Source organism: Micromonospora sp. R311 (assembly GCF_056780015.1).
The window spans coordinates 54,859-112,070 of sequence record NZ_JBSWCE010000013.1 but is presented as its reverse complement, the minus strand read 5'-3'; the positions used below and the strand labels follow the sequence as shown (position 1 = coordinate 112,070).

The following is a 57,212-nucleotide window of genomic DNA, read 5'->3' as shown; positions in this document are numbered from 1 at the left end:
CCTGCATGGTGACCGACGTCGGCGGCATCGACGACAAGTCGTTCAACACCTCCGCCTGGAAGGGCCTGCAGGCCGCCAAGGCCGAGAACGACAACATCGACATCAAGTACGTGGCGTCGAAGGCCGAGGCCGACTACGAGCCGAACCTGACCCAGTACGTCAACCAGAAGTGCGACTTCATCCTCGCGGTCGGCGGCCTGATGGCCGACGCCACCTCGAAGATCGCCAAGGCGAACCCGAACCAGCAGTTCGGCATCGTCGACGCGAAGCTGCCGGAGAGCAACGTCTACCCGATGCAGTTCGACACCGCGCAGGCCGCCTTCCTGGCCGGCTACCTGGCGGCCGGAATGACCAAGTCCGGCACGGTCGGCACCTACGGCGGCATGAAGATCCCGCCGGTGACCATCTTCATGGACGGGTACGTCGACGGCGTGGCCCACTACAACAAGACCAAGAACAAGACGGTCAAGGTCCTGGGCTGGGACAAGGCCACCCAGAACGGCTCCTTCACCAACGACTTCGTCAAGCAGGACGAGGGCAAGAAGGTCAGCGACGCGCTGGTCGCCCAGGGCGCCGACATCATCATGCCGGTCGCCGGCGGCGCCGGCCTCGGCACCACCGGTGCGGCGAAGGCCTCGGGCGGCAAGTACAACACCATCTGGGTGGACGTCGACGGCTGCGAGAGCACCCCGGACTGCCCGGTCATCATCACCACCGTGGTGAAGAACATCCCGGACGCCGTCAAGGAGGCCGTGCTGAAGGCCGCCGGTGGCGAGAAGCTCAACGCCAACCCGGGCTTCCTGGGCACCCTGGCCAACAACGGGGTCTCGCTGGCCCCGTACCACGAGTTCGAGAGCAAGGTTCCGGCCGAGCTGAAGGCCGAGGTCGACAAGCTGAAGGCGGACATCGCCGCCGGCACGGTCACGGTCACCTCCAAGGCCCAGCCGAAGTGACGCTCCGCCGGCCGCCCGTGGTGAGACGATCACCCGGGTAGGCCGGCGAGCGGTACCGCACGACGAACCGGCCGCCCCGGCGCCGCGGGTGAACCCCCGCGGCGCCCGGGGCGGCCGATCCGCTCCACCCGACGACCGGCCCCGCGCCGCGACCGGCCGGCAGCTACGCTGCACCATCGCTTCGCACTCCAGGAGGTTGCGCTGAGACTCGAACTGCGCGGCATCACCAAGCGGTTCGGTGATCTGGTCGCCAACGACCACATCGACCTGACGGTGGAGCCTGGAGAGATCCACGCCCTGCTCGGCGAGAACGGCGCCGGCAAGTCGACCCTGATGAACGTGCTCTACGGGCTCTACCAGCCCGACGAGGGCGAGATCCTGGTCGACGGCCAGCCGCTGAAGCTGAAGGGCCCGTCGGACGCGATCGCGGCCGGGATCGGCATGGTGCACCAGCACTTCATGCTGGTGCCGGTCTTCACCGTGGCGGAGAACATCATGCTCGGCGCCGAGCAGGTGCGCGGCGGCCTCGCCGGCTTCCTGGACCGGCGTCGGGCCCGGCGCCAGGTCGCCGAGGTCTCCGAGCGGTACAACCTGCGGGTCGACCCGGACGCGGTGATCGAGGACCTGCCGGTCGGCATCCAGCAGCGGGTGGAGATCGTCAAGGCGCTCACCCGCGACGTCGACCTGCTGATCCTGGACGAGCCGACCGCGGTGCTCACCCCGCAGGAGACCGAGGAACTGCTCGCCGTGATGCGGTCGCTCAAGGCCGCCGGCAAGTCGATCGTCTTCATCACCCACAAGCTCGGCGAGGTCAAGGCGATCGCCGACCGGATCACCGTGATCCGGCGGGGCAGGACCGTCGGCACCGCGTCGCCGGAGGCGAGTCGGGACGAGCTGGCCGCGCTGATGGTCGGCCGGAGCGTCCGGCTCACGGTGGACAAGACCCCCGCCACGCCGGGCCGGCCGGTCCTGGAGGTCGCCGGCCTGGTCGTCGACGACGACCGGCAGGTGCGCGCGGTAAACGGGGTCGACCTCACCGTGCACGCGGGCGAGGTGCTCGGCATCGCGGGCGTGCAGGGCAACGGCCAGACCGAGCTGATCGAGGCGATCATGGGTCTGCGTCCGCTGCTGGCCGGGACGGTCACCCTCGACGGGCAGCCGGTGCACGGCTGGTCGACCAAGAAGGTGCTCCGCGCCGGCGTCGGCTACGTGCCCGAGGACCGCAGCGTCGACGGCCTGGTCAAGGAGTTCAGCGTCGCGGAGAACCTGGTGCTGGACATCTACGACCGGCCGCCGTTCGGCAGCGGGCTCGCGCTGAAGCCGGACGAGATCGCCAAGTCGGCCAGGGAGCGGATCGCGCAGTTCGACGTCCGCACCTCCTCCGCCGAGGCGCCGGTCGGCACGCTCTCCGGCGGCAACCAGCAGAAGGTGATCGTGGCCCGGGAGCTGTCCCGGCCGCTGAAGCTCTTCATCGCCGCCCAGCCGACCCGCGGCGTCGACGTCGGCTCCATCGAGTTCATCCACAGCCGGGTCGTCCGCGAGCGGGACGTCGGCACCGCCGTCATGGTGGTCTCCAGCGAACTCGACGAGGTGATCGGCCTGGCCGACCGGATCGCCGTGATGTACCGCGGCCGGATCATCGGCGTGGTCGGCCCGGACACCCCGCGTGAGGAGATCGGCCTGCTGATGGCCGGCATCACCCCCGAAGCGACCGGTGGTGCGACGGCGGGCGGCGACCCGACGGCGGCCTCCGGCGGCGCGGCGGCTCCCGAGGGCCCAGGTAGCGAGGACAAGGCATGACGAACCAAGATCCCCGGTCGGGTTCCCCGGACAAGGAGCCGGCGACCGAGGCGCAGGCCGCGCAGACCGCGCTCGGTAACACCGAGCGGGCCGAGACGGCCACCACGCCGCAGCAGCCGGGCGACGGGGGCCGGCCGTCGCTGGGGCGGCTGTTCCTGGACAACCTCTGGGCCGCCAACACGTTCACGGTGACCCTGCTGTCGCTGGTGCTCGCGATGATCGTCGGCGCGGTGCTGATCGTCGTCTCGGACCCGGACGTGCTGGCCACCTACAGCTACATCACCGCCCGGCCGTCCGACGCGATCAACGCCAGCTGGACGCTGGTCAGCGAGGCGTACGCCAACCTGTTCAAGGGCGCGGTCTTCGACCCCGAGGCGTTCTCCGGCTGGCTGGACGGCAGCAACGGCTGGCAGGCGGTCCTGGCGCCGATCTCCGAGACGCTCACCTACACCGCGCCGCTGGTCTTCACCGGGCTCTCGGTGGCGCTGGCCTTCCGCGGCGGCCTGTTCAACATCGGCGCGCAGGGCCAGGCCACCATCGGCGTCATCCTGGCCGCGCTGGCCGGCTTCCTGCTGCCGCTGCCGCCCGGCCTGCACCTGCTGGTCGCGGTGCTCGCCGGTGCCCTCGGCGGTGCCATCTGGGGCTTCATCCCGGGCATCCTCAAGGCCAAGGCCGGTGCCCACGAGGTGATCAACACGATCATGCTCAACTACATCGCCACGTACTTCCTGACCTGGCTGATCGTGCAGAACGGCGTGCAGGACCCGAACCGGACCGACGCGATCAGCCGGCCGGTGGACGCCTCGGCCCAGCTGCCCCGGCTGCTCGGCGACAACCTGCGGGTGCACGCCGGCATCCTGCTCGCCGTCCTGGCCACCTGGGCGGTCGCCTGGCTGCTCAACCGCTCCACGCTCGGCTTCGAGCTGCGCGCGGTCGGCGCCAACCCGGACGCCGCGCGGACGGCCGGCATCAGCGTCACCCGGACGTACGTGCTGATCATGGTCTTCTCCGGCATCCTGGCCGGCCTCGGCGGCTCGAACATGGTGCTCGGCTCCACGGCCAGCGCGCTGACCCCGCTGGTGGTGGCGCAGATCGGCTTCGACGGCATCCTGGTGGCGCTGCTCGGCCGGGTGAAGCCGTGGGGCGTGGCGCTGGCCGCGCTGCTCTTCGGCGCGCTCCAGGCCGGCGGCAACCGGATGCAGTCGTACTCGGGGATCTCGCTGGAGCTGGTCACCGTGCTCCAGGCGCTGATCGTCATCTTCATCGCCGCGCCGGCCCTGGTGAAGGCGATCTTCCAGCTCCGGGCCGCGCGCGCCGCCCGGTTGCAGACGAGCCTGGCGAAGGGCTGGTAACTCATGTCCACCATGGCTGTCCCCGACATCGCGGTCGCCCCGGTCGACGAGGGCTTCTGGACCCGTACCCGCAAGATCGGCCTGTCGCTGCTGGGCCTCGGCCTCATCGGAGCGGTGCTCTTCGGCGCCCTCGCCACCGACCAGCAGGCCCGGTTCACCCTGAGCGAGGACGCCGCCGGCGCCGCGCTGGAGATCAACGGCACGTTCGGCGCCATCCTCTTCGGCGTCGTCGCGATCGCGGCCGGCGCGGCCATGCTCGCCGGGCTGCCGAAGCGCTGGTTCGTCCTGGTGCTCAGCGTCGGGCTGGCCGGCTTCGTGCTCTCCTTCCTCTGCTGGCAGGTCTCGGCCGCCCCGGCCGGGCAGAACTTCATGCCGCTGGTCAACATGGTCCGCGGCACGTTCATCCTGGCCCTGCCGCTGATCTTCGGCGCGCTCGCCGGCGTGCTCTGCGAGCGTTCCGGCGTGGTCAACGTGGCGATCGAGGGACAGCTGTTGATGGGCGCCTTCAGCGGCGCGCTCTTCGGCAGCATCACCGGCAGCGTCTGGGTGGGCCTGGTCGCGGCGGCGATCGGCGGCGCGTTCATCTCGCTGCTGCTGGCCGTCTTCGCCATCCGCTACCTGGTCGACCAGGTGGTCATGGGCATCGTGCTCAACCTGCTCGCGGTCGGCATCACCGGCTTCCTCTACGAGCGGCTGATGCAGACCAACGCGCAGCGGTACAACAGCGCGCCGCGGTTCACCAACTGGGAGATCCCGCTGCTCAAGGACATCCCGGTGCTCGGCCCGGCACTGTTCCGCGGCAACATCTTCCTCTACCTCGGCCTGCTGCTGGTGCTGGTGATCCACATCGCGCTGTTCCGGACCCGCTGGGGGCTGCGTACCCGCGCGGTCGGCGAGCACCCGATCGCGGCCGACACCCTGGGTGTCCGGGTGCTCGGGCTGCGCTACCGCAACGTGCTGCTCGCCGGCATGGTCGCCGGCATCGGCGGCGCCTCCTACACGCTGGCGCTCTACTCGTTCACCAAGAACATGATCGGCGGCAAGGGCTTCATCGCCCTGGCCGCGCTGATCTTCGGCCGGTGGAGCCCCACCGGCGCCCTGCTCGCGGCGCTCTTCTTCGGGTTCGCCGACCAGCTCGGCACGTACCTCGGCGCGATCAACAGCGTGATCCCGAGCGAGTTCCTGGCCATGCTGCCCTACCTGGCGACGATCCTGGCGGTGGCCGGGCTGGTCGGCCGGGTCCGGGCACCGGCCGCGGACGGCAAGCCGTACATCAAGGGCTGACGGGAGAACGCGCCATGGAGATCGACTGGGGCCGGCTGCGGGCCGCCGCCACCGAGGTGATGCGGCACGCGTACGCGCCGTACTCGAAGTTCCCGGTCGGGGCGGCCGCCCTGGTCGACGACGGCCGGGTGGTGGTCGGCTGCAACGTGGAGAACGCCGCGTACGGCGTGGTGCTCTGCGCCGAGTGCGGCGTGGTCTCCTCGCTGCACGCCACCGGCGGCGGGCGGCTGGTCGCGCTCTCCTGCGTGGACGCCACCGGCGAGCCGCTGATGCCGTGCGGCCGGTGCCGGCAACTGCTCTGGGAGAACGGCGGCCCCGACTGCCTGATCGAGACGAAGGGCCGGCCGCTGCGGATGGCCGAGCTGCTGCCGCACGCCTTCGGCGTGGAGGACCTGGAGCAGGTGGTCGGCGAGACCCCGCTGCCGGTGGTGCCGGAGCGGCTGGCCGCCTGGCGCGGCCGCGGCACCGTCTTCGTGCACCCGGATCTCTCGGCCGGCCAGCAGGTGTGGACGGCGTACTGGGAGCGGTCCGCGGGGGACGACGCCGGCGCCGAGACCGGGGTGCTGGAGGAGGGCCCGAGCTGGGACGACCCGGCTGAGGCGATCACCTGGGGACTGGCCCGGACGCCGCGGGTGGTGGTGGTCGACGCGGCCGGCACCATCTTCTGGGCCGGTGAGGGCGAGCCGCCGCTGGAGATCCCGGTTCGCTGGCCCGGTGCCTGAGCCTGCATCCGATCGCGCCGGCTCTCGGGCCGGCTGGGCTTCAGGGCCGGGGCCGACCACGCGCGGCTCCGGGCGGTCAGGCTTGATCCCCCCGCCGGGCGCGGTCGGTCCCGGCCCGTCGTGCTCATGCGCCGCGGACCGCGCACGGTGGAACGTCCGTCCTCATCGGCTGGGGTTCGCCGGCCGCTCGGGTAACGACTGATAGGAACTCTAAGGTGAGTGCTTTTGCGGCGGTTGACGTCATCCGGACCAAGCGGGATGGCGGGGTGTTGTCGGACGGGCAGATCGACTGGGTGGTGGACGCGTACACCCGGGGCCTGGTCGCCGACGAGCAGATGTCGGCGCTGGCCATGGCGATCCTGCTGCGCGGCATGACCCCGGCGGAGATCGCCCGGTGGACGGCCGCGATGATCGCCAGCGGGGAGCGGCTGGACCTCTCCGCGGTGCGCCGCCCGACCGTCGACAAGCACTCCACCGGCGGCGTCGGTGACAAGATCACCCTCCCGCTGACCCCCCTGGTGGCGGCCTGCGGCGCGGCCGTGCCGCAGCTCAGCGGGCGCGGCCTCGGGCACACCGGCGGCACGCTGGACAAGCTGGAGTCGATCCCGGGCTGGCGGGCGGCGCTGAGCAACGACGAGTTCATCGCCCAGCTGCGGGACGTCGGCGCGGTGATCTGCGCGGCCGGCGAGGGGCTCGCCCCCGCCGACCGCAAGCTGTACGCGCTGCGCGACGTCACGGGCACCGTCGAGGCGATCCCGCTGATCGCCAGCTCGATCATGAGCAAGAAGATCGCCGAGGGGACCGGCGCCCTGGTGCTCGACATCAAGGTCGGCTCCGGGGCGTTCATGAAGTCCGTCGACGACGCCCGCGAGCTGGCCCGGACCATGGTGGAGCTGGGCGGCGCGCACGGGGTGCGTACGGTCGCCCTGCTCACCGACATGTCCACCCCGCTCGGCCGGGCCATCGGCAACGCGGTGGAGGTGACCGAGTCGGTCGAGGTGCTGGCCGGCGGCGGCCCGGCCGACGTGGTCGAGCTGACCCTGGCGCTGGCCCGGGAGATGCTCGACGCGGCCGGCCTGCCGGACGCCGACCCGGCGGCCGCGCTGCGCGACGGCCGGGCGATGGACGCCTGGCGGGCGATGGTCCGGGCGCAGGGCGGCGACCCGGACGCCCCGATGCCGACCGGGAACGAGGTCGAGGTGGTGCGCGCGGACGCGGACGGCTTCGTCGCGGCGGTCGACGCGTACGCCATGGGGGTGGCCGCCTGGCGGCTCGGCGCCGGCCGGGCCCGCAAGGAGGACCCGGTCAGCGTGCCGGCCGGGGTGCTGCTGCACAAGCGCCCGGGCGATCCGGTGCGGGCCGGCGAGCCCCTCTACGAACTGCGCGCCGAGCACGCCGGGCGGATCCCGGCGGCGCTCGCCGAGGCGGAGCGGGCGGTGCGGATCTCCCCGACCGCCCCGGCCGCGACCCCGCTGGTGATCGAGCGGATCGGCTGAGCGGCCCGCCGGGGCGGCATGGTGCTGGTCACCTGGGAACGCTATTCTCCCAGGCCAAGGGGGGAACACCGGCGCTGAGCCGTCGCGAGCAGACAGGATTTTCCGCCGTGATCGTTGCTGCCCCCGACCCCCGTGAGGTGCGTGAAGCCAGCCTGGACGAGCTGTCCCGGTTGCGCCTGCCCCTGCCACCGCCGCAGTTCCCGCTGGTCTGGGAACCCGGCGACCAGATCGAGCTACGCCCCACGGCCGAGATAGAGGCGCGGGTCGCGGTGCTGCACCTGATCCTGGCGCGCTGCTTCGGGATGCCGCCGCAGGCCGCGATGAGCTGGCTGCTCGCCTCGCACCTGGTCGAGATGGTCACCCCACCGGAGTGGCAGTTCGTGACCGGCGGCCGGGGCGACCACCGCTCGTTCGTGCTGCACCACGACGCGCTCTTCGCGCTGGCCTGGGTGCTCGGGCTGACCAAGCAGCTCGACCCGACGCTGCCGGTGGACGAGCGGCTGGTGGAGCGGATGCCGTACATCGCCGGCGGGGAGACCTTCGGGCAGTGGCGCTCGCGCATCCTGGCCGCCCCGCAGCACCCCGCCGACGCGGCGGCCCTGCTCGACCTGCACTACTGCCTCGACTGGGCGTACCTGGACGTGCAGCGGGCCGGCCGGACACCGCCGGGCCTGGTGGACGCCAACGCGATCGGGCAGCGACGGTGGGCGCTGGAGTGGGCGGTGATCCTGCGCGGGCCGTACCACGACGAGCCCCCGGGCTGGGAAGAGGTCGACCTCTCCACCTGAGACGGCCCCGGGTCAGCGCGGACGCCGGACGGTCAGCGCGGACGCCAGACGGTCAGCCGGACCGACACGGTCACCCGGACCGGTTCGGGCAGGGCGGTCACCCGGGCGGCGAGCCCGGCCGGGTCGGTGTGCCAGGCGCTCGGCCCCATGCCGACCAGCGTCGCCACCTCCGGACCGGCCAGCGCCAGCTCCCGCCGCAGGCCGGTCTCGATCTCCGGGCTGAACCGGTCGCCGAGGCTCTCCGCGACCCGGTCCGTCTTGGTCGGGTCGACCCGCAGCAGGTCGAGCGCGCCGACCAGTTCGGCGAGGTGGTCGTCGGCCGGCGTGACCACCAGCAGCGCCCCGGCCGGGTCCAGGACCCGGTGGAACTCCGCGCCGTTGCGCGGAGCGAAGACGTTCAGCAGCACCGCGGTCGAGGCGTCGGCGAGCGGCAGCCGCTGCCAGGTGTCGGCGAGCGCCGCCGCGGCGCGCGGGTGGGCCCGGGCCGCCCGGCGCAGCGCCGGCTTGGAGACGTCCAGCGCCAGGCCGACGGCGTCCGGCAGCGCCGCCAGCACCGTCGCGAGGTAGCGGCCGGTCCCCGCTCCCGCGTCCACCACCAGCGGGTACGCCCCGGCGCCCGGCACCGCCCCGACCCGGGCCGTGACCTCCGTCGCCGCCTCGGCGAGGGCCGTGGAGATGACGTCGTAGTGCCCGGCGGCGAGGAAGTCCGCCCGGGCGGCCACCATCTCGGCGGTGTCCCCGGCGTGTGGAGCGCGCCCGGCGAGCAGGTTCACGTAGCCCTGTCGGGCGACGTCGAAGCTGTGCCGGCGTGGGCAGCGCAGCGCGCGGGCGGTGCCGGCGGTCACCTCGGCCAGCGGTTGCCCGCAGACCGGGCAGCGCAGCCGGTCGACGATGCGGGCGTGCACGTCAGGCGTCCGGTCGGGTCGGCGCCGCGCGGCGGTCGGGATCGGTGAGCCGGGCGATCACCCGGTGGGTCAGCGCGTCCAGGGCGGCGATCTCCTCGGGTGTGCACAGGTCGATGAGGTGCCGCCGGACGGCCGCCACGTGGCCGGGGGCGGCGGCCTCGATCGCCTCCCGGCCGGCGGCGGTGAGCGCGACGATCGCGCCGCGCCCGTCGGTCGCGCACTCCTCGCGGGTGACCAGCCCGCGTTGCTGCATCCGGGTCAGGTGGTGGGAGAGCCGGCTGCGCGACCAGAGCATCCGGTCGGCCAGTTCGCTGAGCCGCAGGCGCTGGTCGGGGGTCTCGGAGAGGTCGGAGAGGACGTCGTAGTCGGGCTCGGAGAGCCCCGCGTCGCGCGTCAGCTCGCGGGCCAGTTCGAGGTCGAGCAGGCGGCGCATCCGGCGGTAGCCCCGCCAGGCGCGCTGCTCCCGCTCGTCGAGCCAGCGTGGGTGCTCCATGCCGGCCATCGTAGCCATCCGGTTGACATGTCATCAACCTGCTCCTACGGTGAATGACATGTCAACCACATCGCCGCACCGCCCGGACGCCGCTGCGGGTGCCCGCGTGAGCGCCCGGCTCTGGGAGCTGTTCGGGCGGCACGGGCGGGGCGTCCTGGTCACCCTCCGCCGGGACGGCCGGCCCCAGCTCTCCACCGTCGACTACCTCGCCGAGCCCGGCCTGATCCGGTGCTCGACCACCGCCGATCGGGCCAAGGTACGCAACCTGCGCCGCGACCCGCGGGCCAGCTTCCACGTCAGCACGGCCGACGGCGGGGCGTACGCCGTCGCGGAGGGGTGGGTCACCCTCAGCCCACCGGCCGCCGCCGAGGACGACGCCACGGTCGAGGAGCTGGTCGAGGTCTACCGGGAGATCCGGGGTGAACACCCCGACTGGGCCGACTACCGGGCGGCGATGCTCGCCGACGGCCGGCTGGTGCTGCGACTCGCCGTCGAACGGGTCTACGGCTGGCGTCCCTGACCCGTCGGGCCGGTCGGATCGGTCGGCAGGCCGGTGCCGACTAGGGTCTTGGCATGGTCGCGACAATCCGGTACGAGGACATCGTCAAGGTTCCGAAGGCGCTGCTGCACGACCACCTCGACGGCGGCCTGCGACCCGCGACGGTCGTCGAGCTGGCCGCCGAGGTCGGCCACGAGCTGCCCACCACCGACCCGGTGGCGCTGGGTCGCTGGTTCGTCGAGGCGGCCGACTCGGGTTCGCTGGAGCGCTACCTGGAGACGTTCGCGCACACCGTCGCCGTCATGCAGACGGCGTCGGCGCTGCGCCGGGTGGCCCGGGAGTGCGCGCTGGACCTGGCCGCCGACGGGGTGGTCTACGCCGAGGTGCGGTTCGCCCCCGAGCAGCACCTGGAGCGGGACCTGTCGCTGGACGAGGTGGTCGAGGCGGTGCTGGCCGGCTTCGCCGAGGGCAGCGCCATGGCGGCCGAGGCGGGCACCCCGATCCGGGTCGGCACCCTGCTCACCGCGATGCGGCACGCCGCCCGCTCGCAGGAGATCGCCGAGCTGGCCGTGCGGCACCGGGACGTCGGGGTGGTCGGCTTCGACATCGCCGGCGCCGAGGCGGGCTTCCCGCCCACCCGGCACCTGGACGCCTTCGAGTACCTCCAGCGGGAGAACTTCCACTTCACCATCCACGCCGGCGAGGCGTTCGGGCTGCCCTCGATCTGGCAGGCGATCCAGTGGTGCGGGGCGGACCGGCTCGGCCACGGGGTGCGCATCGTCGACGACATCACCGCCGGCCCGGAGCCGAAGCTCGGCCGGCTGGCGGCGTACGTGCGGGACAAGCGGATTCCGCTGGAGCTGTGCCCGTCCTCGAACGTGCAGACCGGCGCCGCCACGTCGATCGCCGAGCACCCCATCGGGCTGCTGCGGGACCTGCGCTTCCGGGTCACCGTGAACACCGACAACCGGCTGATGAGCGGCACCTCGATGTCCCGCGAGATGGCCCTGCTGGTGGAGGCGTTCGGCTACGGCTGGCGCGAGTTGCAGTGGTTCACCATCAACGCGATGAAGAGCGCCTTCATCCCGTTCGACCAGCGGCTGCGGATCATCGACGAGGTGATCAAACCGGCGTACGCCAAGCTGCTGCCCTGATCACCGGTGGTGCGGGTGGCCGGCGAGCAGGCCGGCCACCCCGCGCAGCACCTCGCGGGCCCGGGCGGCCTCCGCGCCCAGGCCGGCCTGCCGGCGCAGCACCGCCGGCTCCGCGCGCAGCAGCGCCACCCCGCGCCGGATCAGCACCCGGGGTGCCTTGCGCTGCTCCGCGAGGTCGCGGGCCAGCCGGCGGACGAAGGTCGCGCCGCGCGGCCGCCGCAGGGCGTACGCCCCGGCGAGCAGCCCGCGCCGCCGGCACTCCTCGACGATCTCGGCGGCGAAAATCCCTTCGGCCACGAAAAGTGGCGAACCGGCGACATCAAATGGCCGGGTGGCCACCCGTCGGTCCGCGTCGATGGCGTAGACCGGCACGTCCGCCCGACCCTCCCGGGCCAGTCGGGCAATTGTCTCGACGGCCGCGACGGCGTCCCAGGAGAGCGGCGACTCCCAGTCCACCTGGCCGTTTCGCCGTGGCAACGTAGGGTCATCGCCGTCCTTGTAGAAGTCGTCGAGGCACAGCACCGGAAGCCCGGTTCGCTGCGCTATGTACGACTTTCCGGACCCGGAGGGGCCCGCGAGCAGCACAACGCGGTGGGGGTGATCCATTACCTTCAGTGACTCCGGCCAGACGGATTGCTATCAAATCGCATCAACATCTCATCACACCTTCGGCGAGGGCCAACCTGGGCTTTCTTCTTGCGGGGCGGCGTGATGGAATCTCGGATGGTCCGACCCGCCGGGTCGGCCGCTGGGCGTTGCCCGAGGGCAACGCGGACGCTGAATCGCGAGGGCGGTGACGTGAGCAAACGGCCAAAGACGGCGGGCTCTTTCCTGTCGCGGCTGCGCCGGCCGGCCGGTCGGCTCCGCGACATGCCGATCTGGTCCAAGCTCGGTCTCATCATGATCGTGCCGACCATCGCCACGGTCGTCGTGGGTACCAGTGGTCTGATCGACCACCTGCAGACGCTCAACAACGCAAACCGGGCCGGCGAACTGGCCAGCCTCGTCGGCTACTCGGGTGACTTGGTCGACAACCTGCAGGACGAGCGGACGGCCGCGCTGCGGTTGCTGGGCGCGCCGCCGGCCCAGGCGGACCCCTACAAGGACGCGTACAACCAGGCGAACGGCCGGGTGGACCAGGCCCGGGCGCCCTACTCGCAGCAGCGGACCGAGATCGAGGACCTGCCGGCGAACTTCGAGCGGCTGCTGGACGAGATCGACCAGGACCTCAAGGACCTGCCCGCCACCCGCAGCCAGGTGATCAACGGCAAGTTCGGTCTCATCCCCGCCGTCCAGCAGTACGACGGGATCATCACCCGGCTGTTGGCCATCCGCGACTCGGCCACCCAGCTCGCCGGCGACAACAACCTCAGCGACCGGATGCGCGCCGCCACCGCCGTCGCCCGCAACAAGGAATCTCTCTCCCAGCAGCGGAACGTGGTGCACCGGATGCTGAGGGACAACAAGATCACTGCCACCCTGCGCACCGACTACATCGCCACCGACACGGCGCAGACGCAGGCGAAGCAGAGTTTCGCCGTGGTCGCCAACCAGGAAGAGGTCGACTTCTACAACCGGACCGTGGCCGGTCCGGACCTGCGCGAGGCGAGCACGTACAACTCCTGGCTGCGTAACACCAACACCGAGGACACCCTGGCCAGGGCGCCGTTCGACGCCAATCAGTGGGACGCGGCCATCGTCGCCAACGCCGACCTGATCCGCACCGTCGAGTCGACGTTCGACCGCGACGTGGTCGCCAAGGCCGACGACATCCGCTCGGGCGTGCAGCGCCAGGTGTTCCTCGAGTCCGGCCTGCTGCTGAGCATGCTGCTGCTGGCGATCCTCTTCGCCTACCTGGTCGCCCGCTCGATGGCCCGCTCGCTGCGCGACCTGCGCCAGGGCGCCCTCTCCGTCGCCCAGTACGGCCTGCCGCAGGCGGTGGCCCGACTGCGTGACCCGCAGGTCACCGGGCAGCTCTCCCCGACCCAGCTGGCCAACCAGATCGCCGAGCCGCTGCCGGTGCGCAGCAAGGACGAGTTCGGTCAGGTGACCGAGGCGTTCAACGCCGTCCACCTGGAGGCCGTCCGGACGGCCGCCGAGCAGGCCGCGCTGCGTGCCTCCGTCGCGACGATGTTCGTCAACCTGGCCCGCCGGTCGCAGATCCTGGTCGACCGGCTGATCGGTCACCTCGACCGGCTGGAGCGCGGCGAGGAGGACCCAGACCGGCTGGCCGAGCTGTTCCAGCTGGACCACCTCGCCACCCGGATGCGCCGCAACGACGAGAACCTGCTGGTCCTCGCCGGTGCCGACTCGACCCGCGTGCAGCGGGAGCCGGCCGCGCTGATCGACGTGCTCCGGGCCGCCCAGTCCGAGGTCGAGCACTACACCCGGATCGAGTTCGGGGTCATCGACCGGGACATCGAGGTCGCCGCGCACGCGGTCAACGACCTGGTACACCTGGTCGCCGAGCTGTTCGACAACGCGACCGCGTTCTCGCCGCCGGACTCGCAGGTGATGATCGAGGCCCGCCGGGTCGGCGACCGCGCCTCGCTCTACGTCGAGGACCGCGGCATCGGCATCAGCCCCGACCAGCTGTACGAGCTCAACGAGCGGCTCGCCACGCCGCCGCAGGTGGACGTGGCCGTCTCCCGGATGATGGGCCTGGTCGTGGTCGCCCGGCTGGCGTCCCGGCACGGGGTGAAGGTCGAGTTGCGTCCCGGCGCCGACCGGGGCACCGTGGCGGACGTCACGCTGCCGCCGTCGGTGCTGGTCCCCCGGGCGTTGGCCGGGCGGGCGCAGTCGGCCCCGGCACTGCCCGCCGGCAACCCGCAGTCGTCCGGTCCGGCGCCCGTCTTCGGTGCGCTGCCGGCGCTCGGCAACCTGCCCAACAGCCCGCGGACGAGCGAGTCCGGCAACCAGGTCACCCTGGGTGGCCGCCCGTTCGAGCCGGCGCCCCGCAACGGCACCGGCAGCCCGGCCCCGGCCGGCGCCGGCCGGAGCATGCCGGCCTGGTCGGACCTCACCGGCGCGACCGGGGCCACCGGCGGCGATTCCTTCGCCCCGCGCACCACCAACGGCCAGCCGGTCGACCCGCTGCCGCAGCGGCGGGCGGCCGACGCCGACCCGGGCACCACCGGCCAGCAGTCCGGCATCCCGCGGCAGCTGCCGAGCAGCCCGGAGGCACGGCCGTACTTCCCGCCGCCGGTCTCCGCTCCGCCGGTGCCGCCGCACTCGGCGCCGCCGTACCCGGGGTCGCCGCAGTCGGCGCCGCCGTACTCCGGGTCGCCGCAGTCGGCTCCGCCGTACTCGGGGCCGCCGGTCTCCTCCCCGCCGGTCTCGGGCATGCCGGTCTCCTCGTCCCCGGTCTCCGGGATGCCGGTCTCCGCGTCGCCGGTGTCGGGGATGCCGGTCTCCGGTCAGCCGGTCTCGTCGCCGGGTGGCGCGCTGCCGCAGCGCCCGGTGACGCCGCCGAACACCTCGGCGCCGCCGGCCTGGCCGCCGGTCGCCGGGGCGGACCGGGACCCGGGCACCCCGCCGGTGCCCGAGCGGCTGGCCGCGGCGCTGGACATGACCACCGAGCTGCCGCGGATGCCCCGTACGGACCAGCCGACCCCGCCGGCCCCGAACCCCGCGCCGACCCCGACGGCGCGACCGGCCGCCACCCCGGCCGCACCGCCCGCACCGGCCCGACCGACGACCCCGCAGGCACAGAACCGGCAGCGGTACGCGGACGAGACGATGGAGCTGCCGATCTTCCGGGAGCTCGAGTCCGCCTGGTTCCGTACCCGTCGACCGGGCCCGGAGGAGGCGGCCGGCGCCGGGCAGGCGGCGGCGACGAACGGCTCCGCCGCGACCCAGCAGTTCGCCAGGGTCGACGCCGCGGGTCGCGTGCAGCAGACACCACCCGCAACGACAGGTAACGCACCGATGGCACAGACACCGACGGCCGGAGGAGCGCCCCGCGAGAACGGGGCGACAGCGAACGGCGGGGGCCGCCCCGCCGCCGCCGAGAGCCTCGCCAGCCGGCGGCCGCCGCAGCCGGGCGACAGCGGTTGGGAGACCGCGGCCGACGAGGGCTGGCGGGCGGCGTCGGCCGCCAGCGCGGTGCCGGTGGCGGCCACCACGCCCACCGGGCTGCCGAAGCGCACCCCGATGGCGCAGCTGGTGCCCGGCGCGGTGGAGAAGCCGAGCACCTCGGTGCAGCGGCGGACGCCGGAGTCCGTCCGCGGCCTGCTCTCCGCCTACCACCGCGGCGTCCAGCGAGGGCGTAGCCACCCGTCCGACAGCAACCCGACCAGCCCGGAGGCGACTCCGGGAGGGCAGCAATCCTCGCAGTCTGGCTCAGGCCCGGTGGCCGGGAGCGGGCAGAAGGAGCAAGAAGGATGACAACTACGCAGGATCTCGGTTGGCTGCTGGCCAACTTCGCCGACCGGGTGCCCGGTGTCGCGCATGCGGTCGCCGTCTCCGCGGACGGTCTGCTCCTCGCGTCGTCACGGGATCTCCCGCGTGACCGGGCCGACCAGTTGGCCGCGATCGCGTCCGGCCTGGTCAGCCTGACCCAGGGTGCGGCCCGCTGCTTCGAGGGAGGCGCGGTGCTGCAGACGGTGGTGGAGATGGACAATGGCTTCCTGTTCCTGATGTCCATCTCCGACGGTTCCTCGTTCGCCGTGCTCGCCGCCCGCAGCTGCGACGTCGGGCAGGTCGGTTACGAGATGGCCCTGCTGGTCGACCGGGTGGGCGACGCACTGACCCCGCAGCCGCGCGCGGCCGCGGGCATGTTGGGCTGACGTCCTGCTGACCTCGAGGTCGGCGGCGGCGCAGCAACGACGAGAGAGACGGGCTCCATCGGACGGAGCCGGTGCCGGGTACGAAGGAGGTGAGCGGCGACATGGTTGATCGTGACGAACCGACCGGAGCGTTGGTCCGTCCCTACGCCGTGACCCGTGGTCGTACCCGTCCCCGCCTCGACATCGCGCTGGAGGCGCTCGTCGAGACGACGGTGCGCGGCCGGGCCGCTGCCAACGGCAGTGGCGGCCAGGGCCGCGAGCACCAGTACATCGCCGCGCTGTGTGACGGACGCGTGCAGTCGCTAGCCGAGATCGCGGCGCGGATGCAGCTCCCGCTCGGTGTGGCCCGGGTGCTCATCGCCGACATGGCGACGGACGGCCTGGTCGCGGTCCACGAGCCGACCATCCTGGACGACTCGGACGACGCGGTGGGCACTGAACTGCTGGAGAGGGTGCTGAGTGGACTTCGCAGGCTCTGACATGTCGCACCGCCCGCCGACCCCGAGCGGGCGCGTGACGTCGGCGAAGATCGTTATCGCCGGTGGATTCGGCGTCGGCAAGACGACGCTGGTCGGCTCGGTCTCGGAGATCACGCCGCTGACCACCGAGGCCATCATGACCTCCGCCGGCGTGGGCGTCGACGACAACCGGCAGGTGCCGGGGAAGACGACGACCACGGTGGCGATGGACTTCGGCCGCATCTCGATCGATCGCGACCTGATCCTGTACCTGTTCGGTACGCCGGGTCAGACCCGCTTCTGGTTCATGTGGGACGAACTGGTGCGCGGTGCGATCGGCGCGGTCGTGCTGGTGGACACCCGCCGGCTGGCCGACTGCTTCGCGGCGATCGACTTCTTCGAGCACCGGCGGCTGCCGTACCTGGTGGCCATCAACTGCTTCGACGGGATGCAGTACCACGACCCGCAGGACGTCCGGGACGCGCTGGCGATCTCGAGCGACGTGCCGGTGGTGGCCTGCGACGCCCGGAACCGGGAGTCGACGAAGCACGTGCTGATCTCGCTGGTCGAGTACGTGCTCACCATGCGCCGTTCGCGCGCGGTAGCGCCGGCCTGATCGTCCGCCCAGCGCCCGGTGGCTCCGCGCCACCGGGCGCTGGTTGCTGCCCGGGTACGGCCTCCCGCCCCGCAGCCGGTGGCCCCGTCGCCCTCGGGCGTCCCGCCCTGTGCCAACTCCGGCCGACGCGTCGTCCACCGTGGCGCGCGCCCGTCAGCCACACCGCCAGCCGCCCGACGCTGTGGCACTCAGGGCGGCGTCCGGGCCCGTGTAGCGCCCGCTGCGGCCGAACGTGGGGCGCCGGTACCTCGGGAGGTGGAGCCGGCGCGGAGCCGGCTGACGGGGGAACCGGCGACCAGGTGTCTCTGCGCGGTCCCGGCCGCGCGTCTCTGACAACGCGGCGCCCCTGGCCACCGAGGACGACGAACGTCCGGTGACCAGGGGCGAGGTGCCTGGTGGCGTGGCCGCCGATCAGGAACGGTAGCCGGCGGACCGGTACTCGTACTCCCGCTCGTCGTCGCGGTCGCCGGTGTCGCGGCTGAAGTCCCAGCCGCCGGCGGCCTCCCGGCCCGGCCGACCGCCGACCGCGAACCCGCCGATCTCCTGGCCGCGCCGCCAGCCCCGGAAATAGCCGGTGGTGTTCTCGGCGAGGCTCGCCGCGTCCCGGACGATCCGCAGTGGACGCTCCTCGCGCAGCGGGGAGCCGGGAACCAGGTTCGCCTGCGGAACCCGCTTGGGCAGCCCGGCCTTGGTCTCGGCGCCCACCGCCGGGCGGGCCGCCTGCTCGGCCGCCTGCCAGCCCGTGTCGGCCGTGGTCGACCACTCGAGATCGGTCGACTCGGTGTGCCCGACGAACCAGGCGGACTTCGCCTGGGCGAAGATCAGCAGGTCGCCGTCACCCTCGTCGGAGATCGGCGGGGGACGACGCTCCACCGGCGGCGGCGGCCGGTGCTCGGCGGCCGGGCGCTCGGTACGGGCAGGGGCCGGCCGGCCGTTGCGCGGGGCGTCCTCCCGGTCGACCAGGCGCAGCGGCGGCGTCTCCAGCTGCGGGTCGGTGGGCGGGTTCAGCCCGTCGCGCAGTGCCCGGTCGGCCATCGGCGGGGGCTCCACGAGCCGCAGCATCGGCGGCTCCTGGGGCAGGTCGTCGGCGAGCCACGGTGGGGTGACCCGACGTTCGGCGCCGGGATCGGTGGGCGCGTCGACGCCGCGCCCACCCCGGTCGCCGTACGAGCCGACGACGGGGTTGTCGGCGGAGCTGTCGGCCGGATCCTCCGGGTTGTTCACCAGCGGCCAGTTGGCCCGGGAGCCCGGCGGGGCCGACGGCTCCTGGCCCGGCCGGGGCGTGGGCACCGGGATGCTCAGGTCGGTGGCGCTGAAACCACCGGTCGGCGCCTCGCCGTTGGTCTTCGGCCGGGGCGGGATGACGGTGCGCTGCCGCTCGGCGCGGGCGCTGTTGATCGCCGCGGTGGTCAGCGTGGGCCGGAAGGGCTCCCCGGCCTCGGCCGGGGGCACCGTGCCGCGCTGCGCCGGCGCGATCGGGGTGATCCCGGGCGGCGGTGGCGGCGCGGAGACCGGCCGGTTGGTCGGGCCGTCGACCCGGTGCGGGGCCGGCTCGGTGTGGGCCGGCGCGCCGGAGACCGGCGTGCCGGCCGCCGCGGCCGGGGTGACCGGCGACGGCGCCACCGGCGGCGGGGTGACCGGCGCCGGCGCGACCGGAGGCGGGCCGAGCGGGCGGGGCGACGGCGGGGGAGTGCCGCCGGAGACCGGTTCGGGACGGCTGCGCCGGCCGCCGGACGGCGTCGGCTGGTGCTCGGCGGGGCGGATCGTGCGCAGCCCGGCGGTGCTGGTGTTCAGGCCGGGCAGGTCGCCGACCGACTCACCGCGCCGGGCGGCGGCGCGCCGGCCGGGTGCCGGGGGCGCGGGCGTGCTGACCCGGGCGCTGAGCGCGCCGACCAGCGCGTCGCAGCCGGCGTCGCAGGCCCGGACCGAGGCGACGGCCTGGCGCACGGTCTCCGCCACGGCGGTGGTGAGGGCACGGTTGACCGCCGCCCGGCGGGGCGTCTCGGAGATGGCCACGCGCAGCGCGGTCACCGCCTCCTCGATCTCCTCGGCGTCGGCCACGCCGTCCGCCGCGAGGTGGGCCGCGACGGCGTCGGCGGCCACCGAGACCTCGCGGCCGCGGGCGACGGTGCCGGCCAGCATGCCCGGCTCCGGCAGCGCGTCGAGGACGGCCAGCGGGACCGCCTCGGCCGGGTCCGGGTAGGCGCGTAGCGCGGCCGGGTAGAGCTCGCGGAGCACCTCGCGCAGCGCCACGGCGGCCGAGTGCCGGCCGCTGGCCAGCGCGGCGTGCGCCGCGAGCACCTGCTTGTAGCCGGCGAGGTCCCGGGGTGCCGGCAGGGTGACCGCGGAGAGCGCGCCGGCCTGCAGGGCGCGGGCCAGACCGACCGCGCGCCGCTCGACGGGCGGGGACTGCATCTCCTCCAGCGAGTCGTCGTCGGCGAACCGCTCCGCGAAGTCGTCGACGGAATCGTCGTCGGCAATCGCCAGCGGGCGACCCGCGGCGCTGAGCAGCGACGTGACCGTGTGGTCGTCGCTGTCCGCGGCGATCGCCGCACCGCTCGGCCCGCCCGACCGCTCCACGAGCAGCGCGACCAGTCGGGCGTAGCCCGCCGCGTCGTCGCCGATCTCGCAGACATGCAGCAGACGGCCTGCGTCGTCGACCACAGCGGACGTCAGCGTCGAACCGGCCGAAGCCGGTCGGTCGGCCGGATCCGCCGAGGCCAGACCGCAGTACACGCGCACGAGCGCCACGGCGTCGTCCTCCTCCCGGGACACAGGTCTTTCTCTGCCAGAGACTGATGCTCCCTGGAACGCGTCAGTCGCGCCAGTCCACGACCGCAGAGATCTTGCCGACAATGGTGCGCCAACCCAGACTTGCGGTTTGTGCCCCGATTTTCTTCAGCCGCCGACGGCCGAGGAAACCGCCGATGCCACCGTTGACCGTGGCCCGCAGCGCCTCGTCCAGGTCGTCGAGGCTGGAGCCGGCGGAGAGCATGTCCAGCACCGCCGGCAGGCGCAGCGCGTACGCCAGGTCACGGGCGATCTCGCCGGCCTCGATCAGCAGGGTGGTGTCCCAGGCGTCGTGCCCGCCCCGCAGGTTCTCGACGACCAGGTCCAGCTCGTAGATGTCCTCGTCCAGCGGGGCGATGTCGGCCGGCTCGACCCGTTCGGACAATTCATTCCAGCTGTCCAGTTGCGACAGATCGTTCGGCGCGCCCGAGCGGACGAAACTGACCAGCGACTCCGGGGTCTTGAACAGCAGCAGCCGGCCCCGGTGGCTGAGGAAGACCGGGACCTCCTCGTCGCCCGCCTCGTCCTCGGCCTCGTCCTCCTCGGCCTCGGCGTCCTCGTCACCCTTGCCGCGGCGGCGGGACTTCGCCTCCTCCTCGTCGCTCTCGGCGAACTCGTGGGCGACGTCCTCGTCGAGGATGACGACGGCCTCGTCGTCGTCATCCTCCTCGATCACCTGGCGGCGGGCCAGGAACGGGTCGTCCTGGTCGCGCTCGGCGACGTCGGTGGGGGTCAGCTCCCGGGCCGGCCGGTACGCCCGCAGCGTGTAGCCGGTGCCGGCCGGCAGGGCGATCTCCACCGGGTCGATCCGCAGCTCGTCCCAGAGCGCGCGGGCGGCCTCGGCCGACGCGGACGTGGTGTCGGGCTCGACGGGGCCGTCGGTCTCGTCGAGCTCCGGCTCGTCGGCGTCGGGCCGTTGGGGCGACTGACGGGCCACGCTGACCTCCGTGTGCTTCGGGTTGCCCACCCGTCGGCGTCCCGTGCCGGCGAGTGACTCTGGGCACATACCCTAGTGGGCGGCTCCGGGAGACCGGTGCCCGCACCCCGGTGGCCATTCCGTCGACGGACAAGTAGCGTAGCTACACATGAAGGCCCAGGCGCTGCACGGACACCTCGACGCCCTGCTGCTGGCGGTGCTGGAGCAGGGCGCCCTGCACGGTTACGCGATCATCGAGGCGCTGCGCACCCGCAGCGACGGCCACCTGGACCTGCCCACGGGCACCATCTACCCGGCGCTGCGTCGGCTCGAGCGGGCCGGGCACGTGGCCAGCAGCTGGAGCACGGTCAACGGGCGGGAGCGCCGGACGTACCAGCTCACCGACGCCGGGCGGCGCGCGCTGGCCGGGGAGCGCTCCGGCTGGCGCGAGTTCAGCTCGACCGTCGGGCGCTTCCTCGACCCCGAGACCCCACCGGGCGCCCCGGCCTGACCGCCCGGCGGTGGCGTGCGGGGTGGTCAGCGGGCGGCGGTCAGCCAGTAGCGGACCGCGTGGCTGAGCCAGAGCTGAGCGGCGCCGACCAGCACCGCGCCGATGATCATCGGCGGCCAGGTGAGGGCGGCCTCCCAGAGCCCCACCGACCAGGCGAACAATCCCGTGCCGGCCGCCGCGGCGAGGACGAGGACGCCGGTCAGGCCGGCGCCGACGACCCGGTTGAGCGCCGCCGCGGCCGGCGCGCCCCAGCGGTCGGCGCCCGTCGCCACCAGCAGCCCGGCCGTCGCCAGCGCGAACGCGGCGATCCAGAGCCAGTCCATCGAGGCGGAGAGGAGCAGGTAGCCGGCCGGTGGCCGGGGGCCGTCGCTCCAGCTCGCCCCCTGCCAGGTGAGGTCACCGGCGACGATCGCGACGGCGGCCACCGCGACGACCCGCAGCGCCAGCCCGCGCAGCGCGCCGACCGCCAGCTCGGCCTGGTAGGCCGGGGCCAGCTGCGCCGGGCTGCCGAACTCGGCCACCGCGCGCCGCTGCGCCTCCGCCGGCGACAGCCCGTCCTCCCGGTACGCCTCGACCGCGTCCAGCAGCCCGTGCCGGGCCTCGGTCAACAGGTCGGACTTGAGTCGTACCGGCCCACGCAGCCGGTCACCCAGCTCGCGCAGGCGCGCCTCCACCAACACCTCGTCACCGCCGGACATGGCACCACCCTGCCACGGCCGGCCGCCCGGCGTCGTCCGGGACAACCCTGGCCGGACCCGGAGGCGCGGTCAGGGGGTCAGCGCGAGGTACCCGCGTTCGGCCGCCTCCTGGAGCCGCCACTGGTCCCGGTACCAGCCGGGGGCCGCGACCAGGTCGACGTGCCGGCCGCGCTGGACCACCCGGCCGCCGTCCAGCACCACGATCTCGTCCAGCCCGGCCAGCCCGCTGAGCCGGTGGCTGATCAGCAGCACCGAGTGCCCGGGCGGGGTGGCGGCCAGCGTCGAGGCGAGCACCGCGTCGGCGGCGGCCGGGTCGAGCCCCTCGGTCGGTTCGTCGAGCACCAGCACGCCCGGGGCGGCGAGCAGCGCCCGGGCCAGCGCGAGCCGTTGCCGCTGGCCGCCGGAGAGCTGCCCGCCCTCCTCGCCGACCACCGTGTCCCAGCCCTCCGGCTGCTCGCGTACCCAGTCCAGCAGGCCGGCCGCCGCGGTCGCCGCGGCCAGCTCCTCGTCGCTCGCGCCGGTGCGGCCGAGCAGGAGGTTGTCCCGGACCGAGGCGTGGAAGACGTACGCCTCGGCGAGCAGGCCGCCGACCGCCCGGGGCAGCTCCTGCTCGGGATACGCCGACAGGTCCCGCCCGTCCAGGGTGACCCGGCCGGCCTCGGGACGTACCGAGCCGGTGAGGACGGCGGCGACGGTGCTCTTGCCCGCGCCGCTCGGCCCGACCACCGCGATCCGCCGCCCGGCGGGCAGGTGGAGGTCGAACCCGTCCAGGGCGGGTGCGGCGCCGGCCCGGTAGCGCACGGTCACGCCGGCGAACCGCACCTCGTGCGGGGCGGTCGCGGTCACCGTGGCGCCGGGTGCCGCCGCCCCGCCACCGGCCGGCGTGGTGTCGGCCGGCACCGGGAGGGCCGTAGCGGCGTCGGTCCGGGCGACGTCGGCCGGAGCGACGTCGAGCAGGGCCGCGACCCGGGTCAGGCCGGTGCGCAGCTGGGTCCACTGCCGGGCGGCCCCGACCAGCGCCAGCGCCACCTCCACCGCGGCGAGCGTGCCGACCGCGAGCACCCCGACCAGGACTCCGTCCACGTTCCCGGCCAGCGCGACGAGCACCACCGCGCCGGCGGTCAGCCCGGCGACCAGCACCCCGGCCGCGTCGACGGCGAACCCGGTCGCGGCGAGCCGTCGCTCCAGCCGGGCCAGCCGCCCGGCGCGCCGCTCGGCCGCCGCCAGCGCGGACCCGGTGGCACCGAACGCGGCCAGGTCGGCGGCGCCGTGGGTGAGGTCGACCGCGTCGGTGGCGAGCGCCCCGCGCAGCGGCGCCACCTCGGCGGCGGCCCGCCGGGTGAGCGCGGTGGCCAGCGCGGGCAGCGCGACGCCGGCGACCAGCAGGCCCAGGGCGAGCGCCCCGGCGGCCGCCGGGGAGATCAGCGCCGCCCAGCCCACCGCCACCACGCTGACCAGCGCGGCCGCCGAGGCCGGCACGAGCACCCGGAGCAGCAGGTCCTGCACCGCCTCCACGTCGGAGACCAGCCGGCTCAGCGCGTCCCCGGTGCGCTGCTCGGGCGCCCGGCGGGCGGCGAGGGTGGCGAAGACCCGGGCCCGGACGTCGGTGACCAGCCGGAGCACGGCGTCGTGCCCGGCGAGCCGTTCGGTGTAGCGGAACACGCCCCGGCTGATCGCCAGGGCCCGGACCGCGACGATCGCCACGGTGAGCCGGTCCAGCGGCGGCCGTCCGGCCGCGCTCATCAGCAGCCAGGTGGCGGTGGCCATCAGGGCCAGCCCGGCGAACTCGGTGATCGCCGCGAGCAGCCCCGCGCCGAGCAGCCGGCCCAGGTACGGCCGGGCCAGCCGGAGTACCGCCCGCTCGGGGCCGGGGCCCCGCCGGCGGTCACCGGCCGGAGCCGGTGCCATGCTGGGTGGTGGAGGCGCGGTGGGGCTCACCGGATCACCTCCGCGGTCGGGACCGGGGTGAGCTCGGTGACCCGGCCGTCCTCGACCCGCAGCACGCGGTCGGCGTCCTCGAGCAGCGCGGGGCGGTGCGCGACCAGCAGCGCGGTCCGGCCGGCGACCAGCCGGCGGGTGGCGGCCAGCACGACCGCCTCGGACGCGCTGTCCAGCCGGGCGGTCGGCTCGTCGAGCAGCACCACCGGGGCGTGCCTCAGGAACGCGCGGGCCAGCGCCACCCGCTGCCGCTGGCCGCTGGAGAGGCCGTGCCCGCGCTCGCCGAGCACGGTGGCCAACCCGTCGGGCAGGCCGTCGACCACGTCGTCCAGCGCGGCGTCGTGCACCGCGGCGGCGAGCGCGGCGTCCGGGGTGTCGGGGGCGCCGAGCCGGATGTTGTCGGCCAGCGAGGCGGCGAAGAGGTGGGCGCGCTGCGGCACCCAGGCCAGTTGCCGGCGCCAGGCCGCCGGATCCGCGCCGGCCAGGTCGACGCCGCCCACCGTGACCCGGCCCGCGGTCGGGGTGACGAAGCCGAGCAGCAGGCCGAGCAGGGTGCTCTTGCCGGCGCCGCTGGGCCCGACGATCGCGATCCGCTCGCCCGGCCGGATGGTCAGCGTGACGTCCCGCAGCGCGGTGGTGCGCTCGTACTCGACGGTCACCGACTCGAACCGGATCTCCGCCCGCCCGTCCGGTGCGGGACCGCGGGTGCCCTCCGGCGCCGGGCGCGCGGCCGAGACGGTGAGCGCCTCGTCCAGCGCGGTGAGCCCTTCCATGCTGGCGTGGAACCGGGCGCCGGCCGCCCGCAGCGGCAGGTACGCCTCCGGGGTGAGCAGCAGCACCAGCAGCGCGGTCTGCAGGGCGAGCCCGCCGCCGAGCAGCCGCAGGCCGACCGGCACCGCGACCAGCGCCACCGAGAGGGTGGCCACCAGCTCCAGCACCAGGGCGGAGAGGAACGCGATGCGCAGCGTCTTCATGGTCGCCACCCGGTGCCCGTCGGCCATCCGGCGGACCCCGTCCACCTGGGCCCGGGCCCGGCCGAAGGCGCGCAGCGTGGGCAGCCCGGCGACCATGTCCAGGAAGTGCCCGCCGAGCAGCGACAGCCGCCGCCACTGCCGTTCGGTGGCGGCCTGGGCCTGCCAGCCGAGCAGCGCCCCGAAGACGGGGATCAGCGGCAGGGTGGCCGCGATGATCAGTGCGGAGCTCCAGTCCGCGACGAAGACCCGGGCCAGCACGGCGAGCGGCACGGTGACGCTGAGCACGAGCTGCGGCAGGTAGCCGGTGAAGTAGGCGTCCAGGGCGTCCAACCCGCGCCCGGCCAGGGTGGCCAGCTGCCCGGCGCGCTGCCCGGCGACCCAGCCGGGGCCGTGCCGCCCGACCGCGCCGAGCAGCTCCACCCGCAGCGCCGCCTTGACCGTCGCGGCGGCCCGCGCCGACACCGTGCCCTGCGCCCAGACCAGCAGCGAGCGCGCGGCCACGGCGGCGACGAAGCCGGCCAGCGCCGGCCGGTCCAGCCGGCCCTCGAACGCGGTGGCGAGCAGCGCCGCCAGCGCGGTCGCCTGGGCCACGACCAGCCCCGCGGCGACCACGCCGAGCAGGGCGAGCACGGCGAGGTCGCGCCGGGCCGCGGGGACCCGGCGCAGCAGACGCGGGTCGAAGGGACGGCGGTTCACCAGTACACCGGTGCCCTGCCGTCGGTCCGTCCCCGGAAAACCCACCAGCACATCAGCTGAAAGCCTAGTAGGGCCGGCAGGAGCGGCACCGTCAGCCAGCCCAGCAGTCGCAGGGTGGGCCCGCTCGCCGCCGCGTCGGCCACGGTCAGCGAGGCGCCGGGGTCGACGGTGGAGATCAGCGCGTACGGCCAGAGGGTCGCGCCGACCAGCGCCACCAGCCCGGCCAGGGCCGTCCCGGTGGCGGCGAAGGCGAGCCCCGGGCGGCGCCGGGCGAGCGCCGCCTGGGCCACCAGCAGCGCCCCGGCCAGCAGCGCCGGCGCGAGCAGCGCGGCCACCGGCTGCTGCGCGGCGGCGCGTACCCGGTCGGAGAGCAGGCCGAGGACGGTGGCCGTGCCGACCGCGGCGAGCGCCACCGGGACCAGCCGGCGGGCCAGCCGGCCGGTCGCTTCGGCGTCGGCGGCCGGCAGCCGCAGGGTGAGGAAGGTCGCGCCGTGCGCCGCGACCAGCGCCACCACGGCCAGCCCGGCGGCGGCCACGAACGGGGTGAACAGGTGGGTGATCCCGGCGACGTGCCCGTCGGCGTGCAGCGGCACGCCCTGGAGCAGGCCGGCCAGCAGGGCGCCCCAGCCGAGCGCGGCGAGCAGGCTGCCGATCACCACCACCCGGTCCCACCCGGCCCGGGACCGCTCGCCGGCCGGGCGGCTGCGCAACTGCACCCCGGCGGTCACCAGGATCACCCCGACCAGCGCGCCGACCACCGCGGGGTAGAACCCGGAGAGCAGCTCACCCTCGAGCACGGGGAAGGCGCCGAACAGGATGCCGACGGCGGCGACCAGCCAGACCTCGTTGCCCAGGAAGAACGGGCCGACGGCGTTGAGCGCCGCCCGGCGCCGGGCCGGGTCGGTGTCCCGGGCGAGCAGCAGCCCGACGCCGTAGTCGTAGCCGCCGAGCACCAGGTAGGTGGCGAAGAAGAGGCCGAGCAGGGCGTACCAGGCGAGTTCCACGGTGGTCTCCCTCAGGCGAAGGCGGGCGCGGGACGGGTGTCGGTGGGCGGCTGGGTGGGCGGCCGGCCCAGGGCCGGATCGGCCGCGCCCCGGGCGGCGTGCCGGGCCAGCAGCACCCAGTTGGCCACCGCCAGGGTGCCGAGCAGCAGGCTGAAGCCGATCAGCGAGGCGAGCATCACGCCGGCGCCGACGCCGGAGACGGCCTGTTCGGTGGGGAGCAGACCGTAGGCCACCCAGGGCTGCCGGCCGACCTCGCGGGCGATCCAGCCGAGGATCACCGCGACGAACGGCAGCGGCAGGGCGAGCAGGATCAGCCAGAGCGGGAAGCGCAGCCGGATGGCCCAGTCCCGCCAGAGCAGCGGGAGCAGCAGCCAGAGGGCGCCGAGGGTGAAGCCGATGAGGATCATGAAGCCGAGCCCGACGCTGGCCAGCACCGGCGGGGTGTAGTCCCCCTGGCCGAACCGGGCGGTCCACTCGGCGACCAGGGCGTCCGCGTCCGGGTTGCCGCCGAACTTGGTGGGCTGCACCTGCCCCACCGGCCCGAACTGGGCGAAGCCGAAGCCCTGCACCATGGTGATCGACAGCGCCGAGGTGACCAGGCCGATCCGCAGTGAGGTGCGGAACAGCGCGTGGTCGGGGGTGCGCCGGATCAGGTGCCAGGCGCTGACCGCGGCCATCAGCATCCCGCCGACCAGCAACGCGGCGAAGACCACGTGGCCGAAGGCCATGCCGAGGCTGGGGTTGGTGAGCAGGGCGGTGAAGTCGGTGAGGTGGGCGACCCCGTCGCGCAGTTCGTAGCCGACCGGGTTCTGCAGCCAGGAGTTGGCCACCATGATCCAGAACGCCGAGGCGTACGCGGTGAGCGCGACCCCCCAGAGCAGCGCGAGGTGGACGCCCTTGCGCAGCCGGTGCCAACCGAAGATCCACATGCCGAGCAGGGTGGACTCGAGGAAGAACGCGACCAGCGTCTCGATCGCCAGCGGGGCGCCGAAGACGTTGCCCACGTAGCGCGAGAGGCCGCTCCAGTTCAGCCCGAACTGGAACTCCATCACGATGCCGGTGGCGATGCCGAGCACGTAGTTGATCACGTAGAGCTGACCCCAGAACCGGGTCAGCCGCCAGTAGACCGGCTTGCCGGTCAGCACCGCGGTCGTCTGCAACCCGACCAGCAGGGTGACCAGGCCGAGGGTGACCACCACGAAGAGGAAGTGGATCGAGGTGGTGGTGGCGAACTGCAGGCGGGCGAGGAGGAGGGTGTCCATGGCCGGCTCTCCGTACTGTCGGCTCACTTGTCGTAGCGAGCCTACACGTAGATTCTCTACGCATAACTACTACGTCGTGTCGTAGATCAGCTTACGACATCGCGTAGTAGTTCGGGGGGAGCGCGCGGCGCGCGGTCAGGTGAGGAAGAGCGAGATCGGCAGGGCGACCAGCGTGCCGGCCACGGCCAGGGCGACGCCGCCGAGCAGCCGGGCCGGCTGGTCCGCGACCAGCAACCGCTGCACCCGGACGTCCAGGTCCCGGTCGCCGAGGCCGAGCGCGCCGGCCGGGGTGATCCGGTGTCCGGCCGCGGCGAACCGGCGCAGCGCGCGGCCCAGCGCCTCCGGATGCGCCTCCCGGGCCTTGTCGTCGGCGCGCATCTCGACCAGCAGGGCGACCCGCTCGTGGATCTCGCGTACCCAGCCGAACCAGGGCAGCGCCCGGCAGAGCGCGGTGAACGGCAGCAGCACCAGGTCGTGCCGCTCCTCGGCGTGCGCCCGCTCGTGCGTCAGCACCGCCGCCAGTTCGGCGCGGTCCAGCAGGCTCAGCGTGCCGGCGCTGACCACCACCTGCGGCCTGACCCCCGGCAGGCAGTACGCCGCCGCGCTCGGGTGGTCGAGCACCAGCGCCCCGGGGGCCGCCGGGTCGTTCCGGGCCACCAGGGCGAGCAGGTCCCGGTGCCGGCGCTGGGCGCGCACCGTGCCGAGGATGGTGCGCGCCGTCGTGGTCAGCAGCACCGCGCCGATGCCGAAGCCGACGCCGACCAGGCTCAGCTGGACCGCCCCGAGCCCGGGCGGCAGGGTGCCGTGCACCAGGTCGCCGCCGAGCGCCACCAGTGCGCTGCCGGTCGGCCGGTCGTAGGGGGCGAGACCCACCGCGATCGGCAGCCCCACCTCGGAGAGGCCGAGCGCCAGCCCGATCGCCTGCCAGCAGACGATCGCCACCCGGGGGCTGCGCCAGGTCCAGGTGGAGCGGGCCAGCACCTGCGCGGTCGCCAGGCAGGCCAGCATCGACGCGGCGAAGTGCAGGGCGTACGCCACGGCCGCCGCCCTACCGGTCCGCGGCCTCGTCGGCGACGGGCGGGCGGGCGACCCGGTCGGTCGGCGCCTCGACCCGGTCGGTCAGCTCGCCGGTCGCGGCCGGCACGCCGCCGGCGGCCTCGGCGGCCAGCGCGGCGCGCAGCACCTCGGCCTCGGTGCCCGTCACCGAGCGGGCGAAGCGCACCAGCGCGGCGTCCCGGCTGCCGCCGAGGTCGAGGGCGTCGAGCATGAGCTGGGCGATGTACCCCTCGCGGCTGGCCGCGGCCCGGTAGCGCCAGGCCCGGCCCTCCCGCTCGCGCTGCACCATGCCCTTGCCGGCCAGCCGGTCCAGCACGGTCATCACCGTGGTGTACGCCAGGTCGCGGCCGTCCAGCGCGTCGGCCACCTCGCGCACGGTGATGCCGTCCGTGCCCGGGACCGAGTCCCACAGCACATCCATCACCGCACGTTCGAGATCACCCAGCCGAGTCACACCGTAATCCTACCCCCGGTAGTAGACCCCCACCCCCGCACCCTCCGGACCCCCAAGATCCCCACCGGTGGCCAAGATCCGCGCAACTTCAGGGAAGTAGCGGCCTCCCGGCGTCCGGAGGCCGCTACCTCAGGGATGGTGCGCGGATCTTTCCCGGCCGGAAGGCCCGGCCGGGGAAGAGGCCGGCGGCCAGGCTGGGCTCACACGCCCTTGGGGTGCCAGACGGTCTTCGTCTCCAGCAGTGACGTCATCCGCGCGAGACCCGGGTCGGCGAACCAGTCGTGGTCGGCCGGCGCCGGCCGGAGCACCCGCTTGAGGTTCTCCGCCGCCTTGACCTCGAGGTCGGTCGCCAGCTCCGGGTCGGTCACCCCGGTCAGGTCGATGGCGTTGACGTCCATGTGCCCGGCCAGCGTCGGCACGGTCTCGGAGAGCCGGCCGGTCAGGATGTTGACCACGCCGCCGGGCAGGTCCGAGGTGGCGAGCACCTCGGCCAGCGTCACCGCCGCCAGGGGCTCGGCGGGCGAGGCCGCCACCACCACCGTGTTGCCGGTGACGATCGCCGGGGCGATCACGCTGACCAGGCCGAGCAGCGCCGGCCGCTCCGGGGCCACCACGGCGACCACGCCGGTCGGCTCCGGCGCGGAGAGGTTGAAGTACGGGCCGGCGACCGGGTTCGCGCCGCCGTACACCTGGGGGAGCTTGTCCGACCAGCCGGCGTACCAGACCCAGCGGTCGACCGCCGCGTCCACCTCGTCGCCGGGCACGCCGAGCGCGACGAACTGCTCGCGCCGGCCCTCCAGCATCTCGGCGGCCCGGTAGAGGATCTGCCCCCGGTTGTACGCGGTGGCGCCGGCCCAGCCCTTGACCGCGGCGCGGGCGGCGACGACGGCGTCCCGCGCGTCCTTCCGAGACGCCAAAGACACGTTCGCGTCCTGCACGAGATACGACCGTCCCGACTCGCTGCGCGGGAACTTCCCGCCGATGAAGAGCTTGTACGTCTTGCGTACCGCGACCCGCTCAGACATTGAGGTAGCCCTCCAGCCCGTGCCGGCCGCCCTCGCGACCGTAGCCCGACTCCTTGTAGCCGCCGAACGGCGAGGTGGGGTCGAACTTGTTGAACGTGTTGGCCCAGACCACCCCGGCGCGCAGCCGGTCGGCCGTCCAGAGGATCCGGGAGCCCTTGTCGGTCCAGATCCCGGCCGACAGCCCGTACGGGGTGTTGTTCGCCTTCTCCACCGCCTCGGCCGGGGTGCGGAAGGTCAGCACCGACAGCACCGGGCCGAAGATCTCCTCGCGGGCGATCCGGTGCGCCTGGGTGACCCCGGTGAAGATGGTCGGGGCGAACCAGAAGCCGCGCTCCGGCAGCTCGCACGGCGGCGACCAGCGCTCCGCGCCCTCCGCCGAGCCGGCCTCGGACAGCTCCCGGATCCGGGCCAGCTGGGCGGCCGAGTTGATCGCGCCGATGTCGGTGTTCTTGTCCAGCGGGTCACCGACGCGCAGCTGGGCCATCCGCCGCTTGAGCGAGTCGAGCACCCGGTCGGCGACGTTCTCCTGGACCAGCAGGCGGGAGCCGGCGCAGCAGACGTGCCCCTGGTTGAAGAAGATGCCGTTGACGATCCCCTCGACCGCCTGGTCGATCGGGGCGTCGTCGAAGACGATGTTGGCCGCCTTGCCGCCCAGCTCCAGGGTGAGCTTCTTGCGGGTGCCGGCGACCGAGCGGGCGATGGCCCGGCCCACCTCGGTGGAGCCGGTGAAGGCGACCTTGTCCACGCCCGGGTGCTCGACCAGGGCCCGACCGGTGTCGCCGGCGCCCGTGACGATGTTGACCACGCCGGCCGGCAGATCGGCCTGCTGGCAGATCTCGGCGAAGAGCAGCGCGGTGAGCGGGGTGGTCTCGGCCGGCTTCAGCACCACCGTGTTGCCCGCCGCCAGGGCGGGCGCGATCTTCCAGGCCAGCATCAGCAGCGGGAAGTTCCACGGGATGACCTGCGCGGCGACGCCGAGCGGCCGGGGACTGGCGCCGAAGCCGGCGTGCTCCAGCTTGTCCGCCCAGCCGGCGTAGTAGAAGAAGTGGGCGGCGACCAGCGGCAGGTCGACGTCGCGCGACTCCTTGATCGGCTTGCCGTTGTCGAGCGACTCCAGCACCGCCAGCTCGCGGGAGCGCTCCTGGATGATCCGGGCGATCCGGAACAGGTACTTGGCCCGGTCCCGGCCCGGCATCGGGCCCCAGACCTTCTCGTACGCCGCCCGGGCGGCCCGGACCGCGCGGTCGACGTCACCGGCGCCGCCCTCGGCGACCTCGGCGAGCACCTCCTCGCTGGCCGGGTTGATCGACTTGAAGCTGCCGCCGTCGGTCGGGTCGACGAACGCGCCGTCGATGAAGAGCCCGTACGTCGGCTTGATGTCCACCACCGAGCGGGACTCGGGGGCGGGGGCGTATTCGAACATCGGCTCTCAGTCCAGGGTGAAGTAGTCGGGACCGGAGTAGACGCCGGTCGTCAGCTTGGTGCGCTGCATCAGCAGGTCGTTGAGGAGGCTGGAGGCGCCGAACCGGAACCAGTCTGGGTCCAGCCAGTCCGGGCCGACGGTCTCGTTGACCATCACCAGGTACTTGACGGCGTCCTTGGTGGTCTTGATGCCGCCGGCCGGCTTCACGCCGACCTGGCGACCGGTGGCGGCGCGGAAGTCGCGCACCGCCTCCAGCATCACCAGCGTCACCGGGGGCGTGGCCGCGACCGGGACCTTGCCGGTGGAGGTCTTGATGAAGTCGCCACCGGCCAGCATCGCCAGCCAGGAGGCGCGCCGGACGTTGTCGTAGGTGGCCAGCTCGCCGGTCTCCAGGATCACCTTGAGGTGGGCGTCCCCGCAGGCCTCCTTGGTGGCGACGATCTCGTCGTACACCTCGGAGTAGCGGCCGGCCAGGAAGGCGCCCCGGTTGATCACCATGTCGATCTCGTCGGCGCCGGCCGCGACGGCGGCCCGGGTGTCGGCGAGCTTGACCTCCAGCGGCGCCTGGCCCGACGGGAAGGCGGTCGCCACGCTGGCCAGGTGCACGCCGCTGCCGCGGAGCACCTCGGCCACGTGCGGGACCATGGCCGGGTAGACGCAGACGGCGCCGACGTGCGGGCAGGAGGGGTCGGCCGGGTCGGGGCGCAGCGCCTTGGCGGCGAGCGCCCGCACCTTGCCCGGGGTGTCCGCGCCCTCGAGGGTGGTCAGGTCGACCATCCGGATCGCCAGGTCGATGGCCTGGGCCTTGGCGGTGGTCTTGATGGAGCGGGTGCCGAGCTGTGCCGCCCGCTGCTCCGCGCCGACCTGGTCCACGCCGGGCAGGCCGTGCAGGAAGGTCCGCAGAGCGGTCTCGGATCGTCCCAGCTCGGAGAGATCCGACCGGGCCGACGTCGCTGTCGCCGTCATGTCTGGAAGTCTACGCATCCGCCCGGTCAGTGATCTTGGTCACGCCGCCGGTCGGTGAGCGGGATCGCTGGTCCGCCCGCACCCGCAGTGCCCGGGCCGCCGGTTCGGTAGGTTGAGCGACCGTGGACGTACTCGTCATTGACCATCCGCTCGCCCAGTCGCGGCTGACCGCCATGCGGGACGCGCGCACCGATTCCGCCAACTTCCGGGCGGCGCTGCACGAACTCACCACCATGCTGGTGTACGAGGCGGCCCGGTCCTTCCCGGTCGAGCGGTACCCGGTGCAGACCCCGGTCACCGGCACCGAGGGCACCCGGCTGGCCAACCCGCCGCTGCTGGTGCCGGTGCTGCGGGCCGGGCTCGGCATGGCCGACGCCGCCCTGGGGCTGCTGCCGGAGTCCTCGATGGGCTTCGTCGGGCTGGCCCGCGACGAGGAGACCTACGAGCCGCGCGCCTACATGGAGTCGCTGCCGCGGGACCTGGCCGGGCTGCCGGTGCTGGTGCTCGACCCGATGCTGGCCACCGGCGGCTCGCTGGAGCACGGCTGCCGGCTGCTCGCCGACCGGGGCTGCACGGACATCACGGTGCTGTGCGTGCTCGCCGCGCCGGTCGGCATCGAGCGGCTGGAGCGGTCGGGGCTGCCGCTGCGGCTGGTCACCGCCGCGATCGACGAGAGCCTCAACGACCGGATGTTCATCGTCCCCGGTCTCGGCGACGCCGGCGACCGCCAGTTCGGCGGCATGCCCCGCTTCTGAACACCGCCGGGCGTGGCCCACGCCGAGTTCGTGCGTGGGGTGCGCGCAGCGGCTAGCGTCTCGGGCCATGACAGGTGTTGCGCTCGCCGAAGAGCTGCTCCTCCTCGCCTACGACGACGAGACCGGCAAGGCGACCATGCCGCGGATCAGCCTCGACCTGGGGATGGCCGCCGCGGTGCTGATCGAGCTGGCCCTCGCCGGCCGGATCGCGTACTCCGACGGCTCCCTGACGGTGGTCGACCCGACGCCCACCGGCGAGCCGGTCGCCGACGCCGTCCTCGAGCGGATGGCCGCCGACACCCCGCACTCCGCGTCCTCCTGGGTGCAGCGGCTGCGGCACGGCCTGCGCGACCGCATCCTCGGTGACCTGTGCCGCCAGGGCGTGGTGCGGGACGTGGACGAGACCGAGCTGGGCTTCATCCACGTGCACCGGTACCCGGTGGTCGACCGTTCGGTGGAGGCGGACACCCGGCGCCGGCTGGCCGAGGCGCTGACCGGCACCGCGGCGCCTGACGAGCGCACCGCCGCGCTGGCCACCCTGGTCGCGGTGCTCCGGATGGAACCGGCGCTCGGGATCAGCGCCGAGGCCGCCGCGGACGCCCGCCGCCGGCTGGCGGAGATCGCCAGCGGCGCCGGCTTCTCCGGCGAGGTCAGCCTGGAGGACTCGGTGGTCCGTCCCTCCGTCGGCCTAGTCGTGGTCGCCCTGGGCCGGGCGGTCGACGCGGCCCTCGGCCCGCGCCGCTGATCCTTCCGCCCGCCGGTGCCCCCGCTGCCCGACCCCGGTGCTGTGCGCCGTCGCCCGGTCCCGCCGCGCAACCCCTTTGCACTGCTTCAACCGACGCAGAGGTTGACGGCCGTTTCCTGTGCGTGGGTTGAAGCAGAGCAAAGGACGCGGGGCGGGGTAGGGCGGGGCGTGCGGCGGGTGGGGCGGGGTGCGCTCCCGGAGGTGCGCCCGCGACGGTGACCGCGCCGCGGGCGTACCTCGGCTAGAGCCCGAGCGCGGCGGCGATCTCGGCGCGCAGCGCGGCGACCGCCGACGCCGCGCGGCTCCGGGCCGCCGGGACGTCGCCGTCCGCGACCGGCTCGACCACCTCGAGGTACGCCTTGAGCTTCGGCTCCGTGCCGGACGGCCGGATCACCACCCGGGCGGCCTCGGTGCGCAGGATCACCACGTCGGCCTCGGGGAGCAGGTCCTGCGCCGTGGTGACCGGGTGGCCGAGCAGCGCGGTGGGAGTGGTGGCCCGGATCCGGGCCATCGCGGCGGCGATCTCGCGCAGGTCGTCCACCCGCACCGAGAGCTGGTCGGTGTGGTGCACGCCGAACTCCGCCGCCAGCTCGTCCAGCCGGTCGGTCAGCGTCCGGCCCTGCGCCTTGAGCCCGGCGGCCAGCTCGGCCACGGTCAGCGCGGCGGTGATGCCGTCCTTGTCGCGTACGTGGTCGGGGGCCACGCAGTAGCCCAGCGCCTCCTCGTAGCCGAAGACCAGCGGCGCCCTCCCGCCGCCGGCCCGGACGATCCACTTGAACCCGGTCAACGTCTCGTCGTACGGCACGTCCCGGGCGGCGCACATCGCCCGCAGCAGGGACGACGACACGATCGTGGTGGCGTACAGGCCGGTCACCCCGCGGCGCATCAGGTGGTCGGCGAGGAGCACCCCCACCTCGTCACCGCGCAGCATCCGCCACCCCGCCGCCGCGTCCCGGACGACCACCGCGCAGCGGTCCGCGTCCGGGTCGTTGGCGATGGCGACGTCCGCGCCGGTCGACTCGGCGAGCGCGACCAGCCGGTCCACCGCCCCCGGCTCCTCCGGGTTGGGGAACGAGACGGTCGGGAACGCCGGGTCCGGTTCGGCCTGCTCCGGCACCACCCCGGGCACCGGGAAGCCGGCCCGGGCGAAGGCCGCGGTGAGCACCGCCGCCCCCACCCCGTGCAGCGGGGTGTACGCCACGGCGAGGTCCCGCGGCCCGTCCGGCGCGATCACCGCGGCGGCCCGTTCCACGTAGGAGGCCACCAGGTCGTCGCCGAGCACCTGGCCGGGCGGGCCGAGCGGCACCTCGGCCAGCGGGCCGACCGCCCGGATCGCGGCCTCGATCCCGGCGTCGGCCGGGGGCACGATCTGGGCGCCGGTGCCGAGTTCGCCGCCCAGCTCCGCGCCCAGGTAGACCTTGTAGCCGTTGTCCTGCGGCGGGTTGTGACTGGCGGTCACCATCACCCCGGCCACCCCGCCCAGGTGCCGCACCGCGTACGCCAGCACGGGGGTGGGCAGGGGGCGGGGCAGCAGCAGCGCCGGCCGGCCGGCGCCGGTGGCCACCTGGGCGGTGCGCTCGGCGAACTGGCGGGAGCCGTGCCGGGCGTCGTAGCCGATCACCAGGGGGCCGGTGCCACTCTGGTCGGCGAGCCAGCCGACCAGTCCGGCGGCGGCCTGGGTGACCACCGCGAGGTTCATCCCGTTCGGGCCGGCGCGCAGCGGGCCGCGCAGCCCGGCGGTGCCGAAGGTGAGCGGCCCGGCGAACCGGTCGGCCAGTTCCGGGGCGCTGGTCGGCAGCCGGTCGAGCACCGCCTGCAGCTCCGCCCGGCTGGCCGGGTCGGGGTCATCGTGGAGCCAGCGCCGGGCTTGCTCGCGAATGTCGTCGATGTCAGTGGTGTCCGCCGGCATGCCTCTTGATAGCACGCCGGCGGATCACCCCATCCGCTTCCCCTGGCCTCAGCCGGCCGAGGTCAGCTGGAACGTCTTCACCATCTCCTCGAAGATCGGCTTGCTCTCCTCGAACTTGCCGTCGGTGGAGGTGAGGTAGAACGAGTAGGCCTTGCCGTCGCTGACCACGCCGCGCCAGACGCCGTGCCGCATGGTCTCGCCCTCGCCGCAGGTGTATTCCAGCTCGGCCGCCGGCTTGCCGGCCAGCGTCGTCTCGGTCAGCGACACCTGGGCGTACGGCTCGACGCAGGACTTCGACCGGGTCTTCAGGCCGTTCTCGGCCACCTCGGCCCAGCGCATCGAGTTGCTGCTGAACTTCTCGGTGATCAGGCGTACCTTGCGGCCCTCGTCCTCCGGGTCGACGTAGTCGGTGTAGCTGCCGCCGCTCGCCTTCTTCCAGCCCTTCGGCACCATCACCTGGACGCCGCGCGCCGAGTGCTCCTGCATCTCGACGCCCGGCCCGGCCGGGGCGGTGGCGGTCGGCTGGGCCTGCGGGGTGGGTGGGGCCGGGTCGTCGCCGCCGCTGAACAGGGCGACCACCCCGATCAGCAGCACCACGGCCAGCCCGCCGGCCGCGGCGAGCTGGACCTTGCGCGGCCAGCCCTTGACGGTGGTGACCAGTTCGCCGCCGGCCCGGCGGACCCGGTCGAGCGGAGCGTTGCCCGCGCCCGGCGCGGTGGCCGGCGCGGTCCACGGCTGGCCGGTGCCCGGCACCGACCACTGGGCGCCGCCGCCGTAGGTGCCGCCCACCCGCTGGGTGGCGTCCGGCGCGGCGGCGTAGGGCACCGCCTGGGTGGCGTCCGGTCGGGCGCCCCAGGTGACCCGCTGGGTCTCGTCGGACCGGCCCGCGCCGTCCACCCGCTGGGTGGCGTCGGCGCCGCCGTAGGTGCGCCCGGTCGCCGGCGACATCGCGCCGGTCGGCGTGTGCAGCGGGCCGGCCAGGGCGTCCGCGCTGGTCTCGTCCATCGCGGCGGCGCCCGGCGCGGCGGCCGGCTGCGGGCGTTCGCCCCGGCGCAGGGCGGCCAGCCGGTCGGTCAGCGACTCACCGGGGGCGAGCATCGCCCGGCCGCCGATCTGCCCGCTGGGCTTCGGCTCCGGCTGGGCCGGCGGCGGAGTCGGCACCGGCCGCTGGACCGGCACCACCGAGTAGGGGTCGGTCACCGAGTTCACCGCGCTGGCGGTGCTGGTCAGCGGCCCGGCGAGCAGCTCGCGCAGCATGGCCCGGGCGGTGTGCACGTCCAGCCGGCGGGCCGGGTCCTTCTCCAGCAGGCCCATCAGCACCCGGGTCAGCGGGCCGCTGCGCTGCGGGGTGGCGGGCGGGTCCTCGACCACCGCGTGCATCGTCTCGATCGGGTCGCCCTTGTCGAACGGGGGCCGCCCCTCGACCGCGGTGTAGAGCGTCACACCGAGCGAGAACAGGTCGCTCGGCGGGCCGAACTCCTGACCCATGGCCCGCTCGGGGGAGATGAAGTGCGGCGAGCCGAGCACCATCCCGGGCGTGGTGAGCTGCACGTCGGTGGGCATCCGGGCCACCCCGAAGTCGGTCAGCACGCAGCGGCCGTCCGAGCAGATCAGCACGTTGGCCGGCTTGACGTCGCGGTGCAGCACGCCGATCGCGTGGGCCACCTCGAGCGCGCCGAGCAGCGCGATGCCGATCTTGGCGACCACCCGGGGCGCGACCGGCCCGTCCTCGATCACCATGTCGGCGAGGCTGCGGGCGTCCAGCAGCTCCATCACGATCCACGGTCGGCCGCCCTCGGTGACCACGTCGTAGACCTGCACCACGGCGGGGTGCTGGATGGCCGCGGCGGCGCGGGCCTCGCGCAGGGTGCGCTCGTACATGGCGTCGCGGTCACTGGGGGCCAGCCCCGGCGGGAGCACGACCTCCTTCACCGCGACGTCCCGGCGCAGGAGTGTGTCTGTGGCACGCCAGACCGTGCCCATGCCGCCGTTGCCCACCGCCGACCGCAGCGAGTAGCGACCACCGATGGTGGTGCCGGGTGCCGCGCGTCCGGTCGGGGGACTGACTGGTCCGCCGCTCCACGTCGGGATCTGAGTCACAGAAAAGCCACCGGGGGAATTCGAGGGGGCTGGGACACAACCCCCCTATCTTGCTGGTTCCGACGCCCGATGCGAAAGCCGACGCGACGGACGTTTACCGAACTCGACGGTATGTGCCCGATCGTTCACCTCCCGTCGATGTCCGCCGACGCAGTGTGCGGAATCCCTCACCCGGCGGCGCGCGCGCTCGTCCTACCATCCGGGGATGAACGAACGGCGGTCAAGCGAGTCCGGTTTCCCGATCAAGGGCGTCTACACGGCGGCCGACCTCCCCAAGGACCTGGACTCCCGGCTCGGCGGCCCGGGCGAGTACCCGTACACCCGTGGGGTCTACCCCACCATGTACACCTCCCGACCCTGGACGATGCGCCAGTACGCCGGCTTCGGCACCGCGACCGAGTCCAACGCGCGCTACCACCAGTTGCTGCGCGCCGGCACGATGGGCCTCTCGGTCGCCTTCGACCTGCCGACCCAGATGGGCTACGACTCCGACGACCCGATCGCGCACGGCGAGGTGGGCAAGGTCGGGGTGGCCATCGACTCCATCGAGGACATGCGGCTGCTCTTCGACGGCATCCCGCTGGACAAGGTCTCCACCTCGATGACCATCAACGCGCCCGGCTCGGTGCTGCTGCTGCTCTACCAACTGGTCGCCGAGGAGAACGGGGTGCCGGGCTCGGCGCTCAACGGCACCATCCAGAACGACATCCTCAAGGAGTACATCGCCCGGGGCACGTACATCTTCCCGCCGAAGCCCTCGTTGCGGCTGGTCGCCGACACGTTCGGCTACTGCCGCAAGGAGGTGCCGAAGTGGAACACCATCTCCATCTCCGGCTACCACATGGCCGAGGCCGGCGCGACGCCCGCGCAGGAGATCGCGTTCACGCTGGCCAACGGCGTGGAGTACGTCCGGGCCGCGCTGGCCGCCGGGCTGGCGGTGGACGACTTCGCCCCCCGGCTGTCGTTCTTCTTCGTCGCCCGCACCACGCTGCTGGAGGAGGTGGCGAAGTTCCGGGCCGCCCGGCGGATCTGGGCCCGGCTGATGCGCGACGACTTCGGCGCCAAGGATCCGAAGTCGATGATGCTGCGCTTCCACACCCAGACCGCGGGCGTGCAGCTCACCGCCCAGCAGCCGGAGGTGAACCTGGTCCGGGTGGCGGTGCAGGGCCTCGGCGCGGTGCTCGGCGGCACCCAGTCGCTGCACACCAACAGCTTCGACGAGGCGATCGCGCTGCCCACCGAGAAGGCCGCCCGGCTGGCGCTGCGCACCCAGCAGGTGCTGGCGTACGAGACGGACCTGACCGCGACCGTCGACCCGTTCGCCGGGTCGTACGTGGTCGAGGCGATGACCGCCGAGCTGGAGGCGGCGGCGAACGAGCTGATGGACCGGGTCTTCGACCACGGGTCGGCGGTGGACGCGATCGAGGCCGGCTTCCAGAAGCGGGAGATCGAGCAGTCGGCGTACCGGATCGCCCAGGAGATCGACTCGGGGGGGCGGGTGGTGGTCGGGCTCAACCGGTTCGCCATCGACGAGGAGGAGCCGTACGAGCCGCTGCGGGTGGACCCGGCGATCGAGGCGGCGCAGGCCGAGCGCCTGGGCGGGCTGCGTCGCTCGCGGGACGCGGGTGCCGTGGAGCGGGCGCTCGCCGAGCTGCGCGCGGCTGCCTCCGGTACCGAGAACGTGCTCTATCCGATGAAGGAGGCGCTGCGGGCGCGGGCCACGGTCGGCGAGGTCTGCGGGACGCTGCGGGAGGTCTGGGGGCTGTACCGCCCCTCCGACCGGTTCTGACGCTTTTCTGATCCCGCGGCCACCGACGGCGCCCACCCGCGTCGCCGGTGGCCGCCGGCGTCGGCGCCGCAGGTCGGCACGGCGCTACAGTTCAAGCAGGTTCCCCGCCGCCGATCGGCGGCGCAGGCGTGGAGCGGGCCGGCGACGCCGCCGGAGTCCCGCGTCCCCCGGGGCGGCGCGGCCCACCGGTCGCGGCGTGTGCCGGGGAGGTTTACGGGTAACCCGACCGGGTGATCGGGACGCACACCCTGTGCGGTCGGATGGCGCCCGTCCGTGTGAACGTCGGCGGATGCCTCATTGCCGAGAGTGGTCGGGTAATTGTCGGAGTGTCAGTTCACTGAACCGACTAATGCGACAATTCGGAACAGCGGCCCGGGAGTCGGCGCCGACTTCGTGACCCGCGAAACGGTTACGCGTTGTAGGAGGTGTGGGGCAGATGACGGCGTTCGACCGCGATCTACCTGCTGTCCCGCAGATCTACGAACGCTCTCAGCAGGGCATTCGTGACGCTGTGCGCTCCGATCACTACCGTAAGGAGGTTGCGCAGCGTCACCGCCGGAGGTCTAGGCTGTCTGCTGTTCCTGATGATCCATCCATCTCTAGTGATCGAGAATTCGACGTGACGAGTGCGTTGACGTTGCCCACGGGCAGCCAGCTGGCGTCGTCCTGGCCGGAGGCGCCGACCGGGTCCCTACCCCTGCCCTTCGAGCTGGATCACCTTCTCGCCCTCCGGGTACCCGGGCTCATCGCCACCCGCCGTCACATCCACTCGCACCCGGAGCTCTCCGGCGAGGAGTTCGAGACCGCGGCGCTGGTCGCCCGGGAACTCTCCCTGGCCGGGCTGAACCCACGGATGCTGCCCAAGGGCAACGGCGTCATCTGCGACATCGACGGCCGCCCGGACGGCCCGGTGATCGCGCTGCGCGCCGACATCGACGCGCTGCCGCTGACCGACGTGAAGGACGTGCCGTACCGCTCGACGGTCGACGGGGTCTGCCACGCCTGCGGCCACGACGTGCACACCTCGATCATGCTCGGCGTGGGCATGCTGCTGGCCCAGCTGGCCGACCTCGGCGAGCTGCCCGGCCGGGTCCGGCTGATCTTCCAGCCCGCCGAGGAGATCCTGCCCTGCGGCTCGCTGGAGGTGATCGAGGCCGGCGGCCTGGACGACGTGGTGCAGATCTTCGCGCTGCACTGCGACCCCAACCTGCCGGTCGGGCAGATCGGCCTGCGGGTCGGCCCGATCACCGCGGCCGCCGACAACGTCACCGTCCGGCTCACCGGGCCGGGTGGCCACACCGCCCGGCCGCACCTGACCGTGGACCTGGTCGACGCGCTCGGCCGGCTGATCACCGAGGTGCCCGCGCTGGTCAGCCGCCGGGTGCCGGCCAACAGCGGGCTGCTGCTGGTCTTCGGCCACGCCTCGGCCGGCACCCGGTACAACGTCATCCCCTCCGAGGCGTGCGCGGCCGGCACCCTGCGGGTGATGGACCGCGACACCTGGGAGCTGGCTCCCAAGATTGTCGGTCAGGTGGTCCGGGACGTCATCGCGCCGACCGGCGCCACGGTCGACCTGGAATACCTGCGCGGCCGCCCGCCGGTGAGCAACGACTCCCGCGCCATCGGGGTGCTGACCGCCGCCACCACCGCCGCGGTCGGCGCAGAGGGCGTCGCCGAGACCCCGCAGAGCATGGGCGGCGAGGACTTCTCCTGGTACCTGGAGTACGTGCCCGGCGCGCTGGCCCGGCTCGGCGTCGGCCGTTCCGGCCCCAACGTGGACCTGCACCGCGCCTCGTTCGACGTGGACGAGCGGGCCATCCCGGTCGGCGTACGCGTCATGGTGCAGACCGCGCTGCGGGCACTGGCGGCGGCGCGCTGACCGGCGGCGCCGGCCGGCGGCGACGCCGCCGGCGCAGCAGCACGAGCAGCACCGCCAGCGGTACGCCGAACGCGACCAGCCAGGGCAGCAGCGCGCCCAGCACGGTCAGCAGCAGCGTCATCGAGACGAGGAAGACCTTCCAGCCGCCCTCCAGCCCGACCAGGAAGCCGACCTCGGTCTCCTCCTCGGCGGTGCTGACGTCCGGCCCGACCAGCGACACGGTGATGGTCGACAGGGCGGTGAGGTCGGCCAGCCGGCGCTTCTTCGCCTCCAGCGAGGCGAGGTCGGCCTCCCGGCGGGCCAGCTCGTTCTCCAGCGACACCAGGTCGGTGATCGAGGTGGCCCGGGCGAGCAGCCGGCGGGCGCTCTCCACCCGGGCGCGCTGGCTGGTGATCCGGGCGTCGAGGTCGATGGTCTCCTCGGTGACGTCCTCCGTCTGGATCTCCCGGCGCTGCTGCCGGCCCAGTTTCGCGATCTCGTCGACGACGTCGTTGAACTTCGCCGCCGGCACCCGCAGTTGCAGCTCCGCCACCGCGTCGGCCTCGGCGCTGCGCCGCTGGTCGCCGCCGACGAATCCGCCGGCCCGGTTGGCCGCGGCCACCGCTTCCCGGGCGGCGGCGTCCACATCGTCCACCTGCACCCGCATGGTTCCGGTGTAGATGATCGCCCGCTGGTCGATGCGCAGGTCCGGTGCGCCGGCGCCGGCCTGCTCCGGGGCCCCCGGGCCAGCCTTGTTCTGATCCGCCGCGGCGCCCGCCTCCTGGCCGCCCGGTGCGCCGGCCGCCGAGTCCCGGGCGGTGCCGGAGTCACCGCCCCCACCCCCGCAGCCCGCGAGGGCGAGCAGCGCGACAAGTCCCGCCGCGACCAGGGCCGTCCCGCGGCGACGTGCTCTTCGTCCGTCCATCCCCGTTCCTCCTCCACCGCCCCGCTGCGGGGCGATACCTCAGACGCGACGCGTCGGCACGTCGGTTCCGGCAGACTGCGCTCAGGACGTCACGATTCGATAATCGAGGAGTCACGATGCAACTCACCAAGTACGCCCACTCCTGTCTCCGGGTGGAGCACGACGGGGGAGTGCTGGTCATCGACCCGGGAGTGTTCAGCGATTGGGCGGCGCTGGACGGGGCGGACGCGGTGCTGATCACCCACGAGCACCCCGACCACGTCGACGTCGAGGCGCTGGTCCGCCAACTCGACCGGCGCCCGGTGCCCGTGTACGGGCCGTCCTCACTGGCCCGCACCCTCGGCGACGCGGCCGAGGCGCTGGAGCCGGTCGAGCCGGGTCAGTCGTTCACCGCCGCCGGCGTGGCGGTCCGCGCCCACGGCGGCCGGCACGCCGTCATCCACCCCGACATCCCGGTGGTGGACAACCTGGCGTACCTGGTCAACGACGTGGTCTACCACCCCGGCGACTCGCTGGTCGTCCCCGACGACGTGCAGGTCGACACGCTCTTCGCGCCGATCCACGCGCCCTGGTCGAAGTTCTCCGAGGTGGTCGACTTCATCCGGGCGGTCGCGCCGCGGCGCGCCTTCGCGCTGCACGACGGGCTGCTCAACGACAACGGGTTCGCCGTGCTCGACCGGCAGTACACCGCGCTGTCCAACTGCGAGTACCAGCGGTTGGAGCCGGGCACCAAGATCGACGGCTGAGGCGATGGCCGGCCCCTCCCGCGACCTCGCCCAGCAGCTCTACAGCACGCCGCCCGACCGGTTCGTCGCCGCCCGCGACGCGGCCGCCGCCGAGGCCCGCAAGGCCGGCGACCCGAAGACCGCCCGGGAGATCGCCAAGCTGCGCCGCCCCACCGTCGCCGCCTGGCTGGTCAACCTGCTCGCCCTCCGCCGGCCCGAGCTGGTCGCCGACCTGGCGCAGCTCGCCGAGGCGCTCCGCTCCGCCCAGCGCGAGCTGCGCGGCCCCCGGCTGCGCGAGCTCTCGGCCCAGCGCCGCGCGGTGGTCGGCGCGCTGGTCGCCGAGATCCGCAAGCTGGCGGCGCAGACCGAGGGGGCGCCGCCGGCCGGGAAGCTGCCGCTGGCCGAGATCGAGGCGACCCTGAACGCCGCGCTCTCCGACACCGAGGTGGCCGAACAGGTCCGCGCCGGCCGGCTGCTGCGGGCCACCAGCTACGCCGGCTTCGGCGAGGTACCCCGGCCGCAGCTGCGCCTGGTCACCGGCGGGGAGGAGGCCGAACCCGAGCCGCCCCGTCCGGAACGGGGCCGCCCGGACCGGGCCGCCCTGCGCGCGGAGCAGGCCGACCGGGCCGCCCGGGCGGAGCGGGAGCGGCGGCGTCGGGCGCTGGAGAAGGAGCTGGCGAAGGCGCGTACCGACCAGGAGCGGGCGGAGGCGGAGCTGGCCGGCGCGGCGGCGGCCGAACGCGACGGCGCCGCCGCCCTGGACGCCGTCGAGGCGGAGCTGGCCGAGCTGGAACGCCGGCGGGCGGTCGTCGAGCAGGAGCTGAGCCGGTCCAAGCTGGCCCGCCGGGCGGCCGAACGGACGTTCACCGCCGCCCGGCGCCGCACCGGCGAGGTGGAGGCGGCGGTCGAGGCGCTGGACGCCGAAGAGGGGGCTGCCGAGTGAGGTCGAGGCAGGCAGACTGAACCGGCGATGAGCGTGAGCGGACGGCGGGGAGCGGGCGGATGACGCCGGAACAGGTTGCCGCGGCCAGCAAGCCGATCGTGCTCGAACTCGGCGACGCCTACACCCGGTGTCCCACCACCCTGCGCCGGGCCCGGCTGCTCGGCATCTCCGGCTGGGCGTTCTACATCACCGGCCGGGCCGGCGCGCTCGGTGACGTCCGGGCCGAGACGGCGGCCGCCGCGCTCGGCTTCATCGAGCCCGCCGCGGTGGCCGACGGCTGGGACGCCGCCGCCCGGACGATCCGGCCGATCGAGGTCGCGGTCGCCAGCCTGGCCGAGTGCTGCCGCTGGGGCGACGAGCGGCTCGGCACCGCCCCCGGCGTGGAGCGCCTCGCCGATCTGCTCGAGCGCGCGGTCCTCGCCGCCGACGCCAGCGGCATGCCGCTCTTCGCCGCCTGGCGGGCGGTGACCGTGCCGGGGCGGACGCCGGGCGCCCGGGCCGCCGCCGGGCTGCGCCTGCTCCGGGAGCACTTCGCCGGGGCGCACCTGCTCGCCGTACGGGCCAGCGGGATGAGCCCGCTGGAGGCGGTGCTGGCCGGGCCGGAGGGGGAGGCCGGCGCGGTGGCCTGCGGCTGGCCGCCGCCGTACCCGCCGGTGGGGCCGTTGGTGCGGCGCCGGCTGTGGGCCGAGGCGGTGACCGACCGGCTGACCGCCTCGGCGTTCGGGGCGCTCGGCCCGGCCGACGGCACCGCGCTGCTGGAACTGCTGGCCGCGACCCGGGCGCACCTGAGCCCCCGGTAATTCGGCGGCGCATCCCGGGCCGGCCTGTCAGGATCGCCCCCGTGATGCTCCCCGCCGGCTGGACCGCCCGCCGACCCACCCTCGACGACGTCCCCGCGATCCTGGCGGTGGTGCACGCCGCCGACACCTTCGCCGTCGGCTACCCCGACTTCGACGCCGACGACGTGCGGGACGCGCTCACCGCGCCCTTCGTCGATCCGCAGCGCGACTCCTGGCTGGTCACCGACCCCGAGGGCGTGGTGGTCGGCTGGGCGATCCTGGCCAACCCGACCGGCGTCGGCCGCGAGTTCGTCGAGGTCTACGTCGACCCGGAGCGCGGCGAGGGGGTGCGCGCCCCGCTGCTCGCCCGGCAGCTCGACCGGATCGCCGAACGGGCCGCCGAGCGGGGCCGCCCGGCGCTGACCGTGCGCACCGCGGTGTTCGCGCCCGAGACGCGCTGGGCGGCCGAGCTGGCCGAGGCCGGGTTCAGCCGGGCCAAGCGGTACGTGCGGATGCGTCGTGAGCTGGCCGACCTGCCCGTCGAGCCGCCGCTCCCGCCCGGGGTGACGGTCCGGCCGCTGCGCGCCGACGACGAGGCCGACCTGCGACGGTTCCACCAGATCTACGACACCGCCTTCCGGGACACCCCGGACTACGAGCCGGCCGGCTTCGACCGCTGGCGCGAGGCGCTTCCCGCCCACGGCAACCTCTGGGACGAGTGGTTCGTCGCCGAGGTCGACGGGGTGCCCGCCGGGGCGTTGCAGTCCTCGGGCCAGGCGCTGGAGCAGGACGAGGGCTTCGTGCGGACGCTGTCGGTGCTGCCGGCGTACCGGCGGCGGGGGGTGGGCGCGGCGCTGCTGTGGCGGGCCTTCACCGTCTACCCGGCGAAGGGGCGCAAGTACGCCGGGCTGGGCGTCGACCTGACCAACCCGACCGCCCCGGTGACCCTCTACCGGTCGGTGGGGCTGCGCGAGGTGCGCTGGACGGACATGTACGAGCTGGTCGTGCCGGCCGCCGGTGTGTGATTGACGACGCGGGACGGGGTCGGCTCGTCGGGCCGCCCCGGCCGGTAGCAGACTGTGGGTCGTGGGATACGCGCTACGCCGACGCGGTGCCGGTGGGGCGGGACCGCAGCTCGGTGACGTAGTCGTCCGGCGCGCCCGCCTTCTCGGCGGCGTTCGCGATCTCCGAGAGATACCACGAGGTGGGCAGGCCGCCCTCGTAGCCGTCGAAGACGTAGATCCACGCGGTGACGTCCCCGTCGAGGGTGGAGACCCGCACGTGCAGCTTGCGGTACGTGCCGGCGGTCACCCCCTCGATCTCGTCGAGCTGGGCGGCGTCGTACGGGTGGATGTCGTAGAGCGCCACGAACACCCGGTCGCCGGGGGACTCGACGACGGTGCTGACCGCGCCCTCCCAGCCGATCACGTCCTCGCCCGCGAAGGTGAGCCGCCAGCCCTCCAGCCAGCCGGTGCCCACCATCGGCGAATGGGGACAGTAAGCGCGCATCCGGGCGGGATCGAGGTTTGAGCCATAGGCGGCGTAATGACGCACGGCGATGACGATAGCCCGGCCGGCGGGTGGGGGAGAATACGACGGTGCGTGTCGGACGCGTTCGGGAGAAGAAAGTCACTGTGAGCATCGACGAAGGGCGAGTGCTGTGAGCCGGATCGTGATCATCGGAGGCGGACCGGCCGGCTACGAGGCGGCACTGGTCGCCGCCCAGCTGGACGCTGATGTCACCGTGGTGGAGGCCGAGGGCGCCGGCGGGGCGTGCGTGCTGTCCGACTGCGTACCGTCGAAGACCTTCATCGCCAGCTCCGAGGTGGTGACCGGTTACCGGGACACCGAGGAGTTCGGCGTGCACTCCGACGGGCTGGAGGCGGTCACCGTCGACGCCCGGGCGGTGCACGGGCGGGTCAAGCGGCTCGCGCTGGCCCAGTCCGCCGACATCCACGCGAAGCTGCTCAAGGCCGGGGTGACCTTCGTCGCCGGCAGCGCCCGGCTCGGTGAGGACACGCTCGGTCACACCCACCGGGTCGTCGTCACCCCCGCGGACGGTGGCGCGGAGTACTCGATCGACGCGTCGACCGTGCTGGTGGCCACCGGCGCCACGCCGCGCCAGCTGCCCACCGCCGTACCGGACGGCGAGCGCATCCTGACCTGGCGCCAGGTGTACGACCTGCCCGAACTGCCCGAGCACCTGATCGTGGTCGGCTCCGGCGTCACCGGCGCCGAGTTCGCCAGTGCCTATCTCGCGATGGGCGTCCAGGTGACCCTGGTCTCCAGCCGCGACCGGGTGATGCCGCACGAGGACGCCGACGCGGCGATGGCCATCGAGCGGGTCTTCCGCAACCGGGGCATGAGCATCCTGAACAACTCCCGGGCCGACGCGGTCCGCCGGACCGACGACGGCGTCGAGGTCGAGCTCTCCGACGGCCGCAAGGTGCAGGGCTCACACGCGCTGATCGCGGTCGGTTCGATCCCGAACACCGCCAACCTGGGCCTGGCCGAGTACGGCGTCGAACTGGCCCGGGGCGGTTACGTCACGGTCGACCGGGTCTCCCGCACGAACGTGCCCGGCATCTACGCCGCCGGCGACTGCACCGGGGTGCTCCCGCTGGCCAGCGTGGCCGCCATGCAGGGCCGGATCGCGATGTGGCACGCGCTCGGCGAGGCGGTCCGGCCGCTGCGGCTGCGGACCGTCGCGGCGAACGTCTTCACCGACCCGGAGCTGGCCACCGTCGGCGTCTCCCAGGACGAGGTGGACGCCGGCAAGGTCCCGGCCCGGCAGGTGATGCTGCCGCTCGCCGGCAACGCCCGGGCGAAGATGGCCGACCTGGCCGACGGCTTCGTGAAGCTCTTCTGCCGGCCGGCCAGCGGCCAGGTGATCGGCGGCGTGGTGGTCGCCCCGAAGGCCAGCGAGCTGATCCTGCCGATCACCATGGCCGTGGAGAACAACCTGACGGTCAACGAACTGGCCCAGACCATCACCATCTACCCGTCGCTGTCGGGCTCGATCACCGAGGCCGCCCGCCAGCTCATGCTCCACGAACTGGAGTGACCGGCGGTCAGTTCCAGAAGGCCGTGCGGTGCCGGTGCCCGGCCCGGACGTGCCAGAGCGCCAGCGTGGCGACCAGGGCCACCTCGGCGAGGATGAGGAGCCGTTCGACCAGGCCGATCAGGAGGCGGTCGCCGGGGTAGGCCGACCAGACCATCGCCGCCGCCAGGGCCACGCTGGCCAGGGAGAACCCGCGTATCCAGCGGCCGGCGGGGTCCGGCAGCCGCCGGGCGAGCAGCCAGCCGGCGAACGGCAGGGCCAGGAAGGCGACCACCGAGGCGTACCGGTGGACGTACGCGGCGGTGTCCATGGGCAGCCCCGGCTCGTTGGTCGGCACGACCGCGGCCAGCAGCAGCCCACCGACCCAGGCGGCCAGCAGCACCTCCGCCAACCGCCCGGGACCGGGCCGGCCGGCGACGGGCGGGCCGGTCACCCGGCGCAGGGCGGGCAGGAGCACGGCGGTGGCCACGGCCAGCACCACCATGGCCATGTCGATCACGCCGCCCCGGTCGGACACGGCGAAGTCGCTGACGGTCAGCGACCAGGGGTTCAGGTCGTCGTTCACCTCGAGGTGACCGATCACGGCGAGCAGCGCCGCCAGGGCGATCCCGCCGAGGGCCAGCAGGCCACTGTTCCGGGTTCCAGGCATGCCTCAGCCTGTCGCCGAGGGCACCTCAGACGGATCCGGGACGACCACCGAGATCGATCCCGGGGGCGACCCCTAGAGGCTGCCTCAATCGACTCCGGGTCGCCGACGTGGCGGTGTCCACGGGGTCCGGATACCGCCACATCGCCGACGTGGCGCGCGGAGACCCGGCGTCCGCTCAGTCGGTGGCCTCGGCGGGGGTGTGGTGCCGGGCGCTGAGCACGGTCATCGCCCAGCCGGCCGCCGCGAATCCGGCCGCCGCCGCCCCGGCGACCACGGCCAGCCGCCAGGCCGATCCGGTCAGCGCGGTGCCGCCGAGGTGCCCCACCAGCGCGCCGTACGTCGCCCAGGCCAGCGCGGCCACCGCCTCGTAGAGCAGGAAGAGCCGGTACGGGTACCGGCTGCGCCCGGCCGAGAAGCAGGCCGCCATCCGCCCGCCCGGCACGAACCGGCAGAGCAGGATCACCAGCGGGCCGGGTCGGCGCAGTCCCCGGGTGAACCGGTGGGCGACCCGCCGGGCCCGGCCCGGTCCGGTATGCCGGGGCGGCCGGCGGCCGGGCGCGCCCCGCCCGAGCAGGTAGCAGGCCAGGTCACCGGCGAAGACGCCGAGTGCGCCGACGGCGATGGTCAGCGGCAGGTTCAGCCCGCCGTACACGGTGAGGGCGCCGCTGGTGATCATGATGACCTGGGTGGGGATCACCGGCACGAAGGCGTCCGCGACCAGCAACCCGAGCAGCGCGAGGTACGCCCAGGTCGGCGACGCGACCTCAGTGAGTAGTTCGGGCACGACTGCCACCTCGCCGGACGGGGCCGATTGGGTGTACCGAGCCTGACGTCGTGTCCGGCGTCACGGGGGACGGCCCTGGCCTGGGGTGACCGTCGACACGGCCACGCCACCGCAGTTCCAACGACCGGTCGGCCAGGTGGTTACGGGGGCTCGCGCGGTCGGCGGATCGGCGGGCGTCGGCGTACCGTTGTCGGCGCGCGGCCCGCGACCGTCGGGTCCCCCGTCCCTGACGACGGGCCGCCGCGGGCCGCCGGCAGGTCCCGTGCCGGCGGCCCGCCCCCTGCCCCCGCCCGTCCGGCCGCGCCCGGCCGGGAAATGCGGGTGCGATCTGCGCCGCGGCCGGCGTATGGTCGCGGCATGCGCGGTGCGGAGCTGACCACGACGCCGGGAGACCCCGGCGCGCCGCACTGACACATCCGTCGACGAGGCCCCGGGGCGATCCGCCCCGGGGCCTCGTGGCGTTCCGGACCGGCTCGCCCGCGGGGCGTACCCGATCAAGGAGCGCGACATGATCGACCACCGCAGGCTCGGCCGGGAGCTGGACCTCTTCGTCTCCGACCCGCTGGCCGGCGCCGGGCTGCCGATCTGGCTGCCGGCCGGCGCCGCGGCCCGGCACGCCGTCGAGGAGTACGTGCGGGAGCTGGAGCGCCGGGCCGGCTACCGGCACGTCTACTCCCCGCCACTGGGCAAACGGCAGCTCTTCGAGACCTCCGGCCACCTCGACTACTTCGCCGAGGACATGTTCCCGCCGATGCGGCTCAGCGCCGACGACGAGTTCGTGCTCCGGCCGGCGCTCTGCCCGCACCACGCCCTGGTCTACCGGGCCCGGGGCCGCTCCTACCGGGAGCTGCCGCTGCGGATCGCCGAACTGGGCGGGATGTACCGGGCCGAGCGCTCGGGGGTGCTCGGCGGGCTGTCCCGGGTCCGCGCCATCTCGCTCAACGACGCGCACAACTTCTGCGCCCTGGAGCAGGTGGGCGAGGAGGTCGCGGCCATCCTCGGGCTGATCCGCGCGGCGCACGCCGCGCTCGGCGTGCGGCCCGCCGGGTTCCGGCTGTCGCTGCGCGGGCCGGAGCAGCGCTACGTCGGGGACGACGCGCAGTGGGCCCGGGCCGAGGAGCTGCTGCGGGAGGCCCTGGCCGGGGTGGAGTACGCCGAGGCGCCCGGCGACGCCGCCTTCTACGGCCCGAAGATCGACATCCAGATCGTGGACGCCGCCGGCCGGGAGTCCACCCTGTCCACCGTGCAGCTCGACTTCGACAAGCCGGCGAAGTTCGACCTGTGGTACACCGACTCGGACGGGTCGCGGCGCCGGCCGGTGATGGTGCACCGGAGCCTGGTCGGCAGCATGGAGCGCCTCTTCGCGTACCTCATCGAGGTGCACCAGGGGGCGTTCCCGGCCTGGTACACCCCTGTCCAGCTGGTGGTGCTGCCGGTCGACGACGGGCAGGCGGAGGCGGCCGGCCGGTTCGCCGCCGACGCGCTGGCGGCCGGGCTGCGGGTCGAGGTCGACGCCGCCGGCTCGCTGGGCGCCCGGGTACGCGACGCCGCGCGGCGCCGGGTGCCGTACGCCGCGGTGATCGGGCCCCGCGAGGCGGCCGACGGGCTGGTCTCGCTGCGCCTGCGCGACGGCCGCGAGCTGGACCCGATGCCCGCCGCCGGCGCGCTCGGGCTGGTCGCCGGCGTGGTGGCCGCCCGCTCGGCCGACCTGCTCGGCGCGGGCTGAGCCCTCGCCGGTTCCGGCCGGGGCCGGGCGTCCGGTCCCGGCCGGGGCTGTTCCGGGGCGGGCCCGGGCCTCCGGCCGTAGCGTGGCGATGAGGAGGAGATCGTGGCCCACGCAGCTGTCGCGCACCGCACCGTCGACGTCGACGGGATCGGCGTCTTCTACCGGGAGTCCGGACCGCCGGACGCCCCGGTGGTGCTGTTGCCGCACGGCTACCCGTCCTCGTCGTTCCAGTTCCGCAACCTGCTGCCCGCGCTCGGCGACCGGTGGCGGGCGATCGCCCCGGACCATCCCGGCTTCGGGTACAGCGACACCCCGGACCCGGACCGGTTCGGGTACACCTTCGACGCCTACGCCGACCTGCTGCGCAGGTTCACCGAGGTGCTCTCGCTGACCCGCTACGTGATCTACCTGCAGGACTACGGCAGCCAGTTCGGGCTGCGGCTGGCGATGGCCGCGCCGGAGCGGGTCGCCGGCCTGGTCATCCAGAACGGCGACATCTACCCCGACCAGCACGGCCCCAAGTACGAGCCGCTGAAGCGGTTCTGGCGCGACCCGACCGACGACGGCCGGGCCCGCCTCGCCGAGGCGGTCAGCGAGGCGGGCTTCCGGAGCGAGTTCCTCGGCGAGCTGCCGGACCGGTTGGTCGACCGGGTCAGTCCCGACCTGTGGCGGCTGTCCTGGGCCCAGGTCGAGGCCGGGCCGGCGCGGCGGGCCAACCTGGTCCGCCTCCTGGCCGACCAGGGCAGCACCGTCGCCTGGTTTCCGCGCCAGCAGGAGTACCTGCGCGCCCACCGGCCGCCGACCCTGATCGTCTGGGGTCCGCACGACGGCTACATGCCGGCGGGCGCGGCGCGGGCCTACCTGCGGGACCTGCCCGACGCGGAACTGCATCTGCTCGACGGCGGGCACTGGCTGCTGGAGACGCACCTCGACGAGGTGGTGCGCCTGCTGCGGGACTTCCTCGGCCGGGTGCACCGCTGACCGGCCCGACTACCCCGCGACCGGCGCGGCGTCGACCTGCTCGTCGACCACCGGTTGGGCGAACTGGGCCTGGTACAGCCGGTGGTACGCGCCACCGGCGGCGAGCAGTTCCTCGTGCGTGCCCTGCTCGACGATCCGGCCGTCCTCCATCATCAGGATCAGGTCGGCGTCCCGGATGGTGGAGAGCCGGTGCGCGATCACGAAGCTGGTCCGGTCCGACCGCAGCGCGGCCATCGCCCGCTGGAGCAGCACCTCGGTACGGGTGTCCACCGAGCTGGTCGCCTCGTCCAGGATCAGCAACGACGGCTCGGCGAGGAACGCCCGGGCGATGGTGATCAACTGCTTCTCGCCCGCGCTGACGTTGCTGCCCTCCTCGTCGATCACCGTGTCGTAGCCGTCCGGCAGGCTGCGTACGAACCGGTCCACGAAGGTCGCCCGGGCCGCGGCCAGGATCTCCTCCTCTCCCGCGTCCGGCCGCCCGTAGGCGATGTTGTCCCGGATGGTGCCGCCGAAGAGCCAGGTGTCCTGGAGGACCATCCCGATCCGGCCGCGCAGCTCGTCCCGGCGCATGGTGGTGATGTCCACCCCGTCCAGGGTGATCCGGCCGGCGTCCAGCTCGTAGAAGCGCATGACCAGGTTGACCAGGGTGGTCTTGCCGGCTCCGGTCGGCCCGACGATGGCCACCGTGTGGCCGGGCTCGGCCACCAGCGACAGGTCCTCGATCAGCGGCTTGTCCGGGGCGTACCGGAACGACACGTGCTCGAACTCGACCCGTCCGTGCGGGTCGCGTACCCGGGTCGGCTCGGCCGGATCCGGGCTCTGCTCCCCGGCGTCGAGCACCGCGAAGACCCGCTCGGCCGAGGCCACCCCGGACTGGAGCAGGTTGGCCATCGAGGCGACCTGGGTCAGCGGCTGGGTGAACTGCCGGGAGTACTGGATGAACGCCTGCACGTCGCCGAGGCTCATCGCTCCGGTGGCCACCCGCAGGCCGCCGACCACGGCGATCGCCACGTAGCTGAGGTTCCCGATGAACATCATCGCCGGCATGATCATCCCGGAGATGAACTGGGCGCCGAAGCTGGCCCGGAACAGCTCCTCGTTCTTGGCCGCGAAGGCGGCCTCGACCTCGCGCTGCCGGCCGAAGACCTTGACCAGCTCGTGACCGGTGAACGCCTCCTCGATCTGGCCGTTGAGCTGGCCGGTGTGCGTCCACTGGGCGATGAACTGCTGCTGCGACCGCTTGGCGATCCGCTGGGTGACCAGCACCGACAGCGGCACCGCGACCAGGGCCACCAGGGCCAGCAACGGCGAGATCCAGAACATCATGGCGAGCACGCCGACCACGGTCAGCAGCGAGGTGAGCAGCTGGCTCAGCGTCTGCTGCAGGCTCTGCGAGATGTTGTCGATGTCGTTGGTGACCCGGCTGAGCAGCTCGCCGCGGGGCTGCCGGTCGAAGTAGGGCAGCGGCAGCCGGTTGAGCTTGTCCTCCACGTCGGCGCGCAGCTTCAGCACGGTCCGCTGCACCACGCCGTTGAGCAGCCAACCCTGCCACCACAGCAGGAGGCTGGCGGCGAGGTAGAGCCCGAGCGCCAGCAGCAGCACCCGGCCCAGCGCGGCGAAGTCGATGCCCACGCCGGGCACCACGTCCATCCGGGCGAGCATGTCGGCGAAGCTGTCGTTGCCGGCCGCCCGGGCCGCGGCCACCGCCTGCTCGGTGGTGGTGCCCGCCGGCAGTTGCCGGCCGATCACCCCGGTGAAGATCAGGTCGGTGGCGTGGCCGAGCACCTTCGGCCCGATCACGCTGAGCCCGACGCTGACCACCGCCAACGCGATGATCGCGGTCAACTGGAGCCGGTGCGGCCGGAGCCGGCCGAGGAGCCGCCGGGCGGACGGGCCGAAGTTCATCGACCGCTCGGTGGGCATTCCCGCGCCCGCCCAGGGCGGCCCGCCGCGTTGGCCGCCGCCGGGCAACCGCTTCGGCGCCGGCGCGTCGGCGGCCGGCTTCTGCGCCGGAACGCTCGCCCGCTCGCTGCGGTCGCTCATGCCGGCACCTCCGCCGTCTGCTGCGAGGCGACGATCTCCGCGTAGGTCGGGCAGGTTTTCAGCAGTTGTTCGTGTCGGCCCACTCCGACCACGCCCCCGTCCTCCAGCACGATGATCTGATCGGCGTCGACGATCGTGGAGACCCGCTGCGCCACGATCACCACGGCGGCGTCGGCGGTGACCGGCCGCAGGGCCGCCCGCAACCGCGCGTCGGTGCCGAGGTCGAGCGCGGAGAACGAGTCGTCGAAGAGGTAGATCTCCGGCCGGCGGACCAGCGCGCGGGCGATCGCCAGCCGCTGCCGCTGCCCGCCGGAGACGTTGGTGCCGCCCTGCGCGATCGGGGCGTCCAGCCCTTCCGGCAGCGCCTCGACGAAGTCCCGCGCCTGGGCGATCTCCAGTGCCGACCACAGCTCCGCGTCGGTGGCGTCCGGGTTGCCGTAGCGCAGGTTGCTCGCCACGGTGCCGGTGAACAGGTACGGCCGCTGCGGCACCAGGCCGATCCGGCGCCACAACTCGTCCGGCGCCAGCTCGCGGACGTCCACCCCGTCGACCAGCACCGCGCCGGCCGTCACGTCGACCAGCCGGGGGATCAGCGACAGCAGGGTGGTCTTGCCCGCGCCGGTGCTGCCGATGATCGCCGTGGTCGTCCCGGCGACGGCCCGGAACGACACGTCGCGCAGCACGGGCTCGGCCGCGCCCGGGTACTGGAACCGCACCCCGCGCAGCTCCAACTCGCCCCGCGTCGGCACCTCGGTGACCTCGCTCGCCGGAGGCAGCACCGACGAGTCGGTGTCCAGCACCTCGACGATGCGTTCCGCGCAGACCGCCGCGCGCGGCACCATCATCATCATGAAGGTGGCCATCATGACCGCCATCAGGATCTGCATGAGGTACTGCAGGAACGCGGTCAGCGCGCCGACCTGGATCGCCCCGGCGTCCACCCGCTGCGCGCCGAACCAGAGCACCGCGACGCTGGAGACGTTGAGCACCAGCATGACCACCGGGAAGATCAGCGCCAGCAGCCGGCCGGTGCGCAGCGCGGTCGCGGTCAGATCGGCGTTCGCGGCGGCGAAGCGGCGCGTCTCGTACGGCTCGCGGACGAACGCCCGGACCACCCGGATGCCGGTGATCTGCTCGCGCAGCACCCGGTTGACCGTGTCGATCCGGGTCTGCATGAGCCGGAACCCGGGCACCATCCGGCGGATCACCAGCCCCAGCGCGACGGCCAGCACCGGTACGCAGACCAGCATCAGCCAGGAGAGGCCGACGTCCTCGCGGAGTGCCATCACCACGCCGCCGACGCTCATGATCGGGGCGGCCACCAGCATGGTGCAGCTCATCAGGACGAGCATCTGCACCTGCTGGACGTCGTTGGTGTTGCGGGTGATCAGCGACGGCGCCCCGAACCGGGCGACCTCGCGGGCGGAGAACCGGTTGACGTGCGCGAAGACGGCGGCCCGCACGTCCCGCCCGAAGCCCATGGCGGTACGCGCGCCGAGGTAGACCGCCGCGATCGCGCAGACGATCTGCACCAGGCTGACCAGCAGCATCCACATGCCGGTGCGCAGGATGTAGTCGGTGTCACCGCGGGCCACGCCGAGGTCGATGATGTCGGCGTTGAGGCTGGGCAGGTAGAGCGAGGCCATGGTGCCGACGAACTGGAGCAGCACCACCGCGCTCAGCGGCCGGTGGTAGGGACGCAGGCTGTCGCGGAGCAGTCGGATCAGCACGCCGGACCTCCCGGCAGGCCGGCGGTGCCCGTCATGGGTGGTTCCTCTCCACTGCCGATGACCTCCAGCAGGAACGCCCGGATCACGGCGGCCTTCGCCGGATCGGCGTCGACCGAGGTGAGCGGAGGATTGGACTGGATCAGGGTGGTGACCGCCGCCAGCCGCTCCCGGCCGGTGGGGGTGATGGCGAGCCGGACGCTGCGCCGGTCGCTCTCGTCGCGCTGCCGCTCGACCAGCCCGTCGCGTTCGAGGGTGTCGATGATGCCGGTCAGGGTGGCTGGCCGGACGAAGCACCGTTGGGCGACCTCGCCGTGCGGCAGCGCGCCGTGCTTGTCGAGCGTCATCAGGGTGACCATGCCGGCCTGGGTGAGGTTGAACTTCTCGGCCAGGAAGCGGTTCCACTTCTGGCTGACCACATGGCCGGCGACCACCAGGAGGCGACCGATCGGCACGTCGTTGAGGGTGACCAGGTTCACCAGGTTAGGTTAGCCCCCTGATTGTCAGGACCCAAACGAAATAGCGGCGGCCACGCCGACGAAGAAGACCTGCTCCACCGTCCGCGGCCCGAGGGGGGTCGCCGGTCGACCCCCCAGGGTCAGCCCGCGCCGCACCGCCGAGACGTTGGCCGGGAACATGGCCAGCATCAGCAGGGCCAGTCCGGCCGCGGCCCAGCGGGCGGTCGCCGGCAGC

50 protein-coding genes (2 of these 50 only partly in view) are annotated in these 57,212 nt (G+C 73.9%); 25 read left to right on the top strand and 25 right to left on the bottom strand.

All coding sequences use genetic code 11. From position 1 onward, the window contains the following. The 7 genes from AC1WTP_RS13640 to AC1WTP_RS13610 form a co-directional block, all read left to right on the top strand. A protein-coding gene (locus tag AC1WTP_RS13640) for a BMP family lipoprotein (protein ID WP_481649657.1) crosses the window boundary here: on the top strand, positions 1-953 show its 3' portion. 112 nt of this gene lie to the left of the window's left edge; 953 of the gene's 1,065 nt are visible here — the last part of the coding sequence; its start codon lies off the left edge, out of view; it ends in the stop codon at positions 951-953. Between the two features lie 168 nt (positions 954-1,121). After that, a complete protein-coding gene (locus AC1WTP_RS13635; RefSeq protein ID WP_481649656.1) occupies positions 1,122-2,753 on the top strand; it encodes an ABC transporter ATP-binding protein in 1,632 nt (543 codons plus the stop codon). Then, a complete protein-coding gene (locus tag AC1WTP_RS13630) occupies positions 2,750-4,105 on the top strand; it encodes an ABC transporter permease (RefSeq protein WP_481649600.1) in 1,356 nt (451 codons plus the stop codon). The genes AC1WTP_RS13635 and AC1WTP_RS13630 overlap by 4 nt, the downstream gene beginning before the upstream one ends. Before the next feature lie 3 nt (positions 4,106-4,108). Beyond that, positions 4,109-5,389, top strand: coding sequence for an ABC transporter permease (locus AC1WTP_RS13625; protein WP_481649599.1), 1,281 nt, complete (start codon positions 4,109-4,111; stop codon positions 5,387-5,389). 14 nt (positions 5,390-5,403) lie between these two features. Beyond that, complete coding sequence (locus tag AC1WTP_RS13620; protein ID WP_481649598.1) at positions 5,404-6,111, top strand: cytidine deaminase; 708 nt, start codon at positions 5,404-5,406, stop codon at positions 6,109-6,111. Between the two features lie 215 nt (positions 6,112-6,326). After that, entirely contained in the window at positions 6,327-7,607 is a 1,281-nt protein-coding gene (locus AC1WTP_RS13615; RefSeq protein ID WP_481649597.1) for a thymidine phosphorylase, read from the top strand. A 107-nt stretch (positions 7,608-7,714) separates the two neighbouring features. Further along, entirely contained in the window at positions 7,715-8,395 is a 681-nt protein-coding gene (locus tag AC1WTP_RS13610) for a DUF4272 domain-containing protein (RefSeq protein ID WP_481649596.1), read from the top strand. Between the two features lie 32 nt (positions 8,396-8,427). Here AC1WTP_RS13610 and AC1WTP_RS13605 read toward each other — a convergent pair whose 3' ends face one another. Both AC1WTP_RS13605 and AC1WTP_RS13600 read right to left on the bottom strand, forming a co-directional pair. Next, on the bottom strand, positions 8,428-9,300 hold the full coding sequence (locus AC1WTP_RS13605) for a putative RNA methyltransferase (protein WP_481649595.1): 873 nt from the start codon (positions 9,298-9,300) through the stop codon (positions 8,428-8,430). Position 9,301: 1 nt separating this feature from the next. After that, complete coding sequence (locus tag AC1WTP_RS13600; protein WP_481649594.1) at positions 9,302-9,793, bottom strand: MarR family winged helix-turn-helix transcriptional regulator; 492 nt, start codon at positions 9,791-9,793, stop codon at positions 9,302-9,304. Between the two features lie 58 nt (positions 9,794-9,851). On the opposite strand from AC1WTP_RS13600, the gene AC1WTP_RS13595 reads away from it, so the two are divergent. Both AC1WTP_RS13595 and AC1WTP_RS13590 read left to right on the top strand, forming a co-directional pair. After that, positions 9,852-10,313 carry a PPOX class F420-dependent oxidoreductase gene (locus tag AC1WTP_RS13595; protein WP_481649593.1) on the top strand — a complete coding sequence of 154 codons (462 nt, stop codon included), beginning with the start codon at positions 9,852-9,854 and terminating at the stop codon, positions 10,311-10,313. Positions 10,314-10,366: 53 nt separating this feature from the next. Continuing rightward, the gene (locus AC1WTP_RS13590) at positions 10,367-11,446 is read left to right on the top strand and encodes an adenosine deaminase (protein ID WP_481649592.1); all 1,080 of its coding nucleotides are present in this window, start codon (positions 10,367-10,369) and stop codon (positions 11,444-11,446) included. On the opposite strand, the gene AC1WTP_RS13585 is transcribed toward AC1WTP_RS13590, so the two are convergent. Continuing rightward, positions 11,447-11,923, bottom strand: coding sequence for an ATP-binding protein (locus AC1WTP_RS13585; RefSeq protein ID WP_481649591.1), 477 nt, complete (start codon positions 11,921-11,923; stop codon positions 11,447-11,449). A 321-nt stretch (positions 11,924-12,244) separates the two neighbouring features. Between AC1WTP_RS13585 and AC1WTP_RS13580 the strand changes: the two genes are divergently transcribed. From AC1WTP_RS13580 to AC1WTP_RS13565, 4 genes are all read left to right on the top strand, one after another. Continuing rightward, complete coding sequence (locus tag AC1WTP_RS13580) at positions 12,245-15,832, top strand: sensor histidine kinase (protein ID WP_481649590.1); 3,588 nt, start codon at positions 12,245-12,247, stop codon at positions 15,830-15,832. Beyond that, positions 15,829-16,233: a roadblock/LC7 domain-containing protein gene (locus tag AC1WTP_RS13575; protein ID WP_067370442.1), complete on the top strand. Its 405-nt coding sequence runs from the start codon at positions 15,829-15,831 to the stop codon at positions 16,231-16,233. Before AC1WTP_RS13580 ends, AC1WTP_RS13575 begins: the two co-directional genes overlap by 4 nt. A 101-nt stretch (positions 16,234-16,334) precedes the next feature. Next, on the top strand, positions 16,335-16,712 hold the full coding sequence (locus AC1WTP_RS13570) for a DUF742 domain-containing protein (RefSeq protein ID WP_088997952.1): 378 nt from the start codon (positions 16,335-16,337) through the stop codon (positions 16,710-16,712). A 1-nt stretch (position 16,713) separates the two neighbouring features. Next, positions 16,714-17,307, top strand: coding sequence for a GTP-binding protein (locus tag AC1WTP_RS13565; RefSeq protein ID WP_481649589.1), 594 nt, complete (start codon positions 16,714-16,716; stop codon positions 17,305-17,307). Positions 17,308-17,718: 411 nt separating this feature from the next. On the opposite strand, the gene AC1WTP_RS13560 is transcribed toward AC1WTP_RS13565, so the two are convergent. Both AC1WTP_RS13560 and AC1WTP_RS13555 read right to left on the bottom strand, forming a co-directional pair. Then, on the bottom strand, positions 17,719-20,082 hold the full coding sequence (locus tag AC1WTP_RS13560) for a transposase (RefSeq protein WP_481649588.1): 2,364 nt from the start codon (positions 20,080-20,082) through the stop codon (positions 17,719-17,721). Between the two features lie 40 nt (positions 20,083-20,122). After that, on the bottom strand, positions 20,123-21,064 hold the full coding sequence (locus tag AC1WTP_RS13555) for a DNA primase (protein WP_481649587.1): 942 nt from the start codon (positions 21,062-21,064) through the stop codon (positions 20,123-20,125). 118 nt (positions 21,065-21,182) lie between these two features. Here AC1WTP_RS13555 and AC1WTP_RS13550 point away from each other — a divergent pair, with 118 nt between their 5' ends. Beyond that, positions 21,183-21,524 carry a PadR family transcriptional regulator gene (locus AC1WTP_RS13550; protein WP_447135145.1) on the top strand — a complete coding sequence of 114 codons (342 nt, stop codon included), beginning with the start codon at positions 21,183-21,185 and terminating at the stop codon, positions 21,522-21,524. Positions 21,525-21,550: 26 nt separating this feature from the next. Here AC1WTP_RS13550 and AC1WTP_RS13545 read toward each other — a convergent pair whose 3' ends face one another. The 10 genes from AC1WTP_RS13545 to deoC form a co-directional block, all read right to left on the bottom strand. Then, positions 21,551-22,222, bottom strand: a complete 672-nt coding sequence (locus tag AC1WTP_RS13545) for a permease prefix domain 1-containing protein (RefSeq protein ID WP_481649586.1) — start codon at positions 22,220-22,222, stop codon at positions 21,551-21,553. A gap of 69 nt (positions 22,223-22,291) precedes the next feature. After that, positions 22,292-24,130, bottom strand: a complete 1,839-nt coding sequence (gene cydC / locus AC1WTP_RS13540; protein ID WP_481649585.1) for a thiol reductant ABC exporter subunit CydC — start codon at positions 24,128-24,130, stop codon at positions 22,292-22,294. Between the two features lie 26 nt (positions 24,131-24,156). Beyond that, positions 24,157-25,830 carry a thiol reductant ABC exporter subunit CydD gene (gene cydD, locus AC1WTP_RS13535; protein ID WP_481649584.1) on the bottom strand — a complete coding sequence of 558 codons (1,674 nt, stop codon included), beginning with the start codon at positions 25,828-25,830 and terminating at the stop codon, positions 24,157-24,159. After that, positions 25,827-26,834, bottom strand: a complete 1,008-nt coding sequence (cydB, locus tag AC1WTP_RS13530) for a cytochrome d ubiquinol oxidase subunit II (protein ID WP_481649583.1) — start codon at positions 26,832-26,834, stop codon at positions 25,827-25,829. The genes cydD and cydB overlap by 4 nt, the downstream gene beginning before the upstream one ends. A gap of 11 nt (positions 26,835-26,845) precedes the next feature. Beyond that, the gene (locus AC1WTP_RS13525) at positions 26,846-28,096 is read right to left on the bottom strand and encodes a cytochrome ubiquinol oxidase subunit I (RefSeq protein WP_481649582.1); all 1,251 of its coding nucleotides are present in this window, start codon (positions 28,094-28,096) and stop codon (positions 26,846-26,848) included. A 135-nt stretch (positions 28,097-28,231) separates the two neighbouring features. Further along, complete coding sequence (locus tag AC1WTP_RS13520) at positions 28,232-29,134, bottom strand: M56 family metallopeptidase (RefSeq protein ID WP_481649581.1); 903 nt, start codon at positions 29,132-29,134, stop codon at positions 28,232-28,234. Positions 29,135-29,144: 10 nt separating this feature from the next. After that, the gene (locus AC1WTP_RS13515; protein WP_481649580.1) at positions 29,145-29,606 is read right to left on the bottom strand and encodes a BlaI/MecI/CopY family transcriptional regulator; all 462 of its coding nucleotides are present in this window, start codon (positions 29,604-29,606) and stop codon (positions 29,145-29,147) included. A 200-nt stretch (positions 29,607-29,806) separates the two neighbouring features. Beyond that, entirely contained in the window at positions 29,807-30,631 is an 825-nt protein-coding gene (locus AC1WTP_RS13510; protein ID WP_481649579.1) for an aldehyde dehydrogenase family protein, read from the bottom strand. Further along, positions 30,624-32,054: an aldehyde dehydrogenase family protein gene (locus tag AC1WTP_RS13505; RefSeq protein ID WP_481649578.1), complete on the bottom strand. Its 1,431-nt coding sequence runs from the start codon at positions 32,052-32,054 to the stop codon at positions 30,624-30,626. The genes AC1WTP_RS13510 and AC1WTP_RS13505 overlap by 8 nt, the downstream gene beginning before the upstream one ends. Positions 32,055-32,060: 6 nt before the next feature. Further along, positions 32,061-33,020, bottom strand: coding sequence for a deoxyribose-phosphate aldolase (gene deoC, locus AC1WTP_RS13500; protein ID WP_481649577.1), 960 nt, complete (start codon positions 33,018-33,020; stop codon positions 32,061-32,063). 122 nt (positions 33,021-33,142) lie between these two features. Between deoC and upp the strand changes: the two genes are divergently transcribed. Further along, a complete protein-coding gene (gene upp / locus AC1WTP_RS13495; RefSeq protein WP_481649576.1) occupies positions 33,143-33,775 on the top strand; it encodes a uracil phosphoribosyltransferase in 633 nt (210 codons plus the stop codon). 67 nt (positions 33,776-33,842) lie between these two features. Continuing rightward, complete coding sequence (locus AC1WTP_RS13490) at positions 33,843-34,520, top strand: GOLPH3/VPS74 family protein (RefSeq protein WP_481649575.1); 678 nt, start codon at positions 33,843-33,845, stop codon at positions 34,518-34,520. 241 nt (positions 34,521-34,761) lie between these two features. Here the strand turns inward: AC1WTP_RS13490 and AC1WTP_RS13485 are convergent, their stop codons facing one another. Further along, positions 34,762-36,429 (bottom strand): phospho-sugar mutase, encoded by a 1,668-nt coding sequence (locus AC1WTP_RS13485; protein WP_481649574.1) that lies wholly within the window; start codon positions 36,427-36,429, stop codon positions 34,762-34,764. A 48-nt stretch (positions 36,430-36,477) separates the two neighbouring features. Continuing rightward, positions 36,478-38,529 carry a serine/threonine-protein kinase gene (locus AC1WTP_RS13480; RefSeq protein ID WP_481649573.1) on the bottom strand — a complete coding sequence of 684 codons (2,052 nt, stop codon included), beginning with the start codon at positions 38,527-38,529 and terminating at the stop codon, positions 36,478-36,480. A gap of 205 nt (positions 38,530-38,734) precedes the next feature. On the opposite strand from AC1WTP_RS13480, the gene AC1WTP_RS13475 reads away from it, so the two are divergent. Further along, positions 38,735-40,318: an acyl-CoA mutase large subunit family protein gene (locus AC1WTP_RS13475; protein WP_481649572.1), complete on the top strand. Its 1,584-nt coding sequence runs from the start codon at positions 38,735-38,737 to the stop codon at positions 40,316-40,318. Between the two features lie 619 nt (positions 40,319-40,937). After that, the gene (locus AC1WTP_RS13470; RefSeq protein ID WP_481649571.1) at positions 40,938-42,197 is read left to right on the top strand and encodes an amidohydrolase; all 1,260 of its coding nucleotides are present in this window, start codon (positions 40,938-40,940) and stop codon (positions 42,195-42,197) included. On the opposite strand, the gene AC1WTP_RS13465 is transcribed toward AC1WTP_RS13470, so the two are convergent. Further along, a complete protein-coding gene (locus AC1WTP_RS13465; protein WP_481649570.1) occupies positions 42,154-43,101 on the bottom strand; it encodes a DUF4349 domain-containing protein in 948 nt (315 codons plus the stop codon). The two genes, AC1WTP_RS13470 and AC1WTP_RS13465, sit on opposite strands and share 44 nt — an antisense overlap. Before the next feature lie 116 nt (positions 43,102-43,217). Here AC1WTP_RS13465 and AC1WTP_RS13460 point away from each other — a divergent pair, with 116 nt between their 5' ends. The 4 genes from AC1WTP_RS13460 to AC1WTP_RS13445 are packed head-to-tail and all read left to right on the top strand — an operon-like array spanning position 43,218 to position 46,573. Then, a complete protein-coding gene (locus AC1WTP_RS13460) occupies positions 43,218-43,847 on the top strand; it encodes an MBL fold metallo-hydrolase (protein WP_481649569.1) in 630 nt (209 codons plus the stop codon). Between the two features lie 4 nt (positions 43,848-43,851). Then, on the top strand, positions 43,852-44,769 hold the full coding sequence (locus tag AC1WTP_RS13455) for a hypothetical protein (protein ID WP_481649568.1): 918 nt from the start codon (positions 43,852-43,854) through the stop codon (positions 44,767-44,769). A gap of 59 nt (positions 44,770-44,828) precedes the next feature. Beyond that, the gene (locus tag AC1WTP_RS13450) at positions 44,829-45,569 is read left to right on the top strand and encodes an SCO6745 family protein (protein WP_481649567.1); all 741 of its coding nucleotides are present in this window, start codon (positions 44,829-44,831) and stop codon (positions 45,567-45,569) included. Between the two features lie 41 nt (positions 45,570-45,610). Then, positions 45,611-46,573 (top strand): N-acetyltransferase family protein, encoded by a 963-nt coding sequence (locus AC1WTP_RS13445; RefSeq protein WP_481649566.1) that lies wholly within the window; start codon positions 45,611-45,613, stop codon positions 46,571-46,573. Between the two features lie 73 nt (positions 46,574-46,646). On the opposite strand, the gene AC1WTP_RS13440 is transcribed toward AC1WTP_RS13445, so the two are convergent. Continuing rightward, positions 46,647-47,102 carry a gamma-glutamylcyclotransferase gene (locus AC1WTP_RS13440; RefSeq protein WP_302918274.1) on the bottom strand — a complete coding sequence of 152 codons (456 nt, stop codon included), beginning with the start codon at positions 47,100-47,102 and terminating at the stop codon, positions 46,647-46,649. A gap of 106 nt (positions 47,103-47,208) precedes the next feature. Here AC1WTP_RS13440 and AC1WTP_RS13435 point away from each other — a divergent pair, with 106 nt between their 5' ends. Continuing rightward, complete coding sequence (locus AC1WTP_RS13435) at positions 47,209-48,612, top strand: NAD(P)H-quinone dehydrogenase (RefSeq protein WP_481649565.1); 1,404 nt, start codon at positions 47,209-47,211, stop codon at positions 48,610-48,612. A gap of 7 nt (positions 48,613-48,619) precedes the next feature. Here the strand turns inward: AC1WTP_RS13435 and AC1WTP_RS13430 are convergent, their stop codons facing one another. Beyond that, entirely contained in the window at positions 48,620-49,258 is a 639-nt protein-coding gene (locus AC1WTP_RS13430) for a DUF998 domain-containing protein (protein WP_481649564.1), read from the bottom strand. 175 nt (positions 49,259-49,433) lie between these two features. Then, entirely contained in the window at positions 49,434-50,042 is a 609-nt protein-coding gene (locus AC1WTP_RS13425; protein WP_481649563.1) for a DedA family protein, read from the bottom strand. 508 nt (positions 50,043-50,550) lie between these two features. Between AC1WTP_RS13425 and thrS the strand changes: the two genes are divergently transcribed. Continuing rightward, positions 50,551-51,768: a threonine--tRNA ligase gene (thrS, locus tag AC1WTP_RS13420; RefSeq protein ID WP_481649562.1), complete on the top strand. Its 1,218-nt coding sequence runs from the start codon at positions 50,551-50,553 to the stop codon at positions 51,766-51,768. 102 nt (positions 51,769-51,870) lie between these two features. After that, positions 51,871-52,749 carry an alpha/beta fold hydrolase gene (locus AC1WTP_RS13415; protein WP_481649561.1) on the top strand — a complete coding sequence of 293 codons (879 nt, stop codon included), beginning with the start codon at positions 51,871-51,873 and terminating at the stop codon, positions 52,747-52,749. A 9-nt stretch (positions 52,750-52,758) separates the two neighbouring features. On the opposite strand, the gene AC1WTP_RS13410 is transcribed toward AC1WTP_RS13415, so the two are convergent. The 4 genes in view from AC1WTP_RS13410 to AC1WTP_RS13395 are tightly spaced (at most 24 nt apart) and all read right to left on the bottom strand, a layout consistent with a single transcriptional unit that may run on beyond the window. Beyond that, positions 52,759-54,792 carry an ABC transporter ATP-binding protein gene (locus AC1WTP_RS13410; RefSeq protein WP_481649560.1) on the bottom strand — a complete coding sequence of 678 codons (2,034 nt, stop codon included), beginning with the start codon at positions 54,790-54,792 and terminating at the stop codon, positions 52,759-52,761. Next, positions 54,789-56,522 (bottom strand): ABC transporter ATP-binding protein, encoded by a 1,734-nt coding sequence (locus AC1WTP_RS13405; protein ID WP_481649559.1) that lies wholly within the window; start codon positions 56,520-56,522, stop codon positions 54,789-54,791. Before AC1WTP_RS13405 ends, AC1WTP_RS13410 begins: the two co-directional genes overlap by 4 nt. Continuing rightward, on the bottom strand, positions 56,516-56,998 hold the full coding sequence (locus AC1WTP_RS13400; protein ID WP_481649558.1) for a MarR family winged helix-turn-helix transcriptional regulator: 483 nt from the start codon (positions 56,996-56,998) through the stop codon (positions 56,516-56,518). Before AC1WTP_RS13400 ends, AC1WTP_RS13405 begins: the two co-directional genes overlap by 7 nt. Positions 56,999-57,022: 24 nt before the next feature. Continuing rightward, positions 57,023-57,212, bottom strand: partial view of a DoxX family protein gene (locus tag AC1WTP_RS13395; RefSeq protein ID WP_481649557.1) — the end only. The gene runs 257 nt beyond the window's last position; 190 of the gene's 447 nt are visible here — the last part of the coding sequence; its start codon lies beyond the right edge, outside the window; the stop codon is at positions 57,023-57,025.

Bases quoted from the DNA above. Each gene is read 5' to 3' on its own strand.
- AC1WTP_RS13595 (WP_481649593.1), top strand. From the start codon at position 9,852: ATGTCAACCACATCGCCGCACCGCCCGGACGCCGCTGCGGGTGCCCGC.
- AC1WTP_RS13550 (WP_447135145.1), top strand. From the start codon at position 21,183: ATGAAGGCCCAGGCGCTGCACGGACACCTCGACGCCCTGCTGCTGGCG.
- AC1WTP_RS13625 (WP_481649599.1), top strand. From the start codon at position 4,109: ATGTCCACCATGGCTGTCCCCGACATCGCGGTCGCCCCGGTCGACGAG.
- thrS (WP_481649562.1), top strand. From the start codon at position 50,551: ATGATCGACCACCGCAGGCTCGGCCGGGAGCTGGACCTCTTCGTCTCC.
- cydC (WP_481649585.1), bottom strand. From the start codon at position 24,130: ATGGCACCGGCTCCGGCCGGTGACCGCCGGCGGGGCCCCGGCCCCGAG.
- AC1WTP_RS13460 (WP_481649569.1), top strand. From the start codon at position 43,218: ATGCAACTCACCAAGTACGCCCACTCCTGTCTCCGGGTGGAGCACGAC.
- AC1WTP_RS13485 (WP_481649574.1), bottom strand. From the start codon at position 36,429: ATGCCGGCGGACACCACTGACATCGACGACATTCGCGAGCAAGCCCGG.
- AC1WTP_RS13575 (WP_067370442.1), top strand. From the start codon at position 15,829: ATGACAACTACGCAGGATCTCGGTTGGCTGCTGGCCAACTTCGCCGAC.
- AC1WTP_RS13600 (WP_481649594.1), bottom strand. From the start codon at position 9,793: ATGGAGCACCCACGCTGGCTCGACGAGCGGGAGCAGCGCGCCTGGCGG.
- AC1WTP_RS13465 (WP_481649570.1), bottom strand. From the start codon at position 43,101: ATGGACGGACGAAGAGCACGTCGCCGCGGGACGGCCCTGGTCGCGGCG.
- AC1WTP_RS13490 (WP_481649575.1), top strand. From the start codon at position 33,843: ATGACAGGTGTTGCGCTCGCCGAAGAGCTGCTCCTCCTCGCCTACGAC.
- AC1WTP_RS13565 (WP_481649589.1), top strand. From the start codon at position 16,714: ATGTCGCACCGCCCGCCGACCCCGAGCGGGCGCGTGACGTCGGCGAAG.
- AC1WTP_RS13505 (WP_481649578.1), bottom strand. From the start codon at position 32,054: ATGTTCGAATACGCCCCCGCCCCCGAGTCCCGCTCGGTGGTGGACATC.
- AC1WTP_RS13630 (WP_481649600.1), top strand. From the start codon at position 2,750: ATGACGAACCAAGATCCCCGGTCGGGTTCCCCGGACAAGGAGCCGGCG.
- AC1WTP_RS13430 (WP_481649564.1), bottom strand. From the start codon at position 49,258: ATGCCTGGAACCCGGAACAGTGGCCTGCTGGCCCTCGGCGGGATCGCC.
- AC1WTP_RS13455 (WP_481649568.1), top strand. From the start codon at position 43,852: ATGGCCGGCCCCTCCCGCGACCTCGCCCAGCAGCTCTACAGCACGCCG.
- AC1WTP_RS13590 (WP_481649592.1), top strand. From the start codon at position 10,367: ATGGTCGCGACAATCCGGTACGAGGACATCGTCAAGGTTCCGAAGGCG.
- AC1WTP_RS13620 (WP_481649598.1), top strand. From the start codon at position 5,404: ATGGAGATCGACTGGGGCCGGCTGCGGGCCGCCGCCACCGAGGTGATG.
- AC1WTP_RS13475 (WP_481649572.1), top strand. From the start codon at position 38,735: ATGAACGAACGGCGGTCAAGCGAGTCCGGTTTCCCGATCAAGGGCGTC.
- AC1WTP_RS13450 (WP_481649567.1), top strand. From the start codon at position 44,829: ATGACGCCGGAACAGGTTGCCGCGGCCAGCAAGCCGATCGTGCTCGAA.
- AC1WTP_RS13545 (WP_481649586.1), bottom strand. From the start codon at position 22,222: ATGTCCGGCGGTGACGAGGTGTTGGTGGAGGCGCGCCTGCGCGAGCTG.
- AC1WTP_RS13525 (WP_481649582.1), bottom strand. From the start codon at position 28,096: ATGGACACCCTCCTCCTCGCCCGCCTGCAGTTCGCCACCACCACCTCG.
- AC1WTP_RS13510 (WP_481649579.1), bottom strand. From the start codon at position 30,631: ATGTCTGAGCGGGTCGCGGTACGCAAGACGTACAAGCTCTTCATCGGC.
- deoC (WP_481649577.1), bottom strand. From the start codon at position 33,020: ATGACGGCGACAGCGACGTCGGCCCGGTCGGATCTCTCCGAGCTGGGA.
- AC1WTP_RS13570 (WP_088997952.1), top strand. From the start codon at position 16,335: ATGGTTGATCGTGACGAACCGACCGGAGCGTTGGTCCGTCCCTACGCC.
- AC1WTP_RS13410 (WP_481649560.1), bottom strand. From the start codon at position 54,792: ATGAGCGACCGCAGCGAGCGGGCGAGCGTTCCGGCGCAGAAGCCGGCC.